The sequence below is a fragment of the Natronoarchaeum philippinense genome (genome assembly GCF_900215575.1).
Lineage (GTDB): Archaea > Halobacteriota > Halobacteria > Halobacteriales > Natronoarchaeaceae > Natronoarchaeum > Natronoarchaeum philippinense.
On sequence record NZ_OBEJ01000002.1, the window covers coordinates 487,765 to 542,116 of the forward strand.

The following is a 54,352-nucleotide window of genomic DNA, read 5'->3' on the forward strand; positions in this document are numbered from 1 at the left end:
TGATATGGGCATATTGAGTGGGCGTCAGATGAATGTCGGAGTACTCTGGCGATCCCTCTGAATTCAAAGTGTACTGGTTCGCTCGCGATCTTGTAGCATCCAGCTATGGCAGTTATGCCACCAAGGAAACAGAAACGCTGAAACAGCTTTCTTCTCAGCTCGAACGTTCAGTATCGGACGATCATACGGGTAACGATCGATCTCTTGAAGAGCAAAAGCAGCTCATCAGAGAGTCAATCACAGGCTCTGTCAACAGGATATACCGAGATGATATCTCAAAGCGCTACCGGCAGACCGAAGATCTTGTCGAGAGAATCCTTCGGCGGGTTGCAGAGCAAGACGATATCAGGGAATTCCGGATTGCGATCGACGCAGTAGTTCGTACCAGTGAAATTTTGGATACGACCCCGAGCTTTGGAGAGAGCGAAATTGTCGAAATAGTCGACCAGACACTACAGACAGAGAACGGATCTTTGGACCCCTCAAAAGCCTATGATGCCCTGTTCAATGTCGACTTCGAGGGGGAAGCCTATCAGTTAGGGGCGCAGCGTGAGCCACTCATTGAGTACGTTCACGAGCGAATGAATGAGCTTGAACGAGAATCTCATATTGGTGCGCAGGAAGTAGCTCGGATTCTATCCGGGATCGTCCAAGAGTACGAGCGACGTGCCGGACAGAGCAGAGCCTCGACCGCCGGGAACGTACTCGAAACAGGGCTACAGCACATATTCAACCAGTTCGATATCCCTGCCACCAACGACCAAGCACACTTTGGTGATCTCGAGGTTGACAACAAAGTAGCGGGGCCAGAGGGTGCGATCGGGTTCTCGTGCAAGCGAACGCTCCGAGAGCGGTTTCGGCAGAGTCTGTCCCGTGAAGCCGAAATCGGGGTCGATGAAATCTGGTTTGTTTCGCTTCTGATGGCAGACGTGTCCCGAGAGAAGGTGGAGGATATCAGCAACGACGGTGGACGAATCTATGTTCCGCGCGATTCGTTTGTTTGGAACCGATACAGCGACATTGACGATCTCTCCTACACGCTCCGGCCAGCGGATCAGTTCCTCGAGGATATTGTCGAGTTCACAGCGGTAACGGCTGATCTATAAATCGGCGATTCAGGGGTCAGAACGTCCGCATAAGATGGAAAGACCACACAGAAAAGAACGGCATGCTCTCGGTGATCAGTCCGCCTTTTGGGGTTCCTGCTGTGAGATCGGGCGATCGAAGATTTCCGTTCGGATAGCAGTCCCAAGTGCTTGGGCCAGCAACGGAGGAACAGCATTACCGACCTGTTTGAATGCATGAGTTCGGGCCACCGGGAACTCGAAGGTGTCTTTGAAAGACTGGAAACGAGCAGCCTCCCGAACGGTGATCGAACGAGCCTCGTTTGGATGGATGAACATGTGGCCGTCTTTGTAGAGATGCGCGACGACGGTTGTTGCTGGCTCTCGCGGGTTCTGCTTTTTGAGCTTGTCCGGGAAGATATCCGTTCGATACGGCTGATGTTCCTCCGGAATATCTCCGATTATGTAGGAGGTGCCTTCCCCGAGGAGCTTGTATAGGGTGAGATCTCGCATATTATGCCCCCGACACTCGTGGTTCAACAGCGGCTGCTCGTCCCAGTCCTCTTGTTCGCTATTGTCTCGTGCCCAGTACTGATACTCTGACACTGGCCCCAGCTCGTACTCTTCTGCCTTGGTGGGCGGCGTATCTCCGCTCGGTGAAACTGGCGGGAGATCGAGAATAGCGTCAGCAACGGTGTTCCACGGCTTCCGGCTCCGTCTATTCTTTCTGAATGTCGGGAACTCCTCTTCTTCTCGGTCATCAACAAACCCATCGAGCGTGTGCTGACTCTCTTCAGAACGCTTCGACGGATCCGTTTTGTATTTGATGTCCTTTTCGTCCTCGTTGCTGGGAGAGCGATGGGTCTTCCACTCTTCCATATCAGGATTCTCAGCACCGATCCGGTTCCCGATGAAGAAGAGCCGCTTGCGATGCTGAGGAACACCGAAGTCGGCTGAGTCCAGAAGCTGCACACGTACGTTGTAGTCGAGGTCAAGATCCAAATCGGCAACCTCTCTCTCGCCCCGCATCTGCTCCTTGATCGTCTCCACTACTGGCCGGCCTTCTTCGTTTTCGGCTGAAAGCATTCCCTCCACGTTCTCCATCAGGAACGCTTTCGGCTGATAATGATCGACAAAGCGGAGGAAGTCCTCATAGAGAAGATGACGATCGTCACTCTGGTTATCTCGCCCATCGATCGAATTGATCTTGCTTCGCCCGACAAGGGAGAAGGTTGGACAGGGAGGCCCACCAGCAACAAGATCAAGTTCGCCCTCATCGAGTCCGAGATCCGGAGGGTCTTCCTCCCGGATGTCTCCCACCGTCATCTCACAGCCATGATTCGCTTCATAGGTGGGCTTGGTGTTCTCTTCGTGGTCAATTCCCCAAAGAGTTTCAAACCCAGCATCAGAGAGGCCCTGAGACAGACCTCCAGCACCACAGAAGAGGTCAATCGCAGTGAGGTGTTCCTCGGTCATCTGTTCACACCAATGTAGTGGTCATCGTTTAAATTGTCTGTTCTGCCCATGTAGCGATATTGTACATATATTGTAACCAAGATACATACACCGCTACTGTTAATCGCCTCCACCGAATGGACGTTGACGAATATGCTTGGATCAAGGCCAGTAACTATCGGGAGAATATTCTGGTCGCTATCGGCGAAAAGCCCCGGACGCCAAAGGAACTGGCTGAGATGAACGAGTACTATCTCAGCCACGTAAGTAATGTCCTCTCTGATCTCAATGACCACGGGCTTGCAGAATGCATCACACCCGATCGCAACAAAGGGCGACTCTGGCAGGTAACGCAGAAAGGAGAAGAGATGGTCGAAGATATACACCGGTGACTAGTCGCAATTCGTGTCGTTTGGATGCCGGAGATCACCGGCCTACAAAACTGCACACCCAATCGGAGCAACTGACCATCGAACCCTAGACGGTCTCTCGACGGAGACAGAGGGCGTCAGTCGTCGGTCCCGGCTGCGGCGCCGTCGACCCCGCCGCGGGAACTGGAGCGTCGGCGCTCACCCCAGTCGACGATTCTGACCGCGCCCCAGACGCTGACGACCGCAAGCACGAGGCCGGCGATCACGTCGATCAGCCAGTGGATGCCCAATATCATCGTCGAAAGCACGACGCAGGTCGCCACGAACGTCGCAATCTTGAACCAGCGCGGATACTCTTCGCGGGATCGCCAAGCCAGCAGCGCCGCCGCGACCGCCAGCGAGGTGTGCAGTGACGGAAACACGTTGGTGTTCGCCGACACGGCGGCGGTCAGATCCTGCGTCGAGGGATAAATCTCGTACATCGGCTCGGCGACGGCGTCGGAGACCCAGACGCGGGGGCCGTAGGCGATAAACAGCGTGTAACACAGCGTGCCTATGAAGTAGTTGAGCAGGTACGCCATCAGCAACTCCTTGAGGTACCGGCCGGAGGGAAGCAGGAAGTAGGCCAGCAACGGGAAGACCAGCAGGAACGGGAACCCGAACATGTACATGGTCGAGAAGAAGTCGTAGGTCGCGTTCGGGGTGAAATCCTGCAGGTGCGCGACGAACAGCCCTTCGATCGCGTAGATTTCGTCGGTGATATTCCAGTCCAGTGACTTCGAGATTTGCAGGGTTTTGCCGTGTGTGGCACGTTTGCCAAGGAAGAACACGGCCGTCACGGCCAGATACGGCGCGACATCGAACAGTCGGTTGCGGATGTCGTTGGCAGTCCGGCGGAGTTGTTCAACTTCGATACAGAGCGTGGCTGTCACCGCAAGCCCGGCCGCAACGGCCAGCACGGTGACGATCAGGGCGTCAAGCAGTGCCATCTGTAGTGTCCTCGAATCGTGATTTGTCGTGCCCGGACGGAGGTCGCGCCGCGGACCAGCAACGACGCGTGCGTGTGGGGCGGGACCGGGCGTACCCGCCGTTCACGTCTTCTGGTGTTCACTGGCTGACGTATAATATCATCGGACTCGTCCGGTGGGAATTGTCGTGTCGGATGTGTGTGTTCAGCATGTGGATCACCCCAGCGGTCGCCACCACACCGCGGCGACCAGCACCGCGAGGAAGACGTAGCTCCCGCGGATCAGCAGCATCGTCGCGATCTCCGTGTCCGCCCGCCGGGCGATGGCCGCGACGACGCCGAAGGCCGCTGCGGCGACGGCGCCGCCGAGCGGGAACGGTCCCGTAACCGCTAGTACGACGACAAGCGCCAGCGCGGACAGCATCAGCCCGTAGGCGACGGTCCAAGCGCGCTCTGGCCCCACCGCGACGGCCACGGTACGCTTGCGGATCGAGCGGTCGTAGTCGTAGTCCTGTGCGTCGTCGATCACCTTCACGCCCGAGAGCAAGCCGAGGAACACGACGGCGAAGGCGACCGGTTCGACGGCGAGCGCGCCCGTCTGGACGTAGTAGCCGCCGAGGATCGACAGGGCGACGCCGGCAGGGTAGCCAGTCGTCGTCGTGATCGGATTGGTGTCGAGTTGGGGGGCGTGGTGGTAGGCGATCAGCCAGCACGGCAGGGTCAGCAGGGCGGCGCCGGGGCCGACGAGGACTCCGAGTGCGGCGATACACGCGAAACAGACGACCGAAGCGCCCGCCAGCGCGTACCGACAGCCCGATTCGGTCAGGGGGTGGTCCTCGTCCTCACCGCGGCCGTAGAAGTCGACGTAGCCATCCTTGACGTGGGCGGTGTAGACGGCCGCGAAAATGGCGACGGCGTGGAGGCTGCCGACGACCGGGTCGAACTGGCCGGCGACGACGGCGCCGAACAGCGACGCGGCGACCGGCGGTAACATGAACACGGGATGGACTTGCGAGCCAAGCGCCGCGAGCTCGGCCTGCGGTCCGGTACCGTGCCGGGCGATTGCCATACTGATTCGTCGGACTGTCGGCGCATAATTATGGGGGTCAAAAAGTCGACGCCGCCAGTCAGGCGACGAGGCAGCTGCTTTCGTCGGTCAGGCCACGCGCCGGGTCGCGTCCTGCATGATCTCGATCGCCTCTTTGAGCTCCTCCATCCCGGTCGCGTAGGAGATGCGGGCGTACCCCTCGCCGTGGGCGCCGAAGGCGTCGCCGGGCACCACGACGACGCCGCTGTCGATCACTTCGTCGACCCAGCCCTCGGGGACCTCCGGCATCGCGTAGAACGCGCCCGTCGGCGTCGGCACGTCCAATCCGGCGTCGTCGAGTCCATCGAGCAACACGTCGCGGCGCTCTTGGAAGGCGTCGACCATCTCGTCGACGCGGTCTTGGGGACCGGTCAGGGCGGCCTCGGCGGCGAACTGGGCCGGCGCGCTCGCGCAGGCCTGCATGTACTGGTGGACCCGGAGCATGCGCTCGATCCGGCGCGTCGACGCCTGCACCCAGCCGAGTCGCCAGCCGGTCATCGAGTAGGTCTTCGAGCAGGCGCCGATCGTGACGACCGAGTCCGTCTCGGCGTACTCCATCGGCGAGTGGTGTGCGCCGTCGAAGACGATGCGCTCGTAGACCTCGTCGGAGATACAGACCACGTCGTGCTCGTCGGCGATGCGGGCGAACTCGCGGATGTCGTCCTCGCTTGCGACCGCGCCGGTCGGGTTCGACGGGCTGTTGACGACGAAGGCCGCGGTGTCGTCGGTGATTGCCTCCTCGACGGCGGCGGGATCGAGCGTCAGGTCTTCGCGTAGGCCGACCGGCTTCGGGACGCCGTCGGCGAGCTTCGTCAGCGCATCGTAGGAGACGAAGCCGGGGTCGGGGAAGATCACTTCCTCGCCGGGGTCGACGTGGGCCTCGATGGCCAGATGCAGCGCCTCGCTGCCGCCGGTGGTGGCGATCACGTCGCCCGGATCGACCGCGACGCCCTGATCGCGCTCGTACTTCGCGGCGACGGCCTCGCGCAGGCTCTCGATACCCTTGTTGGATGTGTAGCCGTCCGCGAGCCCCTCGCTGATCGCCTCGCGAGCGGCCTCGCGGGCGTGGGACGGCGTCGGGAAGTCCGGCTGTCCCAGCCCCAGATTGATCGCGTCCTCGCCCGCGGCCTCGAACACCTCTCGGATGCCGCTGATCGACACGCTCTCGACGCGCGCTGCGAACTCCGTCATACCCCTACGAGCGCGTCGGGTGCGGATAGTTTTGGTGGTTGGCGCCGACCAGTTTTTGGCGTCGCGCTACTGGAACATCCGGAGCGGCTGGGCTTGGGAACTCTCGTCGGTGGCGGCCTGTTGCATCCGGCGGGCGAGCTGTTCTTTCTGCGCGCGGATCTCCTCGGCTCGGTCGCGCAGTTCCGACACGTCGGCGTCGACGCCGGCGAGCGGACCGATCCCCTGTTCGATCAGCGCCGCGGCCGCCTCCGGGTCGGGAAACTGCGGGTCGCTCTCGACGATTAGCCCGATGCCGTCGACGCCCGTTTCGGCAGCGCGTTCGAGCAACGCGCCGGTTGGCCCGGCGACGGCGCCGTTCTCGCTGGGCGCCGCCACGTCGAGCTCCGCCAGCCGATCGGCGGCGTCGTCGGTCGTTGCGACGCCGAACACCGGTCTGGGCTCTGCCTCGCTCTGTCCGGGGTAGCCGCTGCAGTACACCGGCAGGGCGTCTTGGGCGTCGATCCAGCCGGTGATACACTCGGCAAACCCCGGTGCGGCCGACGCCGAGACCGGAACGTCGCTCTGGAGCGCGAGGAGGTTCCGTTCGGCGTCGGCGTACAGCCGCACCGCCGGCCGGACGATCCGGTCGCCCTCCCGGTAGACGCCGACGCCGGGCAGGCCCTCGCAGTGGACGCTCGCGTAGTAGGTCATCTCGAACTGATCGACGAGGTGGTCGGTCGCAAGCTTGCCGACCAATCCCAGTCCCGGCAGCCCCTCGATCAGCGTCGGCGCGTCCAGCTCGACCTCGGCCCGGCGCTCGATACGTGCCATGTCATGTGGTTGCATCCCTCACGTATTAAGTACCCCGGCGCCGTGCGCGGACGGAGTCCCATCGCGCTCCGAAACCCCCAAGCGCCCGCCCCGCAAAGCCGCCGGCAATGGAACCACTGGAGCGGTATCGACCGCTGATCGACGACTTCGAGGCGTTTCGAGCGGCCTGCGAGCGGCCGCTGTCCTCGGCGGTGCGAGTCAACACGATCAAAGCCGATATCGACCGCGTTCGGACGGCGTTCGAGGATGCCGGCATCGGCTACGAGCAGGCCGACTGGAACGAGCGCGTGTTCACGCTCGACACCGACAGCCCGGGCACGACGTGGCCGTCGATGCACGGCTGGATTCACGGCCAAGAGGAAGTCTCGTCGCTCCCGCCGGTCGTGCTCGATCCGCAACCGGGCGAGCGCGTCTGGGACGCCGCGGCGGCGCCGGGCAGCAAGACGACCCAACTCGCCGCGCTGATGGACGACCGCGGACTGCTCGTCGCCAACGACAACAACCTCGGGCGGCTCTCGGCGCTCCGATTTAACGCCGAACGGCTGGGCGTCACGAACGTCGCCGTCACCAACCAAGACGCCCGGAACTTCTCGCTGAAACCCTTCGGCTCGGAGAGCGACGAGGCCGAGCGCGTCGAAGCGTTCGATCGCGCGCTGGTCGACGTTCCCTGCACCTGCGAGGGCACGATCCGGAAGAACCCCGACGTGCTCGACGAGTGGTCGCTCGACCACGTCACGAGCGTCGCGGGCATCCAGAAGGGCATCCTGACGCGCGCGATTCAGGCCACGAAGCCGGGCGGCCGCGTCGTCTACTCGACGTGTACGTTCGCGCCCGAGGAGAACGAGGCCGTGCTCGATCACGTCCTCGACGTCGAGGACTGCCGGATCGTCGAGCAGGACGTGCCGATGGACCACGTCTCCGGCGTCACCGAGTTCGAAGGCGAGACCTACGACCCGAGCGTCGAGAAGGCCGCACGGATCTACCCCCATCACAACGACACGGGCGGGTTCTTCTGTGCGACGCTGGAGGTGGGCACATGAGCGACGACGGCGAGACGCTGCGGGAAAACGTCGGCCAACGCTTCGCGCGCCTTCCGGCGACCGCCGACGAGCGCGATGTCGAGGGGCGAGTCTCCCGCGAAGAAGTGCTCGACTGGTGGGAGACTCGCTTCGGCGTCCCGCCGGAGACGTTCGATGACTACACGTTCTGGGAGAAAGGCGCCGGCAAGATCTGGGCGCTGGCGGGCGATGTCGTCTCGCCGATCGAGGTCGAGGCGATCGGGATGAAAGTGCTGCGAACGCGTCAGGAACACTGGAAGCCGACGACCGACGCCGTCCAGCGCTTCGGCCCCGAGGCGTCGAAGAATGTGATCGAACTCGACGCCGCCGACGCGCGGGCCTTCGCCGCCGGCGAGGACTTAGAGCCGGACTGGGACGGCGACTGGGGCTACCTGATCGGCGCCCACGAGATCGCCGGCGGCATCGAGCCGATCGGCGTCGGCCTGTTCACCCACGGCACGCTGCGCTCGATGGTGCCGAAGGGACGCCAGCGCGACGTGTAGAGACTGCGAAAGCGGTTTTGAGACTGACGTGTCCCCTCGAAAACCAGTGGCCACGAAGCTTATACCGGCTCCGTAGATGATTCTCGCGTATCGCCATCGGAACCATGCTCAATCTGCAACGATACGTCGAGCGATTCCTCGTCAGAGAGGGAGACACGCCGATCTTTCGGTGTACCGGCTGTGGCTGTACGTACGGCTCGAACAACGACTCCTGTACCGAGTGCTGGAGCGGTCGGCTCGTGCGGGTCGAGTGAGGTCGGGCCGGCGTCCGGACGCCCCGCTTACTGCGAGATACCGTACACGTCTCGACTCCAGTCTTTCTCCCGGGTGTCGTAGACTGCGTGGTCCCGGTCGAGAGCGTCGAGCCGCTCGCGGTCGGCGTCGTCGAGCGACCAGTCGAACAACTCGAAGTTGTCGCGGATGTGCTCGGGCGACCCCGACTTGGGGATGGCGACCACGTCGTTCTCGATGGCCCACCGGAGCACGATCTGGGCGGGCGTCTTCTCGTAGGCCTCGGCCAGTTCCTGCACGGTGTCGTCGTCGAGCACCTCGGTCCGGGCCAGCGGCGCCGCGGCCTCGATCACGGTGTCGGACTCCCGGATCGCTTCGACCCAGTCGGGCCGTTGGAGCCACGGGTGGTGCTCGATCTGGTTGACGGCGATCGGCACGTCCGAGATGTGATTCGCCGCTCCGAGCTGGTAGGGGCTGAAGTTCGAGACGCCGATGTTCCGGACTTTCCCCTCCGCGTGGAGCTGTTCCATCGCGTTCAGCGTCTCCCGGAGCGACACCGCCGGGTTGGGCCAGTGGATCAGGTATAGATCGAGGTAGTCGGTGCCGAGCTTTTCGAGGGACTCCTCGCACGACCTGCGGACCGACTCGTACTCCAGATTCTTCGGGAGCACCTTCGAGGTGAGAAACAGGTCGTCGCGGTCGTAGTCGGCGAGCACCTCGCCGATCTCGGCCTCGTTCATGTAGCCCTCGGCCGTGTCGACGTGCGTGTAGCCCGCATCGAGCGCGGCGCGAACCCCCTTCTGGACGGTCTCGCCGCCGATGTCCCACGTTCCGTAGCCGATCATCGGCATCTCGTCGCCGCCGGGCAGCGTCACTGTCGGTGTACTCATACGGACGCCACTATGCGAGAGCCGCCCTAACCGTTGGGGGTTCCGGCACGCGCGTCGGAGTCGAGCAGGACGCCGCGGTCGCCGCGGCTCAATCGGCGTGCCGAACAATGTGCACGTCGTAGCGCGGGTCCTCCGAGATCGGGTTGCCGACGCTGGTCAGCGGCGTCGAGACGCGGCCGGCGTTCTCGCTGCCGACGAAGATGATCGACGCCTCCAGATCGGCCGCGACCTGTCGGATCGCGCGCGTCACGTCGGTCGTCAGCGTCGCCCGGTAGTCGGTCTCTGCGGTCTCCTCGCAGCGAAGCCGCGCCGCCGGCGCGACATCCTCGACCTGCTGGCGAAGCCGCGTGCAGATTCGGTCGGTGTCGAACTGCTCGCCGGGGTCGATCCAGCCGCGGTCGCGGGCGAACTCGGCGTCCGGCGGGATCACCGCCAGCGCGACGACCTCCTCGCCGGTAAGTTCGCCGAACTCGGTCGCGCGGTCGAGCGCGGCCGTCGAGAGCGCCGAGCCGTCGAACGGCACCAGAAGTGTCATAGTTCGATCGTCATCGGGACGGATGTTAACTGTTTGGCGGCGGTCGCCGTTCACTCCTCGCGCTCGCGGACGGTCCCGCCGGACAGGCCCTCCCACTCGACGCGGTAGCCAAGCGCCGACAGCGCCGCGCTGGCGTCCCCGATGTCGGCGTCGCCGAGCGCGGATTCGGCCTCCGACAAGGTCATCCCCGTCTCGATCTCGTCGGCCAGCGCGTCCAGCACAGCGGGGCGGACCAGCGTGCGCCCGATCCGGTCGTGCTCGGGGAACGATTTGTCTTCGATCGCGGCCTCGCTGACGCCGTGGCGGGACGCCAGCGCGTCGAAGCCGATCACGTCTTCGTCGGGGACGAGTTCCGCGGGGAGGTCGGCCGCGCTCGCCGCGACCAGCTCGTTCTCGTACGTCCTGAGGGCGTCCCGTACGTCCTTGATCCGGACGGTCCCGGAGTAGGGAATCGCACGGTGGTCCCGTGCCTCGATCGCCTCGCCGGCGCCGAGGCTCTCGTCGACGGCGACCAGCAGTTCCTCGTCGTCGACGGCGTCTAACTTTTCGAGCTTCGAGTCGACGTACTCGGGCGTCCAAAAGCCCATAATCTCGAAGTAGATGGTGAAATCAGCGTGGCGATACTCGAAGGAGAAGTCAGGAATCAGTACGCTCGCGCCGGCCGCCAGCGGCTCCGGTTCGCGGACGAGGTCCCAGTCGAGATCGAGCGACTCGAATCGGGCGGCGAAGTCGGCCTCGACGCCGCTGTCGTAGCTGACCTCGGTGACGGGCTCGGCGTCGGGGACGCGCACCGGGTCGTCGTCGGAGAGCCGAAGCTCGCGCTCGGTGCCCCGGTCGTCGATGGTTGCTGTGAGCGTCCACTCGTCGGCTTTCACGACGGTCCGAAGCAGTCGGGCGAAGCGGGTGCCGTACCGCCGAGTCGCGCGAAACAGCCGGTCAGGGCCGGTGACGACGACCTCCCGAGCGCCGCCGGTCCCGTCCTCGTTGTCGATCTTCTTCACCTCGTACATCAGCCGGAGTCGCTTGACGGCCGACACCAGCGCCTTGGGATCGGAGGACCGAACGCGGATCTCGGTGGCGTCGAACAGCGCGGTCTGTGCCAGCGAGAGGTTGTACTGGGCCAGTAACTCGTCGGGCGCCCAGCGCGCGTCGACCGACGCCAGCGTCTGGCGCGGTTCGAGGTCGGCGTGCAGCGACTGCTCGACGGCGTCGGCGTCCGCGCCGAGACGGTCGGCGGCTCGGTCGAGCGCGCGCTCCCGGTCGGCCGTCGTCACGACGCCCTCGGCTTCGGCGGCCGCGAACGCCGCCGTCCGGGCGCGCTCGGGGTCGAGCGGCGCCCGCGTCTCGAACGCCGCCTCGCGGTCGAGCAGTTTCGCAAAGCCCCGGACCAGTTTGAAGTCCTCGGCCTCGTGTTCGAGGTCGGTGAGCGCCGCTGTCAACTCTTCTTTCCGGTGGTCGACGTGACCCTGATAGGTCCCGAGGACCTTCGCGGCCAGCGGGCGGTGACGCCGCTCGGCAAACTGGGGTTGGTAGCCCCCGCCAGCCCGCGAGACGCGCAGCAGGTCCTTGGTGAGCATCGCCTCGACGTGGGCGCCGACGGGGCAAAAACGATGCGACGGCGGTCGACGCACTGCGGGACGCCGACGGCCTTCGGCGTCGGAGCGCTGGGACGCCGACGGCCTTCGGCATCGCCGCGATGCCGTCGACGGAGTGTCGGGCTACTCCTGTCGGTCACTCCGAGTTCGGCTGCTCGAACTCGCGGAACACCGATCGAAAGTCCCTGTCCTCGAAGCGGTACAGCGTCGCCTCTAGATCGCCTTCGATCTCCTCGATCCGGCGCTCGAGTCGGACGTAGGCGTCGCTCCGCTGGAGTTCGGCGTCCGTGACGTGCTTTTCGAGCACCGACCGTTTCGAGACGTTGGCGAAGTATTCCTGAAGTCCATCTTGGTACTTCGTCCGCGCGAGCAGACGTTCGACGGTGCCGACGAGCGTATCTCGGTCGATCGGCTTGACGAGGTACTCGTCGAACCCCATCTCGACGACATCGAGGTCGGGATCGATGGCCGTGACGACGGCGACGGGACACTCCGCGCCGCGGTCCCGCAGCGCGGCGAGCACGTCGTCGCCCGAGACGTTGGGCATTCGCCGGTCGAGCAACAGCACGTCGATCTCGTCGTCCCACGCCGTCAGCGCCGCCTCGCCGCCGTCGGCCACGTGAACGCGGTAGTCGTCCTCGAGCCACGTGGCGTACAGTTGGGCGACCTGCGATTCGTCCTCGACGATTAGTACGTCGACTTGCGGTCCGTCCTCGGACGTGCCGGCCGGCGCCTCGGTCATAGCAGCCACGCTGCTGATCGTTTCGGCAACGGTGCGCTCAGGGTCGGTCGGGGGACAGTACGAACAGCTCCGAGGGAGCGCATGGTAACGTCTGACACATTACGTGCCGGACACTATAGCTCTGGCGGACACTACTCCGAGAGGAAGTCCACGAGCAACCGGTTCACGGCGTCGGTCCGCTCTCTGGGCGCCCAGTGGCCACACTCGGAAAGCACTTCGAGGCTGGCGTCGGGAATTCGCGTCGCGGCATTTCGGGACCAGTCCGCTGGAAACACCGGGTCGTCGGCACCGTGGATCAGGAGAGTTGGCACCGGCACCTCCTCGAGTCGCGGCGAGTAGTTGGTGCGAAACCCCGACCGCCGGACTTCGTGTCGACGCCACCGACGGTAGGCCTTGCCGGCTTGGGGGTGCTGGAGTTCACGGTAGTACTCGTCGATCACGGCGTCGGACAGCGCATCGACGTCGTGGACGATCCCTCGAAGACTCTGCTTGGCCAGCAGTCGGTGACGCCTGTGTACCGACAGCGAGAGTTCGTTGAGTATCGGCGCCCGGGAGAGCGCGTACGTCGCCAGCCCGTTCGGCAGTTCCTGTCCCAGCCCGTAGCTGCCGACGAGCGCGAGCTTCTCGACGCGCTCTGGTTCGCGGAGAGAATAGCCCAGCCCGACGCCGCCGCCCAGCGAGACGCCGACGATGCTGACAGTGTCGAACCCGAGTGCGTCCACCACGGCACTGAGCACGTCGACGTGAAACGTCGTGCTGTAGCTGGCGTCGGGTCGGGCGCTGCGGCCGTAGCCAGCCATGTCGAGCGCGACGACGCGGCGATCGGCCGCCAGCGGGCCGATCGTCGCGCCCCACGACAGCGTCGCGGCGTCGACGGCGCCGCCGTGGAGCAAGCACACCGGCGTTCGGCCGCTCCCCGACGAGAGGTAGTGTAACTCCAGCCCGTCGACCGTGAGCCACTCGTTGACGGGCTCGAAGTGTGGAGGGTGCTCCGTCGCCATCGTGTAGGTCGTCATCACGCGCCGGGAAATACCTTGCAGCGGTAGAGTGCGTCGTGGGGCGGCAGACGGCGTCGTGAGTCTGCAATCGCTGCCGTGGATCGGCAGCTGACGACGCGGTGTCAGTCTGAGTGGGCGCGCTCGAACCGGCTCGCAGACAGCAACAGTTCTTCGACTTCCGGGAGGTGCTTGACGTTGTAGACGATCTTCGTGTCGGCCGTGACGGGTGTGGTGATACAGGACAGGCGGATGCCGCGGTCGATCATCTCCGAGGACAGCACGTGGCTCGTCGGCGGCGGGACCTCGCCGTCGATCACCGCGACCGCGCAGTTCGAGCAGGCACCGCCGCGGCAGGCGAAGGGCCACGCGAGGCCGCTGTTCTCGGCGGCTTCGAGCAGCGATTCGCCCGGTTCGACGACGAACTCCCCGTGGTCGCTCTCGCTCAGGTCGGCGTCGGCGGCGCGCTCGAACAGGTCGTCGTCGTCCAGCGACCAGCCGTGATCGTCGAGCACCTCGTAGTCGAGATACTCGACGCGGTGTTCGATTCGCTCGGTGTCGTCGGCGTCGTCGACGGACGGTGAGGACTCTCCGGCGTCGATGTCCGCCCGAACGTCGCCCGACTTGATCCGTTCGTAGGCGGTCTTGACGGCCTGAAACTCCTCGGTAGAGCCGCCCTGATCGGGATGGGCTGCTTTGACTCGCCGGCGGTAGGCCTCCACGAGTTCGTCCTCGTCCGCGTCCGGCTCGACACCCAGAATCTCGTATGGGGACGCCACAGGGGCCCCTAGCGAACGAACGAATATATTCTCTCGCCCGGCGGCAGGCCTTCCCTCGCTGGACGACCGGTGGCGTCCCTGCGGCCCGAGGAGGATCGGCTCACTCCGTTCGCCTTATCTCCTCCTGCTCGCTACGCCCTCCTCGGCGGTGTCGTCGGCGACGACCTCGTACAGCAGCGCGCGCTCGGTCTCCTCGCTGGGGCGGAGAATGCGCCCGAGCCGCTGGGTGAACTCGCGCTCGCTCCCGCTGCCTGAGAGCACGGCGGCGACGCTGGCGTCGGGCACGTCGATCCCCTCGTCGAGGACGTTCGAGGTGACGACGCGCGTGTACTCCCCGTCGCGGAACTTCTCCAGGATGTCCCGGCGTTCGGCCGTCGGCGTCCGGTGGGTGATCGCGGGCGCGAGAAATCGCTCTGCGATGCGGTACGCGAAGTCGTTGTGCGCGGTGAAGACGATGGTGCGCTGGCCCCGGTGGCGATCGAAAATCTCCGCGAGCGCCTCGACTTTGGCGTCACAACTCATCATGATCTCGCGGGCGCGCTGCTTGGCCAGCAGCGCCTCGCGGGCGGCCGGATCGCTCCCAGAGCGCTTGACGAGTTCCTGATAGTCGCTGCCGCTTCGGAGTTGGAGGTTCGACTGCGCGAGGTAGTCGGTGAACGTCCCCTGATTCTCCTCGTAGGCGGCGCGTTCCTCTTCGGTCAGTTCGACCGAGAGCCGGCGCACGTCGTACGGCGAGAGGTGCTCGCCCGCGAGTTCGTCCGGATCGAGCGAGTGGACGACCGGCCCGACCAACTCCGCGACGACTTCGTGGGCGTCGTCCGGGCGCTCGAACGTCGCCGTCAGGCCGAGTCGGGCGGGCGCAGCGAGCAGGCGAGCGATCTCACGGTAGCCTTCGCCGCCGAGATGGTGGACCTCGTCGAAGATCACCAGCCCGAACCGATCGCCCAGTTCGTCGGCCCGGAGGTACGCCGAGTCGTAGGTCGCCACCGTGATCGGGCCGACGCGCTGGACGCCGCCGCCGAGTTGGCCGATTTCGACGCCGGCGGCAGTGCCCGTCGTGACGCCGCCGGTCCCTGTCTCGACGCCCTCGCTCCCCGCCTCAGCGTCGCTGGCCCGTCGCCGATTGCCGCCCGAACCGAACTCGGTTTCGAGTTCCTCGCGCCACTGTTCGAGCAGGTCGATCGTCGGCACGACGACCAGCGTCGGCGTCGACAGGTCGGCGATCGCGGCCAGCCCGATCACCGTCTTGCCGCTCCCGGTCGGCAGTTCCAGCACGCCCCGGCGTGGCGCCGACGCGGCGTCGCCGTCCGACGCCGTGGCGTCCTCGCGCCACGCGTCGAGCGCGGCGGTCTGGTACTCTCGAAGCTGGTAGCTCGACGCCAGTTCCGGAACGGCATCGAGATCGAGCGCGCGATCCTCGTACTCGATATCGCGTGTGTCGAGTCGCTCGCGGATCGCGCCGTACCGGTGGGCGGGCGCCCGGTAGGTCTCCGATCGGGGGTCGAACTCGGCGTCCTCGATCCCCTCGGCGTCGGCGCCGTCGATCCGGAGCGTTCCGTCCTCGAACGAGAGCGAGAGCACGGTAGCGCGTACGCACCTGAGGACAAAAAGCCACGTCACCCGCTACCGCCTCCGGCGGTCGCCCCGCGCTCGGTGGGGATCGGCGTCCTACCGGGGCCGCCGGTTTCCTGAACCCTTATGCGTGCCCGGGGGTTTGTACCGGCCATGAGCGAGGACGAGGGCACGGAGCAAGCGCCCCCCGAGCCGGAGGTCGACGCGGACGCCGACATCGAGATCAGCGAGAATCTGGTCGCCAAGGTCGCGTCCCACGACTCGGAGCTCGGCAAGGAGGTCAAGGCGCTGGCCGAGATCGCCATCGAGCTGAACCACGCGGTCAGCGATCTGGAATCGGAGCTCGAAGACGTCCGGTCAGAGCGCGACGAGTTGGAGTCCGAGCGCGACGAACTGGAATCGGAACTCGAAGAGGCCCGCGCGGAAGCCGAGGACTACGAAGAGCGCCTCCAGCGCAAGCAGGCCGATTTCAAGAACTACAAGCAGCGCCAGCAACGCGAGAAAGAGCGCATCAAAGAGCGCGCCACCGAGGACCTCGTCGAACGGCTGGTCGACGTTCGGGACAACCTCACCCGGGCGGCCGAGCAGGACCACGACAACGTCGAGAGCATCCGCGAGGGCGTCGAGATGACGCTCAAGCAGTTCGATCGCGTGCTCGACGACGAGAACGTCACGATGGTCGAACCCGAAGAGGGCGACGACGTGGACCCCCAGCGCCACGAAGTGATGATGCGGGTCGACGCCGACGAGCCCGAGGGCGACATCGTCGACGTGTACCGGCCGGGCTACGAGATGGCCGACAAGGTGCTCCAGTCCGCGCAGGTGACGGTCTCGAACGGCAACGGAGTAGCCGACGAGGAAGACGACGCCGACGACGCTGCGGAGGACGAGGCGCCCGAAGAAGACGAGGCAGACGACGACACCCCGGACGGCGACGGTTCGGTCGCCGACGAGGCGGATGCCGACGGCGACGAGTCCGACGAGGAAGTGGAAGTAGACGAGCAAACGGACGACGAGGAGAGCGATGACGAGGCGGACGACGCAGCGGAGTCGGAGGACGACGATCCAGAGCCCGAGGAGCGTGCTGACTCCGAAGCGGACGAGGAAAACTCGGACGGTGAGGAAACCGGCGACGATGCCGACGACCGGGATGGAGCCGAGGATGATGCCGACGCCGAGGACGGCGCCGACCACGAGGATGGCGACGGAGGGGACGCCGACGACGCCGTCGAGGCCTCGGCCGCGAACGACGAGTGAGCGCCACGGGAGAAGGTATATAACCCCGTATCTGCCATCGGGGTGAGACGCGTTTACAGCCGTGTTTTTCGGGTTTTAATTCGTCATTGTGCGACTGTGTAGAAAGGTTTATACGGAACAGCCCACAAACCTCTTGCAAGATGGCCAGTAACAAGATTCTCGGTATCGACCTCGGTACCACGAACAGCGCGTTCGCCGTAATGGAAGGCGGTGACCCGGAGATCATCGTCAACAGCGAGGGCGAGCGGACGACACCCTCGATCGTCTCCTTTACCGACGAGGGCGAGCGACTGGTCGGGAAGCCGGCGAAGAATCAGGCAGTCCAGAACCCCGAGCGCACGATCCAGTCGATCAAGCGCCACATGGGCGACGAGGACTACACCGTCGAGATCGACGGCGAGGAGTACACGCCCGAGCAGATCTCGGCGATGACGCTCCAGAAGATCAAGCACGACGCCGAGGAGTATCTCGGCGACGAAGTCGAGAAAGCCGTCATCACGGTCCCCGCGTACTTCTCGGACCGACAGCGACAGGCCACGAAGAACGCCGGCGAGATCGCCGGCTTCGAGGTCGAGCGCATCGTCAACGAGCCGACCGCGGCGTCGATGGCCTACGGGCTCGAAGACGACCAAGACCAGACCGTCCTCGTGTACGACCTCGGCGGGGGGACGTTCGACGTTTCGATTCTCGACCTCGGCGGCGGCGTCTACGAGGTCGTCGCAACGAACGGCGACAACGATCTGGGCGGCGACGACTGGGACGAAGCCATCATCGACTGGCTCGCCGAGGAGTTCGAGAACGAGCACGGCATCGACCTCCGCGAGGACCGGCAGGCGCTCCAGCGACTCAAGGACGCCGCCGAGGAAGCCAAGATCGAGCTCTCCTCGCGCAAGGAGACCGAGATCAACCTCCCGTTCATCACGGCGACCGACGACGGCCCGATCCACCTCGAAGAGAGTCTCACACGCGCGAAGTTCGAGTCGCTCACCAGCGATCTGATCGAGCGCACCGTCGAGCCGACCGAGCAGGCACTCGAAGACGCCGGCTACTCCAAGGACGACCTCGACGAGGTGCTGATGGTCGGCGGCTCGACGCGGATGCCCCAGGTCCAAGAGCAGGTCGAGGAGATGACGGGCAAAGAGCCCAAGAAGAACGTCAACCCCGACGAGGCCGTCGCGCTGGGCGCGGCGATTCAGGGCGGCGTGCTCGGCGGCGAGGTCGACGACCTCGTGCTGCTCGACGTGACGCCGCTTTCGCTCGGTATCGAGGTCAAGGGTGGCATCTTCGAGCGCCTCATCGAGAAGAACACGACGATCCCGACCGAGGAGTCGAAGATCTTCACCACCGCCGCGGACAACCAGACATCGGTGCAGGTGCGCGTGTTCCAAGGCGAGCGCGAGATCGCCCAAGAGAACGAGATGCTCGGCGAGTTCCACCTGACGGGCATCCCGCCAGCCCCCGCCGGAACGCCCCAGATCGAGGTGTCCTTCAGCATCGACGAGAACGGCATCGTCAACGTGCAGGCGGAGGACAAGGGCTCGGGCAACGCCGAGGAGATCACCATCGAGGGCGGCGCCGGCCTCTCCGACGAGGAGATCGAGCAGATGCAGCAGGAAGCCGCGGAACACGCCGAAGAGGACCAGCAGCGCCGCGAGCGCATCGAGGCTCGCAACGCCGCGGAAGAAGCGATCCAGCGCGCTAACACGCTGCTCGAGGAGAACGAGGAAGCCGTCGACGACGCGCTCCGAGAGGATATCGAGGCCGAGATCGACAACGTCGAGGCCGTCCTCGACGACGACGACGCGACCAAGGAAGACTACGAAGAGGCCACCGAAGGACTCACCGAGGCGCTCCAAGAGATCGGCAAGCAGATGTACGATCAGCAGGGCGCACAGGCCGGCGCCGCGGGCGGTGCGGGCGGCATGGGCGGCGCCGCCGGTCCGGGCGGCCCGGACCCGACGACGGGCACCGACGGCGGCCCTGAGGCCGGCGACGGCGACGAGTTCGTCGACGCCGACTTCGAGGACGTCGACGAGAGCGACGAGGAGTAACGCGACGAGTCGCTCTCGTCGGCTCGATAGACGAGCGGAGCGAGTCTATCGGTGTCTGAAAAAGCGAGCGGAGCGAGCTTTTTCAGTTGGACGACGAGGAGGAGAACTGAAGGGACGAGGACTGACACAGCGGCTACGAACGAAGCGCATTTTTCAGTGAGGCCACGGCGGCGTCGGACTGCCCGGCACAGACAGCACAGTTACGTAGCTGCCGATTCAGGAGACAGTCGTGTCCGAGACGACGTTCGACGATTTCGACCACGAGTCGCACATGCGTCGCGCCTTCGAACTCGCTCGTGAGGCCGCCGCCCGCGGTGATCGGCCGTTCGGGAGCGTGCTCGTCCGCGACGATACGATCGTCATGACCGACTCGAACCGGGTCGTCACCGAGGACGACATCCGCCGACATCCCGAGTTGCACCTCGCGCATCGGGCGTGTCAGGAACTCAGTCCGGACGAGCGCGCCGAGACGGTCATGTACACCAGCACCGAGCCGTGCCCGATGTGTTCGGGCGGGATGATCGACGCCGGGTTCGGACGGGTCGTCTACAGCGTCGGCGGCGACGAAATCGGGGAGTTCGTCGGGGAGAACTCGCCGGCACGGTCGGCGGCGGTTCTCGACGGCGTCACCGAGGTCGTCGGCCCCGTCTTGAACGACGAGGGACGCCAGATCCACCGCGACTTCGAGTGGTGAGTCCGGCGGTGGCGGCTCGTATCGCCGTTGCTTTGAGGTCGCGCCTCGCATTTAGGAACGCCTAAAACATACAAATTCTGATAAGATATTTACTTCCGGAGCCCCAAGTTCCGGTATGGTTCTGCTGGAGAGTCTCGTCGTCGTATTTGTCGCCGGGTTGATCACTGCGCTGGCGACCGGCCTCGGGGCGATCCCGTTTTTCTTCGTCGAGGAGTTCAGCGACCGGTGGAACGTCGCTCTGTGGGGGATTGCGTCGGGGATCATGCTGACGGTGTCGGTGTTCGGGCTCGCCGACGAGGGGCTGGCCTACGCGTCCAGTGGGTTCCCGACGCTGCTGGTCGGCGGGCTTCTCTCGGGCGTCGTGCTCGTCGAGGTGTCCGGCCGCATTCTGGATCACACCGACATCAGTAACGGGTTGAACGGCGAGCTCGCCGATCAGATCGACGACGTGCAGACCGACGGCGCATCCCACGAGGACCTCGCGCCGGAAGCCAAGGCGTTCGCGGAGGGCGACCTGAAGAAACTGATCCTCATCCTCGGCGTCCTCACGGTCCACAGTTTCCCCGAAGGCGTCGCTGTCGGCGTCTCCTTTGCCGAGTTGGGGCTGGAGGGAGGAATCCCGATACTCGGGCTCTCGGTGCCGCTGCTGGCCATCTTCATCACTGTCGCCATCGCTATCCACAACATCCCGGAGGGGACTGCAATCGCCATTCCGATGCGCGCGCTGGGGCTTTCGAACTGGCGGATGGTCGGTGCGGCGGTATTTTCGAGTCTTCCCCAGCCCATCGGCGCGGTCATCGCCTTCACGTTCGTCTCGTGGGCCGAGGCGTTCCTGCCGGCCGGCTACGGCTTCGCCGCCGGGGCGATGGTGTATCTGGTTCTCACGGAGTTCGTTCCGGAGGCGCTCGACGCCGGAGCGGAGCTGCCGAACAGCGGGCGCCGGGAGTTGATCGCGGGCCTCCTCGCCGGTGCGGTCGCCATGCTGCCGATCGTCTACGCCTGACTCCTTGGGTGTGGGACGCCGACGCTACCCGAAGCTCTCGACTTTTGCGGCCTCGAAGTCGCCGCCGGCCGCCTCGATCGCGTCGCGCACGTCCTCGACGAACGCCTGAAAGCCGAACACGTAGACCTGCCCGTCGTCGGCGACCTCCGCGACGGCGTCGTCGAGCGCGCCGTCGCCGACGATAGCGACGTGTGCGCCGCCGTTCGAGAGCGTCGAGAGGCGCTCCTCGTGGGCCGGTTCGTCGTCGCGGTAGACGATCGACACGTCGCCGCCCGCGCTCGCCGCTGCCTCGCCCAGCCCGACTGCGGGACCGACGCCGGGACCGCCGGCGAACACGACGACGCTTTCCTCGCCTTCGTAGTAGACTTCACCGAAGGGACCTTCGATCGTGATCTCGTCACCGACCTGCCGGTTGGCGAGCCACGGCGAGAGGTCGCCGTCCGGGTCGACGCCGACCGTGATCTCGAACGTGTCCTCGACATCGGGCGAGGAGAGGGTGTAGTACCGCGAGAGCTCCTCGCCGTCGACAGTTGCTCTGACGAGCACGAACTGACCGGGCTCGGCCTCGAACCCATCGGGCGTCTCCAGTTCCAGCGCGATTGTGTCGGGACCGACGGTGTCGACTGCACGAACCGTTACGTCTGTCTCGTCCATGCCCGGCCTAGCGCCGCTTGCGGCCTAAGGACTTGCGTTCGGCGGCGAGCGTGACCGAACCCCGGTGACGAACTGTTCTATGTATTCGGACAAATATCGACGACTGTCCACGTCATGGGTCGATTTAGGAGTCCAAAATGATCGTATGGGCACCGTTACTCCGGGCACCGGCCGAAACTTATGTATAAAACTTGCTCTTCACGCAATTGTGCGGAAAGGGAAGCGAACGACGGGAGCGTTTCAAGCGGTTCATCTAGTGGTGTTCCAGAAGGTTTTTCATTTGGCGCGGGCTACGGCCGCACCACTACCATGGCCGAGGATTTAAACTGGGCAATTGGAGGGGAAGCCGGTGACGGGATCAACTCCACCGGGAAAATATTCGCCCAGGCGCTTGCGCGCGCTGGACGGCACGTGTTCACATCCAAGGACTTCGCGTCTCGGATCCGCGGCGGATACACCGCGTACAAGGTCCGGTCGTCGACCGAACGAGTGCAAAGCGTCGTCGATCGACTCGATCTGCTGGTCGCGCTGACACAGCGCACGATCGACGAGAATCTGGACGAGCTCCACGAGGGCAGCGTCATCATCTACGACGGCGAGCGCTCGTGGGACGCCGAGATTCCCGACGAGATGCACGCCGTCGACGTCCCGCTGAAGTCGCTGGCCGAGGACGCGGGCGGCGCGATCATGGCCAACACGGTTGCACTGGGGGCCGCTTGTGAGATCGCTTCGTTCCCGATCGAGAACCTCGACGAGTCCCTCGAGAAACGCTTCGGGGGCAAAGGCGAGAAGATCGTCGAGAACAACAAGGAAGCCGCACGCCTCGGACGGGATCACGTCCAAGAAAACTACGGCGAGTTCGACTACGAGCTGGAGACGACCGACGAGGACTACGTCCTGCTGAACGGCGACGAGGCGATCGGGATGGGCGCTATCGCCGCCGGCTGCCGGTTCTACTCGGGCTACCCGATCACGCCCGCGACCGACGTGATGGAGTATCTGACCGGCCGGATCGACCAGTACGGCGGCACCGTCGTGCAGGCCGAAGACGAGCTGTCGGCGATCAACATGGCGCTCGGCGCCGCTCGCGCCGGTGCGCGCGCGATGACTGCCACGTCCGGGCCGGGAATCGACCTGATGACCGAAACCTTCGGGCTGGTTGCGACCTCGGAGACGCCGCTTGTCATCTGTGACGTGATGCGCTCGGGCCCCTCGACGGGGATGCCGACCAAGCAAGAGCAGGGCGACCTCAACATGGCGCTGTACGGCGGCCACGGCGAAATTCCGCGCTTCGTCGTCGCGCCGACGAACGTCGCCGAGTGTTTCCACAAGACCGTCGAGGCGTTCAACCTCGCCGAGAAGTACCAGACGCCCGTCTTCCTGGTGGCCGACTTGGCGATGGCGGTCACCGAGCAGACGTTCGCGCCCGAGGAGTTCGACATGGACGAGGTCGAGGTAGACCGCGGCAAAGTCGTCGACGAGGACGAGGTCGACGAGTGGCTCGACGGGCAGGGCCGGTTCCGCGCCCACGCCGACACCGACGACGGCATCAGTCCGCGCGCGCTTCCCGGCACGGTCGACGGCGCACATATGTCGACCGGGCTCGAGCACGACGAACTCGGCCGTCGGACCGAGGACACCGACATGCGCATCCGGCAGGTCGACAAACGCGACCGCAAGGTCGAAACTGCACAGGAGCGCGAAGACTGGTCGCCCCGTGAGTTCGGTAACGAGGACGCCGATACGCTCGTTATCACGTGGGGGTCGCTCGAAGGCGCGATGGTCGAGGCGCTCGACTTCCTCGAGGAGGACGGGTTCGACGTGCGCTTCCTCTCGGTACCCTACATCTTCCCCCGCCCCGATCTCAGCGACGAGATCGAGGCGGCCGAGGACGTCATCGTCGTCGAGGAGAACAAGCAGGGCCAGCTCGCGGACCTGCTCGAACACGACGCGCTGGCACGCGTGAAACGGGTGAACAAGTACAACGGCGTGCGGTTCAAGGCCGACGAACTGGCCGACGATATCAAGTCCGCGCTCGCGGGAGACGCGGAGGTGAAAGCATGAGTTCAGACGTTCGATTCACAGACTTCAAGTCCGACAAGCAGCCGACTTGGTGTCCCGGATGCGGCGACTTCGGGACGATGAACGGCATGATGAAAGCCCTTGCCAACACCGGCAACTCCCCCGACGACACGTTCGTGGTCGCCGGGATCGGCTGTTCCGGCAAGATCGGGACGTACATGCACAGCTACGCGCTCCACGGCGTCCACGGGCGCGCGCTGCCGGTCGGCACGGGCGTCAAGCTCGCCAACCCCGACCTCGAAGTGATGGTCGCGGGCGGCGACGGCGACGGCTACTCCATCGGTGCGGGCCACTTCGTCCACGCGGTGCGCCGGAACGTCGACATGACCTACGTCGTCATGGACAACCGCATCTACGGGCTCACGAAGGGCCAAGCCTCGCCGACTTCCCGCGAGGACTTCGAGACCTCGACGACGCCGGAGGGGTCCAAGCAGCCGCCGGTCAACCCCCTCGCGCTCGCGCTGGCCTCCGGAGCCTCGTTTATCGCCCAGTCCTTTAGCTCGGACGCGATGCGTCACACCGAGATCGTCCAGAAGGCGATCGAGCACGACGGCTTCGGCTTCGTCAACGTCTTCTCGCCGTGCGTGACGTTCAACGACGTCGACACGTACGACTACTTCCGCGACTCGCTGGTCGATCTGGCAGAGGAAGACGATTACGACCCGAGCGACCGCGAGCAGGCCAAAGACGCGATCCTCGACGCCGACAAGGAGTACATGGGCGTGCTCTACGAGAACGAGGACTCGGTGCCCTACAGCGAGCGCCACGGGCTGGACTCGGACATGTCCGACATCCCGGATGGCGCTCCGGAAGACGCGATGGATCTGGTTCGGGAGTTCTACTAACTCGCGGCCGCGGTACTGAACCTATTTACCCGTTCGCGCACAGGTCGTGAGCGTGTCGTCGCTCTCGCTCGGCGTCTCGTGGCTGGCCGTGCTCACCCTGTGTGCCGGCGGTGCGAATCTGGCGCTGTTGTGGGTCGTCCGTCAGTACCGCGACCGGCCCGGCGGGACGTGGTTCGTCGCGCTCGTCGGGGCGATGGCTGCGGTCTGTTTCAGCTACGGCGTCGGCCTGACCGTGTTCGAACCGGTCGCGCTCCGGTACGGACTGGAGGTGCTGTTCTGGCTGACCGGCGGCTGGGCGGCGTTCTCGTGGTTCGCGTTCTCGCTCGCGTACACCGGCCGGGGACGCTTGCTCCGGTCGGGACCGATCGTCGGTATCGCCGCTATCGTCGTCGTTCTGACGGTGCTGCTGTCGACGAACCAGTACCACCAACTCGCGTGGACCGAGTTCCGAGTCGTGCCCGCGTACGGCGCCGCGACCGTGCGGTACGACCGCGGAATCGCGCTCACTGCCGGGTTCGCGCTGATCGCCGTTCTCATCGCCTCGTCGCTGGTGGTTCTCTTAGAGACGGTCGTCAGCTACGGGCGCCTGTTCCGACTCCAGACGGTCGCGCTCGCGCTCACGCCGGTGCTTCCGACCGTGGCGCTGCTGACGTACGTCTTCGAGATCGGGTCGATGCCGCGCGTGAACCTGTTGCCGCTGACGCTCGTTCCCCACATGCTGCTCGACACCTACGCGCTGTACGGCGGCGATATGTTCAAATTCGATCCCGCGACCAGACGCATCGGCGAGCGGACGGCGATCGACGACGTGGATACGCCGGTCGTCACCGTCGACAACGACGCACGGATCATCACGTTCAACGCGGCCGCGGGCCCGCTGCTGGACGCCGACGACCGGTCGATCGTCGGCGACCCGCTGGACGAGCACCTCTCGGCGACCGTCGATCCGGCGCGGAGCGAACAGGACATCGAACTCCTCGAAGGCGGGCGGCGGCGTCACTACCGCACCACCGCGTCGCCGTTTTACGACGCCGACGAAACCCGTCTCGGGTACACCGTCGCCTTTCAGGATATCACTGACATCGTCCAGCGCGAGCGCCACTTCGAGGTTCTCAACCGCGTGTTGCGCCACAACCTCCGGAACGATCTGACGGTCGTGACGGGCCACGCCTCGCGGGTCGAATCGCAACTCGACGACCCGGAGCTTTCCGAGTCAGTCTCGATCGTCGTCGACGAGAGCCAGCAACTGCTCGAACTCGCGGACCGCGCGCGGGAACTCGACCGTAGTGTCCGCGAGCAGACTGAGCCGTCGGCCGTCGAACTTCGCTCGGTGATCGACCAACAGGTCGGCGAGATAGACGCCGCGGCGTCGGCCGACATCGCGGTCAACGTTGCCCCGTCGCTGACGGTCCGGACCGATCCGACGCTCCTCGGTCTCGTCGTCGGAAACCTGCTCCAAAATGCCGTCGAGCACAACGACGCCGACGATCCGGTGGTTACTGTCCGAACGGACGGCCCGGCCAGAGACGGACAGGCGATCCGGCTGGAGATCGCCGACAACGGCCCGGGAATCCCCTCGAACGAGGTCGCAGTGCTCGAAGACGGCTCCGAGACTGCGCTCGAACACGGGAGCGGGTTGGGGCTGTGGGTCGTCCAGACCGGCGTGACGGCGCTCGGCGGGGACCTCTCGTTCAGCACGGGCGAGGAGGGCACGACGGTCGCCGTCGTGATCCCCGGACTGGTCGACGACGCCGGCGACGAGGCGGCCCACCATAGTTGAGCGGGGCTCGGAGCGCCGGCGGCTTGCGTCAATTATTTCCCGACAGGGGGCCACCCAACGGGTATGTTTGGAGGAGGCGGTGGCGGCGGAATGGATCCGCGCAAGATGAAGCAGATGATGGAACAGATGGGCGTCGACATGGAGGAGCTCGACGCCAACCGAGTGGTCATCGAGACCGACGACGCTGACCTCGTCTTCGAGGACGTCGACGTCAACAAGATCGACGCCCGCGGCCAAGAGACCTATCAGGTCGTCGGCTCGCCCGAGGAGCGCGAGGCCGGCAGCGCAAGCGGCGCGGCCGACGCCGACGCTGACGCCGAGGAAAGCGACGGCATCCCCGACGACGACATCGAGATCGTCTCGATGCGGACCGGCGCCAGCGAGGACGCCGCCCGCGAGGCGCTCGAAGAGAACGACGGCGATCTCGCGGCCGCGGTCGACCAGCTAGAGTGACGGTTCTGGTAGTTCGGGGCGACCGCGAGTTCCTCGTCGAGCCCGGCGAGGAGTTCGGCACCGATCTGGGCGTGCTCGACGTGCCCGAAGACGTCGAGCCCGGCGACACGATCACGACCCACCTCGACGAGCCATTCGAGGTCCGACGGCTGCGCTCTCCGGATCTGTTCGATCACATGGAGCGGACGGGCGCGCCGATGATGCCGCGAGACATCGGACTGATCGTCGGCCACGTCGGCGTCCGGACGGACGATCGCGTGCTCGACGCCGGCACCGGGACCGGCGTGCTCTCGGCGTATCTCGGCCGGATGGGCGCCGACGTGACGACGTTCGAGCAAAAGGCGGAGTTCGCCGAGGTCGCCCGTGAGAACATGGACCTCGCGGGCGTCGCGGATCGCGTCGACGTCAACACCGGTGATCTGACCGAGGAACTCGACGATCTGGGTCGGTTCGACCTGCTCACGCTGGACACGCAGGACGCCCCTGCGATCGTCGAGCGCGCGCCGGAGCTGCTGGCCGACGGCGGCTTTCTCGCCGTCTACTCGCCGTTCGTCGAGAACGCCCGCGAGGCGGCGATCGCCGCCCGCGAGGCCGGCCTCTCGAACGTCGAGACCCAAGAGACGATCCAGCGCGAGATGGACTTCGACGACCGCGGCTCCCGGCCCTCGACCCGCGGCGTCGGCCACACCGGCTATCTGATCTTCGCGCGCAACGTCTGACGGCCGCTCGCGGTCGTTCCTTCCCAGCAGTTGGTTCCACACCGCGACACAAGGATTTATGATTGGTTAGTTGATTGACTTTTTCATGCTGTGGATCGTCGCCGTCATCGTCGCCCTACTTCTGATACAGTGGACGGTCGAGTACGTCCTCAAGAGCCGCGTTCGGGTCTGTACCAATTGCGGGAACTTCTTCAGCAAGCAAGGCTGGTTGTTCGGCTATCCCAGTCCGCCCAGTGCCTGTCCCGAATGCGGGACCGACGTTCACCAGTCGGAATGAGTGCTCGATGGGCACCACAGCGGCGTCGCACCGCGGCCTACGCGACGCCGCCGATCAGTTCGATCAACGCGGACTCGTAACGTTCAGCGTCCACCTCGACACCGAGATCGTCGTCACCCGACGGGTAGGCTCCGCCGGCGATGGTGAACCCGTCGCCGCGCCAGACGGCGAGCAGTCCCTCGATCGGGACCGCCATCCCGTCCCACTCGTAGCTGGCGGTGTAGACCGTTGCACTCGCGCGCTTGCCGGAGTCGACCGTCAATCGCTGGCGTCCCTCGCGAGTGACGGTAGACAGCCCGCGGTCGTCGAGTTGGTCGGCAAACGCCCCCTGCGCGGCTGAGGCCACCGTCGGCTGGAGCAGCGCCTCGACCCGGGACGACAGCGCCGGAACGAAGGCGAGCCGGGTTGCGAAGAAAAATCGCGTGATCGGCTCGCCCGTCGCCGTCCTGAAGCGCTCGCGGAGCGGGGCGTCCTCGTAGACCAGCGTGTACCCCTCGACGGCGACGACCGGCAGGCTAAACAGAGTGTCGACGGAGACTTCGACGCACTCCCAGTCGTCGAGTCGGTCGGCGGCCACCTGCGGTGGCGTCGCAGCCATCAGTACTCGTTAAGACGGCCAGCCTAATTACCGCTGTGGCGTGGTATCACGTGTCATGTCGGCGTCGTGATCCGACGATTCCAGCGAGCGAAGCGATCGGGTAATGCTACGCCGCGCGTGGCGAGGCCGCCCAGCTCCGAAAACAGTCCTCTAGTGGTCGTCTTCGCGCCACTTGTGCTCGCACTCGGTACAGACGAAGAATCGAGTTTCGGACTCGTCGGCCGCGCGGATCTGTTGCATGTACCAGTACGCCCGGTCGTTCTCGCATTCGGGACAGCGGGCGTCGGTCGTCGGCAGGCCGCTGTCGCCCTTGCCGGTCTCGATAATCTCGCTGGCCTCCTGATCGTCGGTGATCACGTAGTTCGCGTCCGGGTTCTTGGGCTGTTTGTTGCTACAGCTGCTACAGACCCAGAGCTCGTCCTCGGCTTTCATCATCGAACCGCACTCGTCGCAAAACTCCATCGTTGCCTCCACTATCCGCGGCGGGGTTTTAACACCCGCGGTCGCCGCCTGCCGCCCGGTGGGACTATCCCTCGCCTTCCGATTGGTAGGGCTCGCCGACGGCCTCGCGGGGCAACGCGTTGTTGAGTTCGTCCTGCAGGTCATCCGCGGAGTCGAACGAGTCACTCGACGTGTCCGAGATCAGTTCGCCGAGATTGGCCTCTCCATCGGCCAGTTCGAGCGTCACGTCGGTCAGTTCGTCGGCGGCGTCGTCGCGCATCACCGGGTAGTCGAGGTCGTCGAGCACGTCGTCGACGCGGCTTAGTCTGGTAGTTCGTCCCATGATATTCGCTACGTCGTCACTTGCCTTCTACGTGGTGGCTCCGACGCGGGCGGCCGATCCAGAACTGGCAAGTACGGGCGCGTCGATACCATCACCCGATGACGCTCTCGGACGTGGCTCGTGACCGGCTCGCCGACGTTGTCGAGCTTCAGCCGACGAAAAACGGCGAGTTACAGGACCGGTGGGAACTCGACAGCGGCAGCGAGGTCCACCAGTTTCTCGAATCGGAACTGAGCGACTACTACTACCGCGACGACAACAGTCTGATCCGGGCCACGTCGGAGGCCAACGACATGGTCGACGTCGAACCGGGCGTCGAGGGCGAGCCCGATGCGGTGCCAAGCGTCGTCCGCGTCCCCGAGCTACAGGCCCGTATTCTCGATGTGCTCGCGGGACCCGACGAGCGCTCCGAGAGCGTGGTGTCGGTGCTCCACGCCGTGCGCGAGGCCTTCGACATCGACGCCGACGCCGACGCCGTCCGGTCGGGACTCCAGAGCCTGCGACGCAAGGGCGTCGTCGAGGTCGAGTACCGAAGCGTTCCGACCTTCCGGCTGACCGCCGCGCGCGACTCGATTGACGTCGAAGTGTCGGACTGACCCGGCTTTCACTGCCCGGGCCGGCGGCGACGCCGCCGCGCCGCCAGCAGTTTCCGAAGTCGGTTGCCCGGACCGCCCTCGATCGGCCAGCCGCGCTGGCGCCACGCCGGGGGCTCGGGCTCGTACTCCCCACACGAGCCCGAACACTCCGCGCTCGTCGGGGTACACTCCTTGGCGCCACAGCGGGGGAGCAACTGGCCGTCGGCGTCGCGCAACTGGAAGTGCCGGCAGTCCGGACGCATCGTGTCGACGAACGACCGCCAGCCCCGTTCGTAGGCGCGCTCTGCGATCCGCAGGCGCGTCTCTCGTTTTTGCTCGGGCTCGGCGTACTCGAACGTCGCCGCCGACTGGACGAACTCCGAGTCACTTTCAGCCCGCTCGCCGATCCGGGTGCCCGGCGCGTCGGCGTCGAGCGTGCGGGGATGCCACGCGACAGCCGCCGATTTCGACTCGGGATCGACCGCGAGCACGCCCGCCTCGACCGGGATATCTTCGAGCAGCGCCGGCTCGATGCGCTCGCCGGTCGCGGTCGTTGCGACCCACGCCTCGTCGGCCAACCCGAGCGCAACGTCGCGCTCTAGCTGGGGGCGCAGCGTGCGGGCCGCGCTGGCGTCGAGATCGGGCTTGTTCTCGATGGCGACGATTCGGTCGATCCAGTCGGGGTAGGGCCACTTCCGGCGGATCTCGATCCGGTTGCCGTCCCGTCGCACGTCGAGAATCCCGCGGTCGTCGGCCTCGTGGATCGCCTCGCGGACGTACCGCCACGAGTAGCCCGGCTCGGGCAGCGCGTCCCGGTACCACGCCCACTCCTCGGGCGCCGAGCGGACGACGTGGAGCAGGTCGCCGTCGAGTCGCTCGGCGCCGAAGTTAGCCCGCCGGCGGAGCGCCTCGCGGTCGGCCTCGATCACGATCGTGTCCCAGCGCCGCCGCTTGGTACCGAGTTGGCGGGCGACGAGCACGGCGCGGTCCTCGGCGCGCTCGCCGGCCGGTGGCCATTCGTGCTCGGCCCATCGGCAGACCAGCAGTTCGAACTCGAACTCCGAGGCGGGCGGCGGGCTCACGCTCGCACAAGGCGTCCGATCGAATAAAACGATTCGGGGCTTGCGGGGGCTACTCGCCGTCCGGCTCGCCGGCGCCGTCGCGGACCTTGACGGCCATCCCGGCGTCGAAATCGAGCATGGCGTCGGCCGACAGCTCCGCCCGCCCGACCGCCAGTAGGGAGCCGTCGTGGTGGACGACGAGCACCTCGTCACCGGAACGGATGTCGGGGTCGGCCTCGGTGACGAACTTCGCAAACGTGTTGCTCCCATCGCGGACGAACGGCTCGCTCTCGTCGCCGACGACCACGCGGTTCGACGGGTGCTCGAGTTCGGCAAGCCGTCGTCCGCCCTCGATGCCGAGGGTGAAGCGGCCGTCGACGCCAAGCGTGATGAGCCGGCCGCCGTCGGCGTCCTGACCAGACGGAGTCGAGTCAGGGCTCGACGAGCGAGGCTCGTCGGCGATCACTTGGCTCGGACGGCCCGAGCTACTGCGCTTTACCTCGTAGTCCTCGTCCTCGGGGAACAGCGCCGCCCCGGCGCCGGCGCCGAACTGATACTCCGCGACGCGCCGGAGGTCGCGCCCGTCTTGCCCCAGCCCGCCGGCGTCGGTGTCCTCGTTCATAGCGACCAGTCGGAACCCGAGGGGCGAAAGGGCTTCGACCCGCGCCGGGTCGAGCGCGAGCACGCTCTCGTTCATTGTCATACGATATCATGGCTCCTGCTGTCGGTTCGTAGAGAAAGCTATAAACAGTGGGAAGCTAATTTCTCGTACAATCATGGATACGACTAAGATCGGCCTCGGGGCGCTGCTGCTGGTGGTTTCTACCGTGCTCCTGCTGGCCATCGGCGCAAACGGTACGGGCATTCCCGTCCTGCTCGGCGGCGTCGCCGCACTCGGGATGGCTGCCGGCTCCTTGCTTATCGGCACGACGAACGACGGTCCTACGGTCTGATCGCAGCTCAGTTCTCGCGTTCGACCTGATTGGCCAGCGTTAGCTGTGCGTTCTCTCAGATCGACGCCGCCCTACAACAGGAACGTCTCGGTCCGCTCGCTCAGGTCGACGAAGGAGTCGGCGGCCGCCTTGAGCTCTTCTGCGGTCGAGGATTCGAAGCTCATCACCTCGACGCGGACGCCCTCGTGACGCAGGTGCGAGCACAGCCGCGAGAAGTCGCCGTCGCCGGTACACAACACGACGGTGTCGACGTGGTTGGCCAGCGTGACGGCGTCTAAGCTCATTCCCACGTCCCAGTCTGCCTTCTTCGACCCGTCGCTGAACGTCTTGATGTCCTTGATCTTCGTCTCGAAGCCGATGTCGGTCAGCGCCTCGAAGAAGCTCTCCTCGTCGGGCGAGTCCGCTCGGATCACGTACGCGATCGCGCGGGTGAGTTCGCGCCCCTGCACGCTCTTTTCGAGCAGCGCCGAGTAGTCGATGTTGTTCGAGTAGAGGCTATGGGCGCTATGGTACAGATTTTGCGCGTCGACCAGCACGGCGACGCGTTGCCCGGAGTGGATATCGGTCATGGTTCCCGTTCACGCGGGCGGAGATAAATACCTTCGTTCGCCCTCGCGCCGAAGCGACGCCGCGCCCGGGCGTGTCAGTCAGTAGCTGCGAAGCCGTCGAATGCGCTCTTCGGTGTCGGGGTGGGTCGAGAACAGTTTCTTGACGCCGCCGCCGTCGCCGAAGATACACAGCGCGCTGACGGAGTCGTCGATGTTGCTCTCGCGGCCTTGGGCGCCGCGCTGGATCTTCTCTAAGGCGCGGGCGAGCGGCTCGCCGCTGCCGATCACGTCGGCGGCGTCGCTGTCGGCGACGTACTCCCGGTATCGGGAGATGGCCAGCACGAAGATCATCACGAACATCTGGGTCAGCATCCCGGCGATCCAGCCCAGTATGAGGTCGGCGATCTCGTTGTCGCCGGTTGCGATCACGAGCCACTGGACGACGATGCCGACGATGGCGGCGACCGACTGGCCGAGCGTCATCGTCACCACGTCGCGGTTCGCGATGTGTGCGAGTTCGTGCGCGAGCACGCCTTCGAGTTCGTCCTGCTGGAGCGTGTGGATCAGTTCCGTCGAGACGACGACGGTGCCGTTGCCCTTCCGGCCCGTTGCGAAGGCGTTGGGGACGCCCATCTGGGCGACCATCAGTCGCGGCTTGTCGATGCCCAGATCGTCGGACATCCGCTCGACTGCGCGGTGGATTTCGCGGTACTGATCTTCGGGCATATCGTCGGCGCCGACGCTCCACAGCGCCATCTTCGTCCCGAGGAGGTACTGGAAGCCGGCGAACCCGACGGCGAGCGCCAGCACAATCGGTAGCGAGAGGTTGAACAGAACCATCGCAACCCCCGCTGCGAGTGCGAAAAAGGCGAACAGGATGGTGCTGACGATCGCCATCCGTATCTTCAGGCCGAGGTGTCTCATACGCGAGGGTGTTCCCGCTCGTACTTGATAAATTCCGCGGCGTCTGTCGAGACACCAGCCGTACGGCCATCCCGGTACCAGAAACGATAAGTTGCAGCGCCACGACGGCACAACCGTGCTACTGACCGCTCGCCGTCGCGTCGGTCGACGCCGCGTCGTGAGCGGAAGCGCCGTCCTTTTCAAAAAACGCGATCGGTAGAGCGCTCGCTGCGGGGCTGGCGACCTCGTCGCGGGCGCGTTCCGGCCGATCAATCGATTGATACCCCACCAGCGACACACACTACCCAGAGAACGATCGCGGTTTGCGAACCCACCAACACATGACACAGGAACTGTTCAGCGGCGTGTTCCCGGCGATGGTCACGCCCTTCGCGGACGACGAGAGCATCGATCACGAACAGCTGCGAGCCGACGCCCAGCGTCTCGAAGCCGCCGGCGTCGACGGGCTCGTGCCCGTCGGTTCGACTGGCGAAAGCGCGACGCTGACCCACGACGAGCACGTCGAAGTCGTCGAGACGGTCGTCGACGCCGTCGAGGACGTGCCCGTGATCGCGGGCACCGGCTCGAACAACACCCGCGAGGCGCTGGAACTCTCAGAGCGTGCAGCCGACGCCGGCGCCGACGCCTTGCTTCTCATTTCGCCGTACTACAACAAGCCCGAACAGCGCGGGCTGGTCGAGCACTTCCGAACGATCGCCGACGCGATCGACCTGCCCCAGATCGTCTACAACGTCCCCTCGCGCACGGGCCGGAACATCGAACCTGACACGGCCGTCGAGCTGGCTCGCCACGAGAACATCGCGGGGTTCAAGGCCGCCAGCGGGGATCTGAATCAGGTCTCCGAGATCGTCGAGCGCACGCGCGAGGAGGACTTCGCGGTGCTGTCGGGCGACGACGGCCTGACGCTGCCGATGCTGTCGGTCGGCGCGACCGGCGGGATCAGCGTCGTCGCCAACGTCGAACCCGAGCGCACCTGCGCGATGGTCGGAGCGGCGCTGTCGGGCGACTTCGGACGCGCCCGCGAACTCCACCACGAACTCGGCCCGCTGATGCGCGCGCTGTTCACCGAGACCAACCCGATCCCGGTCAAGGAAGCGATGCACATCCGCGGGCACTGCCAGCCGACGCTGCGCTCGCCGCTGACCCGGCTGTCCGAGGAGTATCGCGTCGAGCTCGCCAACCTGCTCGACGACCTCGACGAGCAGCGCGCGGCCAGCCCGGCGGAGGTCGAGGGATGAGCCGCATCGCGGTCGTGGGCGCCACCGGCCGCACCGGCGGCGAGGTCGTCGACGCCGGCGTCGAGCGCGACGATGTCGATGTCGTCGTCGGCTTCGCCAGCGAGGCCGGCGAGCGATCCGGCGTCCCCGTTCGACCGGTCGCCGACATCGAGGCCGCGCTCGCCGACCGTGATATCGACGCCGTCGTCGACTTCTCGACGCCAGAGGTAACGCATACCGTCGTCGACACCTGCGTCGAGTCCGGCATCGCGCTCGTCGTCGGCACCACCGGATTCGACGAGGACGGCGAGGCGTCGCTGCGCGCCGCCGGCGAGGACATTCCCGTCCTCAAGGCGACCAATTTCTCGCGTGGCGTCAACGTCCTCCAGCGCGTCGTCGGCGAGGCCGTCGCCGCGCTCGATGGCTACGACCTCGAACTGATGGAATCCCACCACAACGGCAAGGTCGACGCGCCGTCCGGCACCGCCAACTCCATTCTGGAGACCGTACAGGAAGAACGCGATGTCGAACCCGTCTACGGCCGCGAGGGCCACGCCCCCCGCGACGAGGACGAGATCGGCGTGTTCGCCCGGCGCGCGGGCGACATCCGCGGCGAGCACGAGCTAATTCTGGCGGGCAACGACGAGGTCCTGAGCCTTTCCCACCGAGCGGAAGACCGCGGCGTGTTCGCCGCCGGCGCGCTCGACGCCGCGGCGTGGGTCGCGGGACGAAATCCTGACTGGTATACCTTCGGCGAAGTAATCGACGACACATGAGCCTCGAATCCGACATCGACGACCTGTGGCAGCGAAAGCAGAACGGACTGACGGCCGCCGACGCGACCGACGAGCACCTCGACGTGCTCGACGAATTCCTCGCCGCGCTCGAAGCCGGCGACGTGCGCGCCGCCGAGAAGCACGGTGACGAGTGGGAGGCAAACGAGTGGGTCAAGCAGGGCATCCTGCTCAACTTCGGCCTGCGCGAGACCGTCGCCCGCGAGTACGGCGGCGTCGACTACCACGACGTGCTCCCGCTCCGGGAGACGGCCGACCTGAACGAGCGCGGCACGCGCAACACGCCCGACGGGACCGCGATCCGCCGGGGCGCCTATCTGGGCGAGGACTGCATCATGATGTCGCCCTCGTTCGTCAACATCGGCGCTCACGTCGGCGACGGGACGCTGATCGACTCGTGTGACACCGTCGGGTCGTGCGCTCAGATCGGCGAGAACGTCAAGCTCGGCGCCAACACGCTGATCGGCGGCGTGCTCGAACCCGTCGAGGACGCCCCCGTGATCGTCGAGGACGGCGTCTCGCTGGGCGCTGGCTGTAGAGTGACGAGCGGCTTCGTCGTCGGCGAGAACAGCGTCGTCGGCGAGAACACGCTCCTGACGCCGCGGATCCCCGTCTACGACCTCGTCGAGGAGGAGGTCATCTACGGCGAACTGCCGCCCGAGCGTCGGGCGTTCCAGCGCTTCGTCGAGTCCTCGGTCAGCGATCACGAGATGATCGACGGCGGCGCGTTCAAGCCCGCCGTGGTCGCCACCCACATCGAGGACGAGACGCTGGAGGCCACCGAGCGCGAGGACGCGCTCCGGGAGTGATCCGGTCGACATGAGCGAGGACCGACCCGAGTTCGACTGCGCGATGCCCGAGAACCCCGAGATACGGCGTCTCGACGAGTGGGACGGCCAGCGACTGCGCCGACTCGCCGACGAGTACGCCAGCCCGCTGTACGTCCTCGATCTCCAGCGGGTGCGCGAGAACTACCGTCGGCTGTTCGCGGCGTTTCCGGACGCCGACGTTCACTTTGCGGCGAAGGCAAACACCGCGCGGCCGGTCCTGCGGACGCTCCACTCCGAGGGCGCCGGAATCGAGTGTGCCTCGGCGGGCGAGGCCGTCCGCGCGCTCGACGCCGGCGTCCCCTCCGAGCGAGTCCAGTACACGGCGGTCAACCCGCCCGCCGAGGACCTCGATCTGGTCGTCGGGCGCTGGGAAGACGGCGCAGACGACCTCACCATCACCGTCGGCGCGCTGGACACGCTCGACCGACTGGAATCGCGGGGCTACGACGGACGCCTCTGCGTCCGCGTCAACCCCGGCGTCGGCGCCGGCCACCACGAGAAGGTGGCGACGGGCGCCGACGCGAAGTTCGGCGTTCCCTACGAGCGCGCCGGCGAGGCGCTCGCGGAGGCCGCCGACCGCGGGTTCGACGTGGTCGGCATCCACGCCCACGCCGGCAGCGGCATCTCCGGCGAGGACCTCGACTCCCACCGCGAACTCGTCTCGCGGATGGGCGATCTGGCCCGCGATTCGCCCGTCGATCTGGAGTTCGTCGACATCGGCGGCGGCTTCGGCGTCCCCTACCGCGAGGACGAGGACCCCCTCGATCTCGACGCCGTCGCCGACGCGACGCGGGCGGCGCTCGGCGAAATTGATGCCACGCTGGTGATCGAGCCGGGACGCTATCTCGTCGCGGACGCCGGTGTCCTGCTGACGACCGTCAACACGGTCAAGCCGGCTCCCGACACGCGCGTCGTCGGCGTCGACTCCGGCATGACGACGCTGTTGCGCCCGGCGATGTACGACGCCTACCACCCGATCCGGAACGTCGCCGCGAACGCCGCCGATCGGCCTGCTGTCGCACAGACAGTGACGGGGCCGATCTGCGAGAGCGCCGACGTGTTCTGCACCGACCGGTCGATCGCTGAATGCCGCCGTGGCGACATGCTGGCGATCGGCAACGCCGGCGCGTACGGCTACGAGATGGCGAGCCAGTACAACTCCCGTCCCCGACCGGCGACGGTCGTGCTCGACCGCGGGCAGGAGGCCGTCGCTCGGCGCCGCGAGACGATCGACGACGTGACGCGGCTGGAACAGGAGGTCGAGTGGCTATGACTGAGGTGAGGATATGATCCCCTTCGAGAAGTACAACGGCACCGACAACGACTTCGTCGTGATCGAAGCGGCCGACGCGACGACGATTCCGAACCTCTCGGAGTTCGCCGTCGAGCACTGCGACCGTTCGGACGGCCTCGGCGCCGACCGCGAGGGCGCGACGACCGGCGCCGACGGCGTTCTCGTGCTCGATGTCGACGCCGACGCCGAACCGGTCCGCGTCGAGATGACGCTGTACCAGCCCGACGGCGGCACCGCCGCGATGTGTGGCAACGGCGCCCGGGTCGTCGCCGCGTGGGCCCACGAACGCACCGGCGAGACCGACTTCGTCATCGAGACGGGTGCGGGCGACCGCGCCGCGACCGTCGAGAAAGCTGAATCGGGCGAGTTCGTCGTCAGTGTCGAGATGGGCGAGCCGGCGTTTTCGCCGGGCGATGTCCCGCTCGCCGAGTCGTACGACGAGCCGATCATCGAGGAGGACATCGGCGAGCTGACCGTCACTGCGGTCAACACCGGCGTTCCCCACGCCGTCGCGTTCGTCGAGGATGTCGACGCCGTGGAGCTGGACGCCGTCGCGCCGGCCACCCGCCACGCCGACGCCTTCCCCGAGGGAGCGAACGTCAACCTCGCCGCAGTGGACGGAGACGGGTTCCGCCAGCGCACCTTCGAGCGCGGCGTCGAGGGCGAGACGAAGGCCTGTGGCACCGGCGCAGTCGCCATCGCCGCGGTCGCTCGGCGCCTCGGGCACACCGACGAGGACGCGATCCGCGTCAGCCCGCCCGGCGGCGACCTCGATATCCGCGTTCCCGACGAGGGGCCGGCCATCCTGCGCGGGCCGGTCGCGTTCGAGTACGCCGACCGGGTCGACCCGCTGGGCGACGCGCTCGGAGGCGGGTTCTGATGGCCGCCGGCAGCGAGCGCGGCGACGACCGGAGCGACGAGTTCGACCCCGTCGCCTTCCTCGACGAAGCCGTGCCGATCGAATCACACGAGTCCGTCGAGGAGATGCGAACGTTCCTCGTCGACACGCTCGCCGAGCACGGCGTCGACGCAGCGGTCGACGACGCCGGGAACGTGGTCGCATCGCGGACCGCCGCTTCTGCGGGCGAAACTGCAGGCATCCACGTCGTTCTCAACACCCACATCGACACCGTCCCTCCCCACGTCCCCTACGACCGGGACGACGAGCGCATCTACGGCCGGGGCTCGTGCGACGCCAAAGGACCGCTGGCCGTCTTGCTCGCCGGCTTTCTGACCGTCGACCCCGGTGACGGACGGCTCACACTCGCCGTCTCGCCCGATGAGGAGACTCTCTCGACGGGCGCCGCCGCGCTCGACATCGAGGAACTGGTGCCGGGCGCCGCGCCGCCCGACGCCGTGATCGTCGGCGAGCCTACAGGATTAGATGTCTGTAACGCCGCCAAAGGACGCTTTCAGGGAACGGTCTCGTTGGGCGGCGAAAACGCCCACGCCGCAGAGCCCGACGACGGCGTCAACGCCGTCGCCGCGGTCCGGGAACTGATCGACGCCGTCGAGACGTTCGACGAGCGCGAGGACACGCCCGACCCGCACAGCTCGCTGGGCGCGCCGACGCTGACGCCGACGACCATCGAGGGCGGCACCGCGACGAATCAGGTGCCCGCCGACTGTTCGGTCGTCGTCGACCGCCGATCGGTGCCGCCGGAGACCAGCGAGGGGTTCCGGAGCGCGCTCGAAGCCCACGTCCGCGAGCGCGTCCCCGAGGACGTGGCCGTCGAGTTCGCGTTGACCGACCGCGAGAGCCCGTTTCTGGAGGCGTTTGCGACCGACACCGACGACCCGCTCGTCGAAACGCTCGCCGAGGCCGCCGGCGGGGCTGTGCGGCCCTTCACCGCAGCGACGGAAGCGTCGTACTTCGCCGCCCACGCGCCGACGGTCGTGTTCGGCCCCGGCTATCTGGCCGACGACGAGGGCGCTGTCGCGCACTCGGAACGCGAGTACGTCCCGATCGAGGAGGTCGAACGCGCGACCGACGCCGTCGCGGCGACGCTCGACGGACTCCTCGGACGCCGCGGGTAGGCCGACGCTCGATTTTTCGACGCCGATGCGGTGTTTCTCGCCCGGCGGGCGTACACAAAGCATACACGGAGGGTGTCGAATCGTCTCTACATGAAGCGCAGACAGGTCCTCGCCGGCGCGGCTGGTGCCCTCTCCGTGACGCTGGCCGGCTGTGCCGACCCGAAAGCGGTGCTGACGATGACGGCGATTTCCGACGAGGAGATCGCCGCTCGCGCGTCGGCGTCACCCCCGGGCCGGGTGTCGAGACGGATCATCCGAACGGCCGTCGAGAACGGCTCGGCGACGGCGTCCGGCACGCGGCCTCCGCTCGGCGTCGACTCCCCGATCGCGTTCGACGGCGCGTACTACGAACTCTCCCGCTCGTCGACGCGGATCGGCGACGAGCTGCGAGTCACGGTCAAGGTCGATCCCGGCGAGCGTGCGCCCGACGCGGCGACGGTCGCGTTCGGAGAGCTTCCCGATCCCGACCGCGAGTTGCTCGGCCGGATCGTCCCGCCGCCGGAGGGACGCGAAGACGCCGTCGGCGCCTCGGCGATCTACGACGGCGCCGACCGCGAGGCGTCGGCGCTGGTTCCCGGGGCCGAGTACGGCGCGGTCGAGCGCGACGGCGAACGGTTTCCGTTCGAAGTCGTCGGCCGGGACGAGGTCGACGCCTACGAGTACCGCTACGAGGCGACGCAGGTCGCCGCCGACGCCGCGGCGTTCGCGGATCGGCTCCGCGAGGCCCACCTGTTCGAGTTGTCCGGACTGAGCGACGCCGAACGAGAGATCGTCGAGTCGGCGATCGGCGGCGGCTACTACGAGGGATCGGTCAGCGACGCGTTTTCCTCGCTCGCCGATCGGTTCCGCGATCACGACGCCGTCGATCCGTCCGACTGGGGCGGGGAGTTCCTCGTCCGGTACGAGGAGACCGACTACTGGGCGGATCTTCAGCACCCGCCGAGCGACGCCGACTGAGCCGCGACGTGACGCCGCCGGCGCGAGGGCCGCTCCGGGCGCAACGATTTTGACGCCGCCGTGTGATGTCGATCCGATGAGCGCTATCGAGGTCGCCGGCCTCACCAAGGACTACGGCGACGTGCTCGCCAACGACGACGTGACGTTCGACGTCGAATCGGGCGAGATCTTCGGCTATCTGGGACCGAACGGCGCCGGTAAGACGACGACGATTCGCACGCTGATGGGGCTCCAGTCGCCGACCGACGGCACCGCCACCGTGCTGGGTGCGGACATCCGCAGCGAGTCGGAACTGGTCGCGGCCAAGCAACGAATCGGCTATCTGCCCGCGAATCCGGCGTTCGACGAGACTGCGACCGGCGAGGAGGTGCTCGACCTCCACGCGTCGCTCAAGGGCGACCAGCGCCGCGAGGAGCTGCTAGAACTGTTCGATCCGCCGCTAGAGCGGCCGATACGGGACTACTCGACCGGCAACGTCCAAAAGCTCGGGCTCGTGCAGGCGTTCATGCACGATCCCGATCTGGTGGTAATGGACGAGCCCACCTCGGGACTCGATCCGCTGCTCCAGCGGCGGTTCAACGAGTTCGTCCGGAGCGAGCGCGACCGGGGAACGACGGTGTTTCTCTCCTCGCACGTGCTCAGCGAGGTGCGCCAGATCTGCGACCGCGTCGGCATCATCCGCGGGGGCCGGATCGTCACCGTCGAGTCCGTCGCGGACCTGCTCGGTCGCTCGGGCAAGTCCGTCACGCTCCGGGTTGCCGGCCACGTCGAGCGAGACGCCGTCGACCTGCCCGGCGCGCACGATCTCGTCGTCGAGCGCGTCGACGTGCCGGACGACGACGGACGCGTGACGGAAGTTTCGTTCACCTACACTGGCGACGTGAACGAGTTGGCCGACATCATCGCCGGGTTCGACCTGCTGGAGTTCGGCGTCGAGGAGGCCCCGCTCGAAGACGTGTTTATGCGGTTTTACGGCGACGAGGAGGGGACAGCTTGATGCTCGAAATCGCCCGGTACGCCGGTCGAAAACGTCTCAAGGGAGCCGCCGCGATGACTGGCGGCATCGCCGCGCTGACGACGATGTACGTCCTGCTCTTTCCCTCGATCACCGGCGCGGCGGATCTGGATGAGTTCATTCAGGCGTACCCGCCGTCGCTCGTCGAGGCCTTCGGCATCCGGACGCTCAACACCATCGAGGGGTTTCTGGCGACCGAGCTGTACGCGTTCGCGTGGGTGATCCTGCTCGGCCTGTACTTCGCGTACGCCGGCGCCGGACTGATCGCCGACGATGTCGAGCGCGACCGGATGGACGTGTTGCTGTCCTTGCCGATCACCCGGAGCCGGCTGCTGCTGGAGAAGTTCGCGTCGCTCGCGGTCCCGCTCGTCGTCACGAACGCCGTGATGCCCGCGGTCGTGTTCCTCGGCGTGCTGGCGATCGGCGAGGACGTGAACATGGCGCGGATCGTGATGGCCCACGTCCTCTCGATGCCGTATCTGATCGCCTGCGGCGCGATCGGGCTGGTCGCGTCGGTCGCCGCCGATCGTGCGTCGCTGGCCCAGCGAGGCGCCGCCGGCGCCGTCTTCGCGCTGTTCCTGTTCGAGTCGGTGGTGACTGGGACCGCCCTCGAACCGCTCGGCGGCCTCTCGCCGACGCGGTACTACGCGCCCAGCGACATCCTCGTCGACGGCACGTACGACTTCGCCGGCGCGGCGATTCTGCTGGCCGGGACGGCGCTGCTGGTGCTGGCGAGCAGGGAGTGGTTCCGCCGGAAGGACGTGGAGTGAGGTGATCGACCGCCGAGACCGTGGGGCGCTCAGTACCCTCCGGCTTCGGCGTCGACGACGACTTCCAGATCGAACGGCACGTCGGCCGGGGCGTCGTCGGGCATGAGGTAGCCGACCGCAAAGGCCGAGTAGACGGTGCCGGCCATCACCTCGACGTCGAACGTCGCGGCGACCTCGCCGTCGTTGTTCTCGGTCGCCGGCCGGACTTCCAGCGTGTAGCTGCCAGCGGGGACCTCAGCCGTCGCCGCCTCGGCAAACCCGACATCCTCGTACAGCGCGTCGCCGCTTCCAGCGACGGTAACGTCGACTGCGGGCGCGTCCGGTGAAGTGTGAACGAGACTGACGCGAGCCATCTCGCCCGGATCGCTCAGGTCGTTCTCGTACAACTCGACCGAGAACGGCTGATTCTGCTCGGCGAGTTCGCCCAGCGCGACGGCGGAGTAGGCACCGCTGGACAGCTCGATCGTCTCGTCGAACACGACCGTCTCGGCGTCGCCGGCGGCGGTGATCATCACGTCGTGGCTCCCCGTGGCGAGTTCGAGGTAGTCGCTGACGGCGCGGTAGGGCACGTCTTCGAGTACGGCGTCGCCGTCGACGTACACGTCCACGTTCGGCGCGTCCGGCGACATGTGGGCGGCACGGAGCTGGCTCATCTCCGATCCGGCTTCGGCGTCGACGACCACTTCGAGGTCGAACGGCGCGTCGGCCGGAGCGTCGCCCGGCGAGAGGTAGCCGACCGCGAACGCCGAGTAGACCGCGCCGGCCATCAGTTCCACGTCGAACGTGGCGACGACCTCGCCGTCGTTGTTCTCGGTCGCCGGCCGGACCTCCAGCGTGTAGCTTCCCGCCGGTACCTCGGCCGTCGCGGTGCCGCCGAACTCGACACCCTCGAACAGCGCGTCGCCGCTCTCGTGGACAGTGACATCGACCGCGGGCGCGTCCGGCGAGGCGTGGACGAGCCTGACGCGGGCCATCTCGCCCGGGTCGCTCAGATCGTCTTCGAGCACCACCGGAGCGAAGGGCTGGTTCTCCTCGGCCAGTTCCCCGAGCGCGGCGACGGTGAAATCGCCCGCCGGGATCTCTAACTGGTCATCGAAGACGACCGTGTCGGCGTCGCCGGCGGCGGTGATCATCACGTCGTAGGTCCCGGGCGCCAGTTCGAGGTAGTCGCTGACGGCGCGGTAGGGCACGTCTTCGAGCACGGCGTCGCCGTCGACGTACACGTCGACGTTCGGCGCGTCCGGCGCGAGGTGGGCGACCCGCAGGTTCGCCATCGTCTCCGCTCCCTCGTCCATCGAGTCGTCGGACTCGTTACCGGCCGACTCGTTGTTGTCTCCCTCGTCGTCGCCGCCGCCCCCGGTACAGCCCGCCAGCGTCCCCAGAACAACCGCTCCCCCCGTCGTCTTCAGAACCGTTCTGCGTGTTTGTGCTTGCATAGCGACGGTTCGAAGGTCCACGTGATATCCTAAAACCTAATGCCGGATTGAATTACCAAAATAGCCACATTCGAACCCAAATTCGGCAGAGTTTGTGTAGTTATAACGCAAATAAAAATTCGTATGTTTGCAAAAACCAGAGTCACATAGCGCCGCGGTCGTCGTGTTTGCTCAGTCGGTGCGACGCCGAAGCCGGGCTGGCGCTGCCGGGGCGTCACACCTCGCGGATGACTTCGGCGGGATTCCCGCCGACCACGACGCCGTCGGGCACGTCTTCGGTCACGACGGCGCCCGACGCGACGACGGCGTCGTCGCCGACCGAGACGCCCGGGTTCAGCACCGACCGCCCGCCGATCCAGACGCGGTCGCCGACCGTGACCGGTTCGCCGAACTCGGTGCCGGACGTGCGCTCGACCGGATCGAGCGGGTGGCTCGCAGTGTAGACGTGGACGCCGGGGCCGAGCATGCACTCGTCGCCGAACTCGATGGCACAGACGTCCAGAAAGACGCAGTCGTAGTTGGCGAAGAAGTCGTCGCCGACGCTGATGTTGTAGCCGTAATCGCAGCGAAACGGCGGCTCGACGGTGACGTTCTCGCCGGTCGCGCCCAGTAGGTCGTCGAGTATCGCACGCCGAGCGTCGGCGTCCGCCGGCGCGGTGTCGTTGAACCCGCGGGTTCGTTCCCGTGCGCGCTGGCGTTCCTCGACCAGCGTCGGATCGGTCGGGTCGTACGACTCGCCCGCGAGCATCTTCGTTTTCTCCGATGGCACGATTCGCTGTTTCCTCGCGGGCAAAAAGAGTCTGTGGAACCTTACAGCTCGCCGACGAGGTCGTCGGCCAGTCCGACGTACGTCTCGGGTGAGAGCGCGTGCAGTTCGGTGCGGGTCTCCTCGTCGACGTCGAGCTCGTCGAACAGCTCCCGGAAGTCCTCGATCGTGACGCGCTCGCCGCGCGTGAGTTCCTTGACCTGCTCGTAGGCGTCCTCGTGGCCCTCGCGGCGGAGGATCGTCTGGACGGCCTCGCCGATGATCTCGGGCGTGCCCTGCAGATCCTCGCGCATGACCTGCTCGTTGGGGACGACCTTGTCGAGGCCGTTCTGGAGTTTCGTGTAGCCGATCAGGCAGTGGGCTAACGCGCCGCCGATGTTGCGCTTGACCGTCGAGTCCGAGAGGTCCCGCTGGAGCCGCGAGGTGGTGACATAATCCGCCAGAAAGTCCAGATCGGAGTTGGCCTTCGAGAGGTTCCCCTCGCTGTTCTCGAAGTCGATCGGGTTGACCTTGTGTGGCATCGTCGAGGAGCCGGTCTCTCCCTCGACGGCCTCTTGGCCGAGATAGCGCTGGCTGACGTACAGCCAGATGTCGAGGTCAAGATCGAGCATGACGGTGTTGACGCGGCCGAGCGCGTCGAACAGCGCCGCCAGATCGTCGCAGGGGTTGACCTGCGTCGTGAGCGCGGTGTACTCCAGCCCGAGTCGGTCGACGAAGTCGCCGGCGAACTCCTGCCAGTCGACCTCGGGGTACGCCGCGACGTGGGCGGCGAACGTGCCGCTGGCGCCGCCGAGTTTGCCCGAGAGACCGTCTTTGGCCTGCTTGACCTGCCCGACTGCACGGCCGACGCGGGCGGCGTAGACGGCCATCTCCTTGCCGAACGTGGTCGGCGTGGCGGGCTGGCCGTGGGTCCGGGCGAGCATCGGCACGTCCCGGTACTCGCGGGCGAGTTTCGTCAGCGCGTTCTGGACGCTCGTGAGTTCGGGGACGATCACCTCTTCCATGGCGTCCCGGACGAGCAGTCGGTGTGCGAGGTTGTTCACGTCCTCGCTGGTGAGCCCGAAGTGAATCCACGGCGAGACGCGGTCGAGATCGTCGGGGAGGTGATGCCGGATGAAATACTCGACGGCCTTGACGTCGTGGTTCGTCGCCGAGAAGTCGGCGTACCCCTCCGTCTCCAGTTGCTTGACGACCTTGGCGTCTTCCTCGGTGAAGTTCTTGTACAGCGCCCGCAGCGTCGCGCGGTCCTGCGTGTCGAGCGCGAGGTCGGTCTCCTCTAAGTCCGCCAACGCGATCAGGTACTCGACCTCGACGCGGATCCGGGCGCGCATCAGCCCCGCCTCGCTGGCGTAGGGCGAGAGCGGTGCGGTCCGGCCGGCGTAGCGTCCGTCGAGCGGCGAGACGGCGTACAGCGACTCTGTCATGAGTTAGGCTGTCCCGTCGGGGACAAAAAGCGTGTCGGAACGTGAGAACCACAGACGTGGATATTTCTACGGACAGTATCGGCTACGAAGGGTAAATATATCCACAAATGTGCATATTTCGGCCGATCGTATCGCAACTACTTTTGTCTCCGCGTTCGCCGCTTCGAATATGACACGGATCGCTGGCCTGGCGAGTAATCGCGGACGAAACCTGCTGCACATCGACGATCTCGCGCCCGGCGGGGCCGAGCTCGCGGTCGTGCTGACCAACGACGCCGACGCGCCGGTCCTCGACGCGGCCGCCGAGCGCGGGATTCCCACCGAAGTCGTCGAGCGCGACGACGGCGAGTCCCGGCAGGCCCACGAGGAGCGCATCAACGAGGCGCTGGCCGAGCACGATTTCGATCTGGTCTGTCTCGACGGGTACATGCGCATCCTCACGGACACGTTCCTCGACGCCCAGCCCGAGACGCTGAACGTCCACCCCTCCTTGCTGCCCTCGTTCCCCGGCATGGACGCGTGGGGCGACGCGATAGAGGCCGGCGTCGACGTGACCGGCTGTACCGTCCACGTCGTCACGGACGCCACCGACGAGGATGGCGAGGTCGTCGAATCGGAGGTCGACGGCGGCCCGATCGTCACCCAAGAGCCGATCCCGATCTACGAGGGCGACGACGCCGACGGGCTGGCCGACCGGGTGCTCTACGAGGGCGAGTTCAAGGCCTACCCCCGCGCAGTGCAGTGGTTCGCGGAAGACCGCGTCGAGGTCGACTACGAGAACGGCGTCGTCCACACGCCCGAAGACGACGAGGACCTCCCGGCGCGCTTTCTCGCCACCGGCGATCAGGTCGCCGATCTCCGGTACGGCGAGAACCCCCATCAGGACGCCGCGGCGTACGCCGACTACTCCTGCGAGGAGGCCTCGGTCCTGAACGCGGACCAGCTCAACGAGGGCGCCAAGAGCCTCTCCTATAACAACTACAACGACGCCGACGCCGCGCTGAACCTCGTCAAGGAGTACGACGACCCCGCCGCCGCGGTGATCAAACACACCAACCCCGCCGGCGCTGCGGTCGCCGACACGCTTGCCGACGCCTACCGCGACGCGCTCTCGACCGACGCCAAGAGCGCCTTCGGCGGCATCGTCGCGCTGAACCGCGAGTGCGACGCCGAAACCGCCGCGGAGATCACCGACTCGTTCAAGGAGGTCGTCGTCGCGCCGGGCTACACCGACGACGCCCTCGACGAACTGTTCGAGAAGGACAACCTGCGCGTGCTCGATGTGGGGCACGGGGACGGTCGGACGGGCGAGTCCGACCGGTCCGCTCTCGACACGCCCGTCGAGCACCACACCGAAAAGCGCCTCGCCGGCGGCCGCCTCGTGCAAGAGCGCGACCGCCAGTCGCTCTCGCGCGAGGACCTCGAAGTCGTCACCGAGCGCGAGCCGACCGACGAGCAGTTCGAGTCGCTGCTCTTCGCGTGGCAGACGATCAAGCACGTCAAGTCCAACGCGATTCTCTTTGCCGACGGCACCGAGACGGTCGGCGTCGGCGCCGGGCAGGTCTCCCGCGTCGACGCGGTCGAAATCGCCAAGATGAAAGCCGACTCGGACGCCGAAGGTAAGGACGCCGACGGCGCCGTGATGGCATCGGACGCCTTCTTCCCGTTCCCGGACGCCCTCGAACTCGCCGCCGAGGCCGGTATCGAGGCCGTCATCCAGCCCGGCGGCTCCGTGAACGACGAGGACGTGATCGAGGCCGCCGACGAGCACGACGTTGCGATGGTCATGACCGGTCAGCGGTGCTTCCGGCACGACTAACAGGAGTGTCTGAAATTCGCAGGGCGAGCGTAGCGAGTCCTGCGGCGTTTCAGGCATAACTGAGCGATAAGCGAAGGAATGCCGGAAGCTCGAAAGACGACCGAAGGGAGTCTTTCGGTGTTTCCGGCACGACTAACGGGAGTGGCGGAAGCCCGTCAGAGCAAGCTCTGACGGTGCTTTAGACACGATTGAGCGCTAGCGATTGAGTGTCTAAAGTTCGCTGGGCGAACGCTGTGAGCTAGCAGTATTTTAGATACGATTGAGTGTCCGAAGCCGGCGCGCCACGCCGACGCGACAACCCGCCCCGCCGGTCACTCAGTTTCGTGTACCACGACCACGGTCATCGGGGCGTTACGAACCACTTTCTCGGCGACACTCCCGAACAACAGTCGGCCCGCCCGATCTCGGCCGTGGCTGCCCATAACGATCTGGTCGATGTCGTTTTCGATGGCGTAGTCGACGATCTCCCGACCGGCGTCGCCCGTCTCAACTGTCGTATCGACCTCTCGGTCGCGCTCGTCGGCGGTCTCGGTGATGCCGTCGAGCAGTTCGCGGGCCTGCGTCGTCGCGTTGTCGTACCCCGGGAGTCCCGTGTCGGAGTCGGAAAACGCCGCCCAGTACCCCTCCGGGAGGTGAATGACGTGCAGCGCCGTGATCGCGGCGTCGGGAAACTCGTCGAGCGCGTACTCGAACGCGGCCGCCGACTGGGGCGACTCGTCGACCGGTACCAGAATGCTCTCGATCATGTGTCTCGGTAACGACGGACGAGAACTTATACGCGGACGCCGCATCGTCCGGCCGCCGTCGACGCCGAGGTACGGCGTCGCCCGAGAGCTTTTACCGATTGCCGCTCACCTGCCGGATATGCCAGACCTGTCTGCGTGTTACTTCTGTGGCGCCGCCGCTGACGCCCCGGTCCGGGAGTACGATGTCGTGCCGGACGACTCGCTCCGGTCGACGGCGATGCTGTGCTCCGGGTGCCGGAAAAAGCTCGAAACAGTCCTCTCGTCGGCCGTGCGGGGCGCGCGCCCCTCCGACCAGCCGCTCGACGTGACACTCGACTCGGTCGACGGCGACGCGGACGCGTCGGCGTCTGCCCTCGAGACCGAGAGCGGAGCCGGTCTCGCAGCGGCCGAGCAGAGTGGTGACGCCTCGGCATCGCCTCCTGTGGCCGGCGACGACGGCGAGACATCCGATCCATCAGCTGAATCCGAGGATACGCCAGACCCACTCGCCGGGTCGACCGATGACTCGACAACCGAAGGGATCGTGTTCGACGCCGAAGCCGACGCGTCGGCGTCCGGCAGCGACGACAGCGAGGAAGTGGCTGCAGGCGAGGACGGCGATGCACATGGCGACGACGCCGCGGCGTCCGGGGCGGCCGAAACGCCAGAATCGGCCGGCGCGGCCGCATCGGCGTCGAACGAGCGCCAGCCCGACGCCGACATCGAGCGTCCCGACACGGACACGTACAACCGCGTCGTTCGACTGCTCCAGAACCGCGAGTTCCCCGTGAATCGCTCGGAGTTCTCGGAGTTGGCGTCCTCGGCGTACGACATCCCGGCCGACGAGTGCGCGCGCGTGATCGACTACGCGATCTATCGGGGCGAACTCGTCGAGGAGAGCGGGATGCTGAAACAGCCCTGATCGGGTGCTGGTTCTGTAGAAGCGGTTCGACGCCGCGCTCAAGCGATGTCGCGGTCGACCCGTTCGGGCGCGCGCCAGTCGGTCGTGAGTTCCAGCAGGTCGACGACGATCCGGCCCGTGGCGCCCCAGACGGTGTAGCCGTCGACGTGGAAGTAGTGGATCACGATGTCGCCGTAGTGTGGGTGCTCGCGCCGCTCGTACTCGTAGTTCTCGGGGTCGAGTAAGCCAGAGAGAGGCAACACCGCGATCTCGGCAACTTCGCGCTCGTCGGCGACGTAGGTGCGGTCGGGGACGCGGGCGACGAAGGGCGTGACGGCGTACTCGGTGATCGTCCGGATGTCATCGAGTTGGCCGATCACGTCGGCCTCGTCGGGGACTAGCCCGATCTCCTCGTTGGCCTCCCGGAGGGCGGTCGCGCGGATCGACTCGTCGACCGACTCGCGGCCGCCGCCGGGGAAACTCATCTGACCGGGATGCTCGCCGAGGTGGTCGGCCCGCTTGGTGAAGAGGAGGTAGTGCTCGTCGCCGCGCTCGATCACGGGCGCGAGCACTGCCGCGTCGTAGGGCTCGTCGGGGATCTCGCGGGGCTCGTGCTCGGCCGCCCGATCAAGGTCCATTCGCATCGACTCGGCTGTGCTACGTGCTCCGGAGTGAAAGCGTTTCAGAATCCGCCGTGACGCCGCGGGCGTTCAGGCGTCCGCGAGCGCGGCGTCGAGACGGCCGCGCACGTCGCCGAGATCGACCGGCGCCCACGCCTCGGCGTCGTAGGTAACGTCGATGAGTCGCTCGATCCGGTCGGCGTCGCCCCCGTCGGTCGCCGCGTCGGCGTCCGATCGAATGCGGTCGGCGACCTGCTCGCCAAGCCGGGCCCGGTCGGGCGACCGGTCGGGAACGTCCATGATGTGGGGCAGATCCTCGGCGTGCTCTGGCTCGGCGGGAAACGCCGCCGGCCCCGAGACCAGCAGGTCGGCGTCGTCCGGGCGCTCGTAGCGCACCAGAAAGTACCGCTCGACGGCGGTTTCGATCGACGCGGCGACGGCGTCCTCGTCGGGGTCGTCCCCCCGGCGGGCGCCGAGTTCGATCATCGCTTGGGAGAGTTCCGTGCGAGTCAGTCCGCCAAAGAGGTCGACCACGCCAGCGAGTTCGTCCAGCGTCGCGCTCATGGCGGTGGGTCACGGCGGAGGTTCAAAGCGTTTTCTCGTCGAAGGACCGCCGGCGGCCGCTCAGTCGTCGAGCGCGACGCCGCCGGCCGAGTCCGGAATAGACGCCAGCGAACGCTCTGCAGCGTCGACGACTTCGGCGGGAGAAAGCGGGGCGTCCGTCCACGCGGGCAGACGCCGATCGGGACCGGGCTCACCGATGGCTTCGGCGTACGTTTGGACCTGCTCTCGCTCGGCGGTCCGGTCGAAGGCGAGGTCGTTGAACGCGGCGTCGGCGGCGTACTGGTCGACCATCGCGGCGCCGGCCTCGCGGTAGGCCTCGCGGACGGCGTCGTAGTCGACCTCGATGCCGCGGTCGTCGAGGATACGAAAGAGCGCGGCGCCGACGTACTCGGCCATCCCCGAGAGGCCGGCCGCGCCCGAGACCGCGCGGTGGTCGTGCTCGTGAGTGCCGAGATCGACCTGTGCGGTGCCGTCGAAGCCGGCGTACTCGAACGTCTCCCCGAGCGTGCCGACTTCCAGCCCCCAGCCGGGCTGGGCGCGCAGCGACCGGGCCAGTTCGGCTGTGGCGGCGAACTCGCCGGCCAGCGCGTACCGGAACGCGCCGAGATAGTCGAGCACCGGATCGTCGTAGGCGTCGCCGAGCGCGCGCACCAGCGGGGCGACGAACAGCCGGTAGAGTCGGCCGTACAGCCGGTCGTTCTCCACGCGGGCGTAGTACCCCTTCGAGAACGAGTAGCCCTCGTCGAGGGGCGCCAGCAGCCGCGGGACGTGCGTCGGCGCGTAGCTCTCGGCGTCGGCGTCGTGGACGACGACGTACTCGCTGTCGGCGGCGGCGACGCCGAGGGCGAGCCACACATCCCGGCCCTTCCCGTGCTCGCCGTCCAGACCGCGGTCGGCCAGCAGCGTCTCGACGGCGGGGCCGTTGCACCACAGCAGGTCGGCGTCGAACCCGAACTCGCCCAGCCACTCCCGGAACGGCCCGACGCGCTCGGGCGGCGCGCGCAGCGCCACGATAACTCGGCCGGGGTCGACATCGGCCAGCGTCGAGAGGACACGCTCGGCCGCGCGGCCGGCGTACTCCCGGTCGGTCATCGGAACCACCACTGCGCTGCGGCCCGTCGGCGCGTCCGGCCGCGCCTCCGTCAGGTCGTGCAGCGTGGCGATCCGTTCCTGGACGTACTCCATCGTAGATTGCTTGGTCCGGACGCTCAAAACGTCGGCGCTTCCGGTCAGTACTCAGACCGTACGGGCGTCCGAGGGGAGCACGTCGAGGGCGTACAACACGACGAGCGCGAGGAACACGACGCCGAGCACCGCCGCGAGCGAACGAAAGAGCGGCGTAAATCCGAGGCCGGCGTCTCGGAGCGAGCCGACGGCGACGCTCCCGCTGGCTTGGACGAGCATCATGCTCGCGCTGTAGAACGCGTAGGCGCTGGCGCGGTGCTGGTCGGGGAGCGAGGCGAGCAGGTAGGTATCAACCGCCGGAAACAGCCCGTGGATGACGTAGCCGAGGACGACGCTGACCGCGACCACGAGCACGGTCGTCTGGACGACGGTCAGCGCGAGCAGCGAGACGACGAACCCGGCTAGAATGGCGAGCAACAGCGGCACGTACGGGACCCGATCCGCGAGGCGTCCGGTCAGCCAGAACGCCGGGACGCCGGCGGCGAACACGACCGTCAGCATCCGGCGGGCCAGCGGCTCACTGAATCCTTTCGTCTCGGTGAGGTAGGTAACGTAGAAGTTGAAAAACCCGTTCCAGACGAACCCCGTCGCGCCGACGATGACGACCGCCGCGAGGACGATCGGCCACTGGCGCCGGAGCGCCCCGAGCAGGTCGCGGTCGGCCGTGCCGGCCGTGGGCAGCGTCGCGCCCCGCGCGACCCAGTAGAACACCGCAGTCGCCAGCGCGGCCGCGATCGCCAGCCCGACGAACACGGCGCGCCACGACCAGACGGCGATGACGCCGCCGACCGTCAGCGGGGCTGCGGCGGCGGCGAGTTGGCTGGCCGTGCCGTGGATGCCCATCGCCCGGCCGACGCGCGAGGGAAACAGCTCGCTGACCAGCGGATTGGCCGCGACGAAGTAGGCGCCGCTGGCCAGCCCCAACAGGAGCGCCCCCACGCCGAGCGCGACGACCGACTGGGCCGTCGCCGCGAACGCCGCCGCCCCCGTGAGGACGACGCCGGTGCCGAGCACGACCCGCTGGCGCGACACTCGCGTCAGCAGGTAGCCCGTCGGCAGTCGCAGGAGGGCGCTTCCGACCCACGTCAGCGTGACGACCAGCCCCGCGACGCCGGCCGACAGGCCGAACGCCGAACGTAGCGGTTCGACCAGCGGCGCGAACACCACCCGCGCGAAGTTGACGAGAAAGACGAGCGCACACAGCGATCCGAGCACTCGGCCCCTGCTCGATCGGCTCACGGTCAGCGTTTTTCGCCGCCGCGTTTCAATATCCCGGTTCGGAGCCGGTCTGGCAGGGATTGGGCAGTCCCGCGCCGATTCGCCCGTTTCGAAGCTGACCCCGGGATTTTTGCCAGTTGGTTACATCTATCACGATCATGAAATCCGTCCGAAAGGCGCTGCGCGACGGCGACCTGTTCAAGGACACCTACGAGCGCGTCAACTGCGACGACTGCGAGAAGACGCTCAAGACCGAGAACGACCCCGCGGAGGTCGGCACCGTCCGGGTCTGCCCGGAGTGTGGCGGCGAGTGGAAAGAACTGCGCTGATCACTCGAAGACGGCGTCGAACGCGTCCGCGCCCAGCGGGTCGAACGTTCCGGCCGCGACGTTTTCGGCCACGTGATCGGCGGACTTGGCGCCGACGAGCGAGCAGGTGACGCCGGGCGCGCTGCGGGCGAAGTTGATCGCGCGCTGGGCCGTCGTGTCGCCCTGCAGGCGGGCGGCCACCTCGTCGGGGAGGCGCTCGGCGAGTTCGCCCTGCGCGATGCTCGCGCTGGTGAACACGTCGAGGCCGGCGTCGTTGGCAAAGGCGAGCGCGCTCTTGTCGCCCTCGGGCGTCTCGTGGGCCTCGACGGTGAAGGCGTCGGCCATCACGACGTTGAAGGGTAACTGAATCGCCCGGAAGTGCGTGGCAGTGTTGCCGGCGCTGTCGGCGGCCTCGCGCGCTCTGGTGACGACTTCGGGCAAGGAGAGGTAGCTGTCCGCTCCCCGAGGGACGCGGAAGCAGTCCCACGTCGCGACGCCGTAGTGGTTGATGTCGCCCGCCGCCGCTCGTTCCTCCAGCCGCTCGAACGCGGCTTCGAGCTGATCGTAGACGGCTTCTCGGGAGCGTTCCGCGAGCTGTGTTTCGGGGTTATGGACGTAGTAGAGGTCGATCGTGTCCAGTCCGAGGTTCTCCAGCGACCGGTCGAGTTGGTCGTCGACGAAGTCGGGATGGATACAGTGGGTCCCTCGGACCAGCGCGTCGCGGGGCAGGATTCCGGGTTCGACGAACTCGTCGAGGACGTACTGGCCGGGGTCGTCGGGACGCTCGCCGTCGAAGGGAACGAAGCCGCCCTTGGTTGCGACGACGACTTCCTCGCGCTCGATATCGGCGTCGGCCAGCGCTCGCCCGACGACGCGCTCGCTGCGCTGGCACCGATAGTTGATCGCGGTGTCGACGGCGTCGATACCGTTTTCCAACCCCGTGACGAGCGCTTCGTGGTACTGCTCGTCGACCGCGTCGGTCGGGTCGCCGAGGTAGGTGCCGATCCCGATGCTCGATACCAGCCCGTCGCCGAACCGCCGGAAGTAGGTCCGGCCGAACGACTCGTGGAACCGGTCGCGGTACGACCACGTACCCGAACTCGTTGCCATGCCCTCGGCTACGGGCCGGCCGTGGAAAAGTTGGGCTACTTCGGGGTCGAACGCCACACAGCGGCGTCGACACGCCGCGGCGACCGCTGGGAGTCGGTCACTCGGATGCCGGTGCGACCGGCGCCAGAGTCAGACGCCGACGAACCGGAAGAACAGGAACGAAATCGTCGCGGCGGCCGACGGCGAGAAGATCCACAGCGAGATGACGCGGGCGGTCGCGGCGGCGTCGTACAGGTCGCCGACGCGCAGATCTTCGGAC

Annotated in this window: 59 protein-coding genes (1 of these 59 cut by a window edge); 29 read left to right on the forward strand and 30 right to left on the reverse strand. The window is 66.5% G+C overall.

From position 1 onward, the window contains the following. Positions 1-32 precede the first annotated feature (32 nt). Positions 33-1,106 carry a hypothetical protein gene (locus CRO01_RS09310; protein ID WP_097008850.1) on the forward strand — a complete coding sequence of 358 codons (1,074 nt, stop codon included), beginning with the start codon at positions 33-35 and terminating at the stop codon, positions 1,104-1,106. Between the two features lie 75 nt (positions 1,107-1,181). On the opposite strand, the gene CRO01_RS09315 is transcribed toward CRO01_RS09310, so the two are convergent. After that, the gene (locus tag CRO01_RS09315; RefSeq protein WP_097008851.1) at positions 1,182-2,540 is read right to left on the reverse strand and encodes a DNA cytosine methyltransferase; all 1,359 of its coding nucleotides are present in this window, start codon (positions 2,538-2,540) and stop codon (positions 1,182-1,184) included. A 116-nt stretch (positions 2,541-2,656) separates the two neighbouring features. Between CRO01_RS09315 and CRO01_RS09320 the strand changes: the two genes are divergently transcribed. Next, a complete protein-coding gene (locus CRO01_RS09320; RefSeq protein ID WP_097008852.1) occupies positions 2,657-2,911 on the forward strand; it encodes a transcriptional regulator in 255 nt (84 codons plus the stop codon). A 116-nt stretch (positions 2,912-3,027) separates the two neighbouring features. Here CRO01_RS09320 and CRO01_RS09325 read toward each other — a convergent pair whose 3' ends face one another. The 4 genes from CRO01_RS09325 to CRO01_RS09340 form a co-directional block, all read right to left on the reverse strand. Beyond that, positions 3,028-3,879 (reverse strand): phosphatase PAP2 family protein, encoded by an 852-nt coding sequence (locus CRO01_RS09325; RefSeq protein WP_097008853.1) that lies wholly within the window; start codon positions 3,877-3,879, stop codon positions 3,028-3,030. A gap of 195 nt (positions 3,880-4,074) precedes the next feature. Beyond that, entirely contained in the window at positions 4,075-4,926 is an 852-nt protein-coding gene (locus CRO01_RS09330) for a UbiA family prenyltransferase (RefSeq protein WP_097008854.1), read from the reverse strand. A gap of 87 nt (positions 4,927-5,013) precedes the next feature. Next, a complete protein-coding gene (locus CRO01_RS09335; RefSeq protein WP_097008855.1) occupies positions 5,014-6,135 on the reverse strand; it encodes a pyridoxal phosphate-dependent aminotransferase in 1,122 nt (373 codons plus the stop codon). Between the two features lie 66 nt (positions 6,136-6,201). Next, positions 6,202-6,945, reverse strand: coding sequence for a proteasome assembly chaperone family protein (locus CRO01_RS09340; protein WP_097008856.1), 744 nt, complete (start codon positions 6,943-6,945; stop codon positions 6,202-6,204). Between the two features lie 107 nt (positions 6,946-7,052). Between CRO01_RS09340 and CRO01_RS09345 the strand changes: the two genes are divergently transcribed. From CRO01_RS09345 to CRO01_RS16640, 3 genes are all read left to right on the forward strand, one after another. After that, on the forward strand, positions 7,053-7,985 hold the full coding sequence (locus CRO01_RS09345) for an RsmB/NOP family class I SAM-dependent RNA methyltransferase (RefSeq protein ID WP_097008857.1): 933 nt from the start codon (positions 7,053-7,055) through the stop codon (positions 7,983-7,985). Further along, positions 7,982-8,506, forward strand: coding sequence for a DUF7122 family protein (locus CRO01_RS09350; RefSeq protein WP_097008858.1), 525 nt, complete (start codon positions 7,982-7,984; stop codon positions 8,504-8,506). The genes CRO01_RS09345 and CRO01_RS09350 overlap by 4 nt, the downstream gene beginning before the upstream one ends. Positions 8,507-8,610: 104 nt before the next feature. After that, positions 8,611-8,760 (forward strand): hypothetical protein, encoded by a 150-nt coding sequence (locus CRO01_RS16640; protein ID WP_179747446.1) that lies wholly within the window; start codon positions 8,611-8,613, stop codon positions 8,758-8,760. A 27-nt stretch (positions 8,761-8,787) separates the two neighbouring features. On the opposite strand, the gene CRO01_RS09355 is transcribed toward CRO01_RS16640, so the two are convergent. The 7 genes from CRO01_RS09355 to CRO01_RS09385 all read right to left on the reverse strand — a co-directional run bounded on the left by CRO01_RS09355 (position 8,788) and on the right by CRO01_RS09385 (position 15,854). Continuing rightward, positions 8,788-9,627, reverse strand: a complete 840-nt coding sequence (locus CRO01_RS09355) for an aldo/keto reductase (protein ID WP_097008859.1) — start codon at positions 9,625-9,627, stop codon at positions 8,788-8,790. Positions 9,628-9,715: 88 nt separating this feature from the next. After that, a complete protein-coding gene (locus CRO01_RS09360) occupies positions 9,716-10,162 on the reverse strand; it encodes a universal stress protein (protein WP_097008860.1) in 447 nt (148 codons plus the stop codon). 50 nt (positions 10,163-10,212) lie between these two features. Then, on the reverse strand, positions 10,213-11,739 hold the full coding sequence (locus CRO01_RS09365; RefSeq protein WP_097008861.1) for a DUF790 family protein: 1,527 nt from the start codon (positions 11,737-11,739) through the stop codon (positions 10,213-10,215). A 154-nt stretch (positions 11,740-11,893) separates the two neighbouring features. Then, positions 11,894-12,499 carry a response regulator gene (locus CRO01_RS09370; protein ID WP_097008862.1) on the reverse strand — a complete coding sequence of 202 codons (606 nt, stop codon included), beginning with the start codon at positions 12,497-12,499 and terminating at the stop codon, positions 11,894-11,896. Between the two features lie 131 nt (positions 12,500-12,630). After that, a complete protein-coding gene (locus tag CRO01_RS09375) occupies positions 12,631-13,500 on the reverse strand; it encodes an alpha/beta fold hydrolase (RefSeq protein WP_097009172.1) in 870 nt (289 codons plus the stop codon). A gap of 119 nt (positions 13,501-13,619) precedes the next feature. Next, entirely contained in the window at positions 13,620-14,273 is a 654-nt protein-coding gene (fer, locus tag CRO01_RS09380; RefSeq protein WP_097008863.1) for a ferredoxin Fer, read from the reverse strand. Between the two features lie 114 nt (positions 14,274-14,387). Beyond that, a complete protein-coding gene (locus CRO01_RS09385) occupies positions 14,388-15,854 on the reverse strand; it encodes a DEAD/DEAH box helicase (protein ID WP_097008864.1) in 1,467 nt (488 codons plus the stop codon). 144 nt (positions 15,855-15,998) lie between these two features. Between CRO01_RS09385 and CRO01_RS17065 the strand changes: the two genes are divergently transcribed. The 4 genes from CRO01_RS17065 (at position 15,999) to CRO01_RS09405 (ending at position 20,850) form a co-directional block, all read left to right on the forward strand. Further along, positions 15,999-17,102, forward strand: coding sequence for a nucleotide exchange factor GrpE (locus CRO01_RS17065; protein ID WP_179747447.1), 1,104 nt, complete (start codon positions 15,999-16,001; stop codon positions 17,100-17,102). Positions 17,103-17,242: 140 nt separating this feature from the next. Further along, positions 17,243-19,153: a molecular chaperone DnaK gene (gene dnaK, locus CRO01_RS09395; protein WP_097008866.1), complete on the forward strand. Its 1,911-nt coding sequence runs from the start codon at positions 17,243-17,245 to the stop codon at positions 19,151-19,153. Positions 19,154-19,382: 229 nt separating this feature from the next. After that, a complete protein-coding gene (locus CRO01_RS09400; protein ID WP_245838531.1) occupies positions 19,383-19,847 on the forward strand; it encodes a nucleoside deaminase in 465 nt (154 codons plus the stop codon). A gap of 115 nt (positions 19,848-19,962) precedes the next feature. Continuing rightward, on the forward strand, positions 19,963-20,850 hold the full coding sequence (locus tag CRO01_RS09405) for a ZIP family metal transporter (protein ID WP_097008867.1): 888 nt from the start codon (positions 19,963-19,965) through the stop codon (positions 20,848-20,850). Positions 20,851-20,874: 24 nt separating this feature from the next. On the opposite strand, the gene CRO01_RS09410 is transcribed toward CRO01_RS09405, so the two are convergent. Continuing rightward, complete coding sequence (locus CRO01_RS09410; RefSeq protein WP_097008868.1) at positions 20,875-21,504, reverse strand: ferredoxin--NADP reductase; 630 nt, start codon at positions 21,502-21,504, stop codon at positions 20,875-20,877. Between the two features lie 309 nt (positions 21,505-21,813). Here CRO01_RS09410 and CRO01_RS09415 point away from each other — a divergent pair, with 309 nt between their 5' ends. The 6 genes from CRO01_RS09415 to CRO01_RS09440 all read left to right on the forward strand — a co-directional run bounded on the left by CRO01_RS09415 (position 21,814) and on the right by CRO01_RS09440 (position 27,660). Beyond that, positions 21,814-23,568 carry a 2-oxoacid:acceptor oxidoreductase subunit alpha gene (locus tag CRO01_RS09415; protein WP_097008869.1) on the forward strand — a complete coding sequence of 585 codons (1,755 nt, stop codon included), beginning with the start codon at positions 21,814-21,816 and terminating at the stop codon, positions 23,566-23,568. Beyond that, positions 23,565-24,431 (forward strand): 2-oxoacid:ferredoxin oxidoreductase subunit beta, encoded by an 867-nt coding sequence (locus CRO01_RS09420; RefSeq protein WP_097008870.1) that lies wholly within the window; start codon positions 23,565-23,567, stop codon positions 24,429-24,431. The genes CRO01_RS09415 and CRO01_RS09420 overlap by 4 nt, the downstream gene beginning before the upstream one ends. Before the next feature lie 52 nt (positions 24,432-24,483). After that, entirely contained in the window at positions 24,484-26,211 is a 1,728-nt protein-coding gene (locus CRO01_RS09425; RefSeq protein ID WP_179747448.1) for a histidine kinase N-terminal 7TM domain-containing protein, read from the forward strand. Between the two features lie 63 nt (positions 26,212-26,274). Beyond that, complete coding sequence (locus CRO01_RS09430) at positions 26,275-26,664, forward strand: nascent polypeptide-associated complex protein (RefSeq protein ID WP_097008872.1); 390 nt, start codon at positions 26,275-26,277, stop codon at positions 26,662-26,664. Beyond that, positions 26,661-27,383, forward strand: coding sequence for a methyltransferase domain-containing protein (locus CRO01_RS09435; RefSeq protein WP_097008873.1), 723 nt, complete (start codon positions 26,661-26,663; stop codon positions 27,381-27,383). The genes CRO01_RS09430 and CRO01_RS09435 overlap by 4 nt, the downstream gene beginning before the upstream one ends. 85 nt (positions 27,384-27,468) lie before the next feature. Further along, the gene (locus tag CRO01_RS09440; RefSeq protein ID WP_097008874.1) at positions 27,469-27,660 is read left to right on the forward strand and encodes a hypothetical protein; all 192 of its coding nucleotides are present in this window, start codon (positions 27,469-27,471) and stop codon (positions 27,658-27,660) included. 37 nt (positions 27,661-27,697) lie between these two features. On the opposite strand, the gene CRO01_RS09445 is transcribed toward CRO01_RS09440, so the two are convergent. The 3 genes from CRO01_RS09445 to CRO01_RS09455 all read right to left on the reverse strand — a co-directional run bounded on the left by CRO01_RS09445 (position 27,698) and on the right by CRO01_RS09455 (position 29,042). Further along, positions 27,698-28,258: a hypothetical protein gene (locus CRO01_RS09445; protein WP_143824945.1), complete on the reverse strand. Its 561-nt coding sequence runs from the start codon at positions 28,256-28,258 to the stop codon at positions 27,698-27,700. A 150-nt stretch (positions 28,259-28,408) separates the two neighbouring features. Beyond that, on the reverse strand, positions 28,409-28,720 hold the full coding sequence (locus CRO01_RS09450; protein ID WP_097008876.1) for a transcription factor S: 312 nt from the start codon (positions 28,718-28,720) through the stop codon (positions 28,409-28,411). Positions 28,721-28,784: 64 nt separating this feature from the next. Further along, positions 28,785-29,042 (reverse strand): DUF5789 family protein, encoded by a 258-nt coding sequence (locus CRO01_RS09455; RefSeq protein WP_097008877.1) that lies wholly within the window; start codon positions 29,040-29,042, stop codon positions 28,785-28,787. Positions 29,043-29,140: 98 nt separating this feature from the next. Between CRO01_RS09455 and CRO01_RS09460 the strand changes: the two genes are divergently transcribed. Then, positions 29,141-29,638, forward strand: coding sequence for a DUF5797 family protein (locus CRO01_RS09460; RefSeq protein ID WP_097008878.1), 498 nt, complete (start codon positions 29,141-29,143; stop codon positions 29,636-29,638). Between the two features lie 8 nt (positions 29,639-29,646). On the opposite strand, the gene CRO01_RS09465 is transcribed toward CRO01_RS09460, so the two are convergent. Beyond that, a complete protein-coding gene (locus CRO01_RS09465) occupies positions 29,647-30,699 on the reverse strand; it encodes a DUF5787 family protein (RefSeq protein WP_097008879.1) in 1,053 nt (350 codons plus the stop codon). Between the two features lie 49 nt (positions 30,700-30,748). Further along, positions 30,749-31,300 (reverse strand): PUA domain-containing protein, encoded by a 552-nt coding sequence (locus tag CRO01_RS09470; protein WP_097009174.1) that lies wholly within the window; start codon positions 31,298-31,300, stop codon positions 30,749-30,751. 154 nt (positions 31,301-31,454) lie between these two features. Here CRO01_RS09470 and CRO01_RS16645 point away from each other — a divergent pair, with 154 nt between their 5' ends. Beyond that, on the forward strand, positions 31,455-31,631 hold the full coding sequence (locus CRO01_RS16645) for a hypothetical protein (RefSeq protein WP_179747449.1): 177 nt from the start codon (positions 31,455-31,457) through the stop codon (positions 31,629-31,631). 71 nt (positions 31,632-31,702) lie between these two features. On the opposite strand, the gene CRO01_RS09475 is transcribed toward CRO01_RS16645, so the two are convergent. Both CRO01_RS09475 and CRO01_RS09480 read right to left on the reverse strand, forming a co-directional pair. Then, positions 31,703-32,200: a LabA-like NYN domain-containing protein gene (locus tag CRO01_RS09475; protein WP_097008880.1), complete on the reverse strand. Its 498-nt coding sequence runs from the start codon at positions 32,198-32,200 to the stop codon at positions 31,703-31,705. A 78-nt stretch (positions 32,201-32,278) separates the two neighbouring features. After that, positions 32,279-33,103, reverse strand: coding sequence for a M48 family metallopeptidase (locus CRO01_RS09480; protein WP_097008881.1), 825 nt, complete (start codon positions 33,101-33,103; stop codon positions 32,279-32,281). Between the two features lie 320 nt (positions 33,104-33,423). Between CRO01_RS09480 and dapA the strand changes: the two genes are divergently transcribed. The 9 genes from dapA (at position 33,424) to CRO01_RS09525 (ending at position 42,017) form a co-directional block, all read left to right on the forward strand. Continuing rightward, positions 33,424-34,341 carry a 4-hydroxy-tetrahydrodipicolinate synthase gene (gene dapA, locus CRO01_RS09485; protein ID WP_097008882.1) on the forward strand — a complete coding sequence of 306 codons (918 nt, stop codon included), beginning with the start codon at positions 33,424-33,426 and terminating at the stop codon, positions 34,339-34,341. Continuing rightward, a complete protein-coding gene (gene dapB, locus CRO01_RS09490) occupies positions 34,338-35,096 on the forward strand; it encodes a 4-hydroxy-tetrahydrodipicolinate reductase (RefSeq protein ID WP_097008883.1) in 759 nt (252 codons plus the stop codon). Before dapA ends, dapB begins: the two co-directional genes overlap by 4 nt. After that, entirely contained in the window at positions 35,093-35,923 is an 831-nt protein-coding gene (locus CRO01_RS09495; RefSeq protein WP_097008884.1) for a 2,3,4,5-tetrahydropyridine-2,6-dicarboxylate N-succinyltransferase, read from the forward strand. The genes dapB and CRO01_RS09495 overlap by 4 nt, the downstream gene beginning before the upstream one ends. Positions 35,924-35,933: 10 nt before the next feature. Continuing rightward, on the forward strand, positions 35,934-37,217 hold the full coding sequence (gene lysA / locus CRO01_RS09500) for a diaminopimelate decarboxylase (protein WP_097008885.1): 1,284 nt from the start codon (positions 35,934-35,936) through the stop codon (positions 37,215-37,217). 13 nt (positions 37,218-37,230) lie between these two features. After that, entirely contained in the window at positions 37,231-38,118 is an 888-nt protein-coding gene (gene dapF / locus CRO01_RS09505; protein WP_097008886.1) for a diaminopimelate epimerase, read from the forward strand. After that, a complete protein-coding gene (locus CRO01_RS09510; RefSeq protein ID WP_097008887.1) occupies positions 38,118-39,275 on the forward strand; it encodes a M20 family metallopeptidase in 1,158 nt (385 codons plus the stop codon). Before dapF ends, CRO01_RS09510 begins: the two co-directional genes overlap by 1 nt. A 90-nt stretch (positions 39,276-39,365) precedes the next feature. Further along, positions 39,366-40,232 (forward strand): hypothetical protein, encoded by an 867-nt coding sequence (locus CRO01_RS09515; RefSeq protein WP_097008888.1) that lies wholly within the window; start codon positions 39,366-39,368, stop codon positions 40,230-40,232. A 76-nt stretch (positions 40,233-40,308) separates the two neighbouring features. Further along, the gene (locus CRO01_RS09520) at positions 40,309-41,229 is read left to right on the forward strand and encodes an ABC transporter ATP-binding protein (RefSeq protein ID WP_097008889.1); all 921 of its coding nucleotides are present in this window, start codon (positions 40,309-40,311) and stop codon (positions 41,227-41,229) included. Beyond that, the gene (locus CRO01_RS09525) at positions 41,229-42,017 is read left to right on the forward strand and encodes an ABC transporter permease subunit (protein WP_097008890.1); all 789 of its coding nucleotides are present in this window, start codon (positions 41,229-41,231) and stop codon (positions 42,015-42,017) included. Before CRO01_RS09520 ends, CRO01_RS09525 begins: the two co-directional genes overlap by 1 nt. Before the next feature lie 29 nt (positions 42,018-42,046). Here CRO01_RS09525 and CRO01_RS09530 read toward each other — a convergent pair whose 3' ends face one another. From CRO01_RS09530 to purB, 3 genes are all read right to left on the reverse strand, one after another. Continuing rightward, positions 42,047-43,453, reverse strand: coding sequence for a DUF4397 domain-containing protein (locus CRO01_RS09530; protein ID WP_097008891.1), 1,407 nt, complete (start codon positions 43,451-43,453; stop codon positions 42,047-42,049). Positions 43,454-43,667: 214 nt separating this feature from the next. Next, entirely contained in the window at positions 43,668-44,222 is a 555-nt protein-coding gene (locus CRO01_RS09535; RefSeq protein WP_097008892.1) for a maltose acetyltransferase domain-containing protein, read from the reverse strand. A 41-nt stretch (positions 44,223-44,263) separates the two neighbouring features. Further along, positions 44,264-45,643 carry an adenylosuccinate lyase gene (gene purB / locus CRO01_RS09540; protein WP_097008893.1) on the reverse strand — a complete coding sequence of 460 codons (1,380 nt, stop codon included), beginning with the start codon at positions 45,641-45,643 and terminating at the stop codon, positions 44,264-44,266. Between the two features lie 169 nt (positions 45,644-45,812). Here purB and purH point away from each other — a divergent pair, with 169 nt between their 5' ends. Beyond that, on the forward strand, positions 45,813-47,462 hold the full coding sequence (gene purH / locus CRO01_RS09545) for a bifunctional phosphoribosylaminoimidazolecarboxamide formyltransferase/IMP cyclohydrolase (protein WP_097008894.1): 1,650 nt from the start codon (positions 45,813-45,815) through the stop codon (positions 47,460-47,462). Positions 47,463-47,773: 311 nt separating this feature from the next. Here purH and CRO01_RS09550 read toward each other — a convergent pair whose 3' ends face one another. Further along, on the reverse strand, positions 47,774-48,208 hold the full coding sequence (locus CRO01_RS09550) for a universal stress protein (protein WP_097008895.1): 435 nt from the start codon (positions 48,206-48,208) through the stop codon (positions 47,774-47,776). Positions 48,209-48,326: 118 nt separating this feature from the next. Between CRO01_RS09550 and CRO01_RS09555 the strand changes: the two genes are divergently transcribed. Beyond that, entirely contained in the window at positions 48,327-49,109 is a 783-nt protein-coding gene (locus tag CRO01_RS09555) for a hypothetical protein (RefSeq protein ID WP_097008896.1), read from the forward strand. A gap of 38 nt (positions 49,110-49,147) precedes the next feature. On the opposite strand, the gene CRO01_RS09560 is transcribed toward CRO01_RS09555, so the two are convergent. The 4 genes from CRO01_RS09560 to CRO01_RS09575 all read right to left on the reverse strand — a co-directional run bounded on the left by CRO01_RS09560 (position 49,148) and on the right by CRO01_RS09575 (position 52,696). After that, on the reverse strand, positions 49,148-49,732 hold the full coding sequence (locus tag CRO01_RS09560; protein ID WP_097008897.1) for an NUDIX hydrolase: 585 nt from the start codon (positions 49,730-49,732) through the stop codon (positions 49,148-49,150). Between the two features lie 66 nt (positions 49,733-49,798). Next, on the reverse strand, positions 49,799-50,272 hold the full coding sequence (locus tag CRO01_RS09565) for a DUF7109 family protein (protein ID WP_097008898.1): 474 nt from the start codon (positions 50,270-50,272) through the stop codon (positions 49,799-49,801). Between the two features lie 60 nt (positions 50,273-50,332). Then, positions 50,333-51,457 carry a glycosyl transferase family 2 gene (locus CRO01_RS09570; RefSeq protein WP_097008899.1) on the reverse strand — a complete coding sequence of 375 codons (1,125 nt, stop codon included), beginning with the start codon at positions 51,455-51,457 and terminating at the stop codon, positions 50,333-50,335. Positions 51,458-51,508: 51 nt separating this feature from the next. After that, a complete protein-coding gene (locus CRO01_RS09575) occupies positions 51,509-52,696 on the reverse strand; it encodes an MFS transporter (RefSeq protein WP_179747450.1) in 1,188 nt (395 codons plus the stop codon). Positions 52,697-52,833: 137 nt separating this feature from the next. On the opposite strand from CRO01_RS09575, the gene CRO01_RS16650 reads away from it, so the two are divergent. Continuing rightward, on the forward strand, positions 52,834-53,004 hold the full coding sequence (locus tag CRO01_RS16650; protein ID WP_179747451.1) for an HVO_0758 family zinc finger protein: 171 nt from the start codon (positions 52,834-52,836) through the stop codon (positions 53,002-53,004). Here the strand turns inward: CRO01_RS16650 and CRO01_RS09580 are convergent, their stop codons facing one another. Together CRO01_RS09580 and CRO01_RS09585 are read right to left on the reverse strand one after the other, a co-directional pair. Next, positions 53,005-54,093, reverse strand: a complete 1,089-nt coding sequence (locus CRO01_RS09580) for an aldo/keto reductase (protein ID WP_097008900.1) — start codon at positions 54,091-54,093, stop codon at positions 53,005-53,007. A gap of 129 nt (positions 54,094-54,222) precedes the next feature. Further along, positions 54,223-54,352, reverse strand: partial view of an inorganic phosphate transporter gene (locus tag CRO01_RS09585; protein ID WP_097008901.1) — the final stretch only. The gene runs 1,040 nt beyond the window's last position; only the last 130 of its 1,170 coding nucleotides appear in the window; the start codon falls outside the window, past its right edge; the stop codon is at positions 54,223-54,225.

Bases quoted from the DNA above. Each gene is read 5' to 3' on its own strand.
- CRO01_RS09335 (WP_097008855.1), bottom strand. From the start codon at position 6,135: ATGACGGAGTTCGCAGCGCGCGTCGAGAGCGTGTCGATCAGCGGCATC.
- CRO01_RS09560 (WP_097008897.1), bottom strand. From the start codon at position 49,732: ATGCGAATGGACCTTGATCGGGCGGCCGAGCACGAGCCCCGCGAGATC.
- CRO01_RS09410 (WP_097008868.1), bottom strand. From the start codon at position 21,504: ATGGACGAGACAGACGTAACGGTTCGTGCAGTCGACACCGTCGGTCCC.
- CRO01_RS17065 (WP_179747447.1), top strand. From the start codon at position 15,999: ATGAGCGAGGACGAGGGCACGGAGCAAGCGCCCCCCGAGCCGGAGGTC.
- CRO01_RS09420 (WP_097008870.1), top strand. From the start codon at position 23,565: ATGAGTTCAGACGTTCGATTCACAGACTTCAAGTCCGACAAGCAGCCG.
- CRO01_RS09310 (WP_097008850.1), top strand. From the start codon at position 33: ATGTCGGAGTACTCTGGCGATCCCTCTGAATTCAAAGTGTACTGGTTC.
- CRO01_RS09430 (WP_097008872.1), top strand. From the start codon at position 26,275: ATGTTTGGAGGAGGCGGTGGCGGCGGAATGGATCCGCGCAAGATGAAG.
- CRO01_RS09365 (WP_097008861.1), bottom strand. From the start codon at position 11,739: ATGCTCACCAAGGACCTGCTGCGCGTCTCGCGGGCTGGCGGGGGCTAC.
- CRO01_RS09325 (WP_097008853.1), bottom strand. From the start codon at position 3,879: ATGGCACTGCTTGACGCCCTGATCGTCACCGTGCTGGCCGTTGCGGCC.
- CRO01_RS09355 (WP_097008859.1), bottom strand. From the start codon at position 9,627: ATGAGTACACCGACAGTGACGCTGCCCGGCGGCGACGAGATGCCGATG.
- CRO01_RS09460 (WP_097008878.1), top strand. From the start codon at position 29,141: ATGACGCTCTCGGACGTGGCTCGTGACCGGCTCGCCGACGTTGTCGAG.
- dapF (WP_097008886.1), top strand. From the start codon at position 37,231: ATGATCCCCTTCGAGAAGTACAACGGCACCGACAACGACTTCGTCGTG.
- CRO01_RS09510 (WP_097008887.1), top strand. From the start codon at position 38,118: ATGGCCGCCGGCAGCGAGCGCGGCGACGACCGGAGCGACGAGTTCGAC.
- CRO01_RS16640 (WP_179747446.1), top strand. From the start codon at position 8,611: ATGCTCAATCTGCAACGATACGTCGAGCGATTCCTCGTCAGAGAGGGA.
- CRO01_RS16650 (WP_179747451.1), top strand. From the start codon at position 52,834: ATGAAATCCGTCCGAAAGGCGCTGCGCGACGGCGACCTGTTCAAGGAC.
- dapB (WP_097008883.1), top strand. From the start codon at position 34,338: ATGAGCCGCATCGCGGTCGTGGGCGCCACCGGCCGCACCGGCGGCGAG.
- CRO01_RS09455 (WP_097008877.1), bottom strand. From the start codon at position 29,042: ATGGGACGAACTACCAGACTAAGCCGCGTCGACGACGTGCTCGACGAC.
- CRO01_RS09450 (WP_097008876.1), bottom strand. From the start codon at position 28,720: ATGGAGTTTTGCGACGAGTGCGGTTCGATGATGAAAGCCGAGGACGAG.
- purH (WP_097008894.1), top strand. From the start codon at position 45,813: ATGACACGGATCGCTGGCCTGGCGAGTAATCGCGGACGAAACCTGCTG.
- CRO01_RS09570 (WP_097008899.1), bottom strand. From the start codon at position 51,457: ATGGAGTACGTCCAGGAACGGATCGCCACGCTGCACGACCTGACGGAG.
- lysA (WP_097008885.1), top strand. From the start codon at position 35,934: ATGAGCGAGGACCGACCCGAGTTCGACTGCGCGATGCCCGAGAACCCC.
- CRO01_RS09405 (WP_097008867.1), top strand. From the start codon at position 19,963: ATGGTTCTGCTGGAGAGTCTCGTCGTCGTATTTGTCGCCGGGTTGATC.
- CRO01_RS09580 (WP_097008900.1), bottom strand. From the start codon at position 54,093: ATGGCAACGAGTTCGGGTACGTGGTCGTACCGCGACCGGTTCCACGAG.
- CRO01_RS09440 (WP_097008874.1), top strand. From the start codon at position 27,469: ATGCTGTGGATCGTCGCCGTCATCGTCGCCCTACTTCTGATACAGTGG.
- CRO01_RS09470 (WP_097009174.1), bottom strand. From the start codon at position 31,300: ATGAACGAGGACACCGACGCCGGCGGGCTGGGGCAAGACGGGCGCGAC.
- CRO01_RS09475 (WP_097008880.1), bottom strand. From the start codon at position 32,200: ATGACCGATATCCACTCCGGGCAACGCGTCGCCGTGCTGGTCGACGCG.
- CRO01_RS09565 (WP_097008898.1), bottom strand. From the start codon at position 50,272: ATGAGCGCGACGCTGGACGAACTCGCTGGCGTGGTCGACCTCTTTGGC.
- CRO01_RS16645 (WP_179747449.1), top strand. From the start codon at position 31,455: ATGGATACGACTAAGATCGGCCTCGGGGCGCTGCTGCTGGTGGTTTCT.
- purB (WP_097008893.1), bottom strand. From the start codon at position 45,643: ATGACAGAGTCGCTGTACGCCGTCTCGCCGCTCGACGGACGCTACGCC.
- CRO01_RS09515 (WP_097008888.1), top strand. From the start codon at position 39,366: ATGAAGCGCAGACAGGTCCTCGCCGGCGCGGCTGGTGCCCTCTCCGTG.
- CRO01_RS09495 (WP_097008884.1), top strand. From the start codon at position 35,093: ATGAGCCTCGAATCCGACATCGACGACCTGTGGCAGCGAAAGCAGAAC.
- CRO01_RS09345 (WP_097008857.1), top strand. From the start codon at position 7,053: ATGGAACCACTGGAGCGGTATCGACCGCTGATCGACGACTTCGAGGCG.
- CRO01_RS09520 (WP_097008889.1), top strand. From the start codon at position 40,309: ATGAGCGCTATCGAGGTCGCCGGCCTCACCAAGGACTACGGCGACGTG.
- CRO01_RS09370 (WP_097008862.1), bottom strand. From the start codon at position 12,499: ATGACCGAGGCGCCGGCCGGCACGTCCGAGGACGGACCGCAAGTCGAC.
- CRO01_RS09375 (WP_097009172.1), bottom strand. From the start codon at position 13,500: ATGGCGACGGAGCACCCTCCACACTTCGAGCCCGTCAACGAGTGGCTC.
- CRO01_RS09340 (WP_097008856.1), bottom strand. From the start codon at position 6,945: ATGGCACGTATCGAGCGCCGGGCCGAGGTCGAGCTGGACGCGCCGACG.
- dnaK (WP_097008866.1), top strand. From the start codon at position 17,243: ATGGCCAGTAACAAGATTCTCGGTATCGACCTCGGTACCACGAACAGC.
- CRO01_RS09445 (WP_143824945.1), bottom strand. From the start codon at position 28,258: ATGGCTGCGACGCCACCGCAGGTGGCCGCCGACCGACTCGACGACTGG.
- CRO01_RS09480 (WP_097008881.1), bottom strand. From the start codon at position 33,103: ATGAGACACCTCGGCCTGAAGATACGGATGGCGATCGTCAGCACCATC.
- CRO01_RS09530 (WP_097008891.1), bottom strand. From the start codon at position 43,453: ATGCAAGCACAAACACGCAGAACGGTTCTGAAGACGACGGGGGGAGCG.
- CRO01_RS09330 (WP_097008854.1), bottom strand. From the start codon at position 4,926: ATGGCAATCGCCCGGCACGGTACCGGACCGCAGGCCGAGCTCGCGGCG.
- CRO01_RS09555 (WP_097008896.1), top strand. From the start codon at position 48,327: ATGCCAGACCTGTCTGCGTGTTACTTCTGTGGCGCCGCCGCTGACGCC.
- CRO01_RS09350 (WP_097008858.1), top strand. From the start codon at position 7,982: ATGAGCGACGACGGCGAGACGCTGCGGGAAAACGTCGGCCAACGCTTC.
- CRO01_RS09320 (WP_097008852.1), top strand. From the start codon at position 2,657: ATGGACGTTGACGAATATGCTTGGATCAAGGCCAGTAACTATCGGGAG.
- dapA (WP_097008882.1), top strand. From the start codon at position 33,424: ATGACACAGGAACTGTTCAGCGGCGTGTTCCCGGCGATGGTCACGCCC.
- CRO01_RS09315 (WP_097008851.1), bottom strand. From the start codon at position 2,540: ATGACCGAGGAACACCTCACTGCGATTGACCTCTTCTGTGGTGCTGGA.
- CRO01_RS09525 (WP_097008890.1), top strand. From the start codon at position 41,229: ATGCTCGAAATCGCCCGGTACGCCGGTCGAAAACGTCTCAAGGGAGCC.
- CRO01_RS09415 (WP_097008869.1), top strand. From the start codon at position 21,814: ATGGCCGAGGATTTAAACTGGGCAATTGGAGGGGAAGCCGGTGACGGG.
- CRO01_RS09360 (WP_097008860.1), bottom strand. From the start codon at position 10,162: ATGACACTTCTGGTGCCGTTCGACGGCTCGGCGCTCTCGACGGCCGCG.
- CRO01_RS09550 (WP_097008895.1), bottom strand. From the start codon at position 48,208: ATGATCGAGAGCATTCTGGTACCGGTCGACGAGTCGCCCCAGTCGGCG.